The sequence below is a fragment of the Acinetobacter sp. YH12142 genome (assembly GCF_013418435.1).
Classification (GTDB): Bacteria; Pseudomonadota; Gammaproteobacteria; order Pseudomonadales; family Moraxellaceae; genus Acinetobacter; species Acinetobacter amyesii.
Map to the genome: position 1 here is coordinate 1 of NZ_VPCB01000012.1, position 57,671 is coordinate 57,671.

Annotated in this window: 56 protein-coding genes, 6 tRNA genes, 1 other RNA gene, 4 pseudogenes and 1 riboswitch (1 of these 68 running past the window's edge); of the genes and pseudogenes, 41 read left to right on the forward strand and 26 right to left on the reverse strand. The window is 40.6% G+C overall.

The window, feature by feature from the left end:
* Together FTU77_RS16010 and FTU77_RS10470 are read right to left on the reverse strand one after the other, a co-directional pair.
* Positions 1–138, reverse strand: a pseudogene (locus FTU77_RS16010) (hypothetical protein); the annotation flags it as partial.
* A 90-nt stretch (positions 139–228) separates the two neighbouring features.
* Positions 229–1,119, reverse strand: a pseudogene (locus tag FTU77_RS10470) (MBL fold metallo-hydrolase); the annotation flags it as partial.
* 261 nt (positions 1,120–1,380) lie between these two features.
* Between FTU77_RS10470 and FTU77_RS10475 the strand changes: the two are divergent.
* Positions 1,381–1,755 carry a diacylglycerol kinase gene (locus FTU77_RS10475; protein WP_180055750.1) on the forward strand — a complete coding sequence of 125 codons (375 nt, stop codon included), beginning with the start codon at positions 1,381–1,383 and terminating at the stop codon, positions 1,753–1,755.
* A 140-nt stretch (positions 1,756–1,895) separates the two neighbouring features.
* On the opposite strand, the gene FTU77_RS10480 is transcribed toward FTU77_RS10475, so the two are convergent.
* Positions 1,896–3,500 carry an isocitrate lyase gene (locus FTU77_RS10480; RefSeq protein ID WP_168378085.1) on the reverse strand — a complete coding sequence of 535 codons (1,605 nt, stop codon included), beginning with the start codon at positions 3,498–3,500 and terminating at the stop codon, positions 1,896–1,898.
* Between the two features lie 683 nt (positions 3,501–4,183).
* On the opposite strand from FTU77_RS10480, the gene FTU77_RS10485 reads away from it, so the two are divergent.
* The 4 genes and pseudogenes from FTU77_RS10485 (at position 4,184) to FTU77_RS10500 (ending at position 8,567) form a co-directional block, all read left to right on the forward strand.
* Positions 4,184–5,176, forward strand: a complete 993-nt coding sequence (locus FTU77_RS10485) for a LysR family transcriptional regulator (protein ID WP_078191331.1) — start codon at positions 4,184–4,186, stop codon at positions 5,174–5,176.
* Positions 5,177–5,305: 129 nt separating this feature from the next.
* A complete protein-coding gene (locus FTU77_RS10490; protein ID WP_180055751.1) occupies positions 5,306–6,634 on the forward strand; it encodes a hemolysin family protein in 1,329 nt (442 codons plus the stop codon).
* Between the two features lie 53 nt (positions 6,635–6,687).
* The gene (locus FTU77_RS10495) at positions 6,688–6,966 is read left to right on the forward strand and encodes a hypothetical protein (protein ID WP_180055752.1); all 279 of its coding nucleotides are present in this window, start codon (positions 6,688–6,690) and stop codon (positions 6,964–6,966) included.
* Between the two features lie 267 nt (positions 6,967–7,233).
* Positions 7,234–8,567: pseudogene (locus FTU77_RS10500) on the forward strand (CitMHS family transporter).
* A gap of 101 nt (positions 8,568–8,668) precedes the next feature.
* Here FTU77_RS10500 and FTU77_RS10505 read toward each other — a convergent pair.
* The gene (locus FTU77_RS10505) at positions 8,669–9,175 is read right to left on the reverse strand and encodes a hypothetical protein (RefSeq protein WP_180055753.1); all 507 of its coding nucleotides are present in this window, start codon (positions 9,173–9,175) and stop codon (positions 8,669–8,671) included.
* 195 nt (positions 9,176–9,370) lie between these two features.
* On the opposite strand from FTU77_RS10505, the gene FTU77_RS10510 reads away from it, so the two are divergent.
* The 3 genes from FTU77_RS10510 (at position 9,371) to FTU77_RS10520 (ending at position 11,117) form a co-directional block, all read left to right on the forward strand.
* Positions 9,371–10,105 carry a hypothetical protein gene (locus FTU77_RS10510; protein WP_180005427.1) on the forward strand — a complete coding sequence of 245 codons (735 nt, stop codon included), beginning with the start codon at positions 9,371–9,373 and terminating at the stop codon, positions 10,103–10,105.
* Positions 10,106–10,274: 169 nt separating this feature from the next.
* A tRNA-Leu gene (locus FTU77_RS10515) sits at positions 10,275–10,360 on the forward strand.
* Between the two features lie 88 nt (positions 10,361–10,448).
* Entirely contained in the window at positions 10,449–11,117 is a 669-nt protein-coding gene (locus tag FTU77_RS10520) for a hypothetical protein (protein ID WP_180048742.1), read from the forward strand.
* 59 nt (positions 11,118–11,176) lie between these two features.
* Here FTU77_RS10520 and FTU77_RS10525 read toward each other — a convergent pair whose 3' ends face one another.
* The 4 genes from FTU77_RS10525 to rlmE all read right to left on the reverse strand — a co-directional run bounded on the left by FTU77_RS10525 (position 11,177) and on the right by rlmE (position 15,231).
* Positions 11,177–11,491: a DUF5713 family protein gene (locus FTU77_RS10525; RefSeq protein WP_078191338.1), complete on the reverse strand. Its 315-nt coding sequence runs from the start codon at positions 11,489–11,491 to the stop codon at positions 11,177–11,179.
* Positions 11,492–11,578: 87 nt separating this feature from the next.
* On the reverse strand, positions 11,579–12,433 hold the full coding sequence (gene folP, locus FTU77_RS10530; protein WP_218947294.1) for a dihydropteroate synthase: 855 nt from the start codon (positions 12,431–12,433) through the stop codon (positions 11,579–11,581).
* 112 nt (positions 12,434–12,545) lie between these two features.
* Positions 12,546–14,444: an ATP-dependent zinc metalloprotease FtsH gene (ftsH, locus tag FTU77_RS10535; protein ID WP_218947296.1), complete on the reverse strand. Its 1,899-nt coding sequence runs from the start codon at positions 14,442–14,444 to the stop codon at positions 12,546–12,548.
* 136 nt (positions 14,445–14,580) lie between these two features.
* Positions 14,581–15,231: a 23S rRNA (uridine(2552)-2'-O)-methyltransferase RlmE gene (gene rlmE, locus FTU77_RS10540; RefSeq protein ID WP_078191339.1), complete on the reverse strand. Its 651-nt coding sequence runs from the start codon at positions 15,229–15,231 to the stop codon at positions 14,581–14,583.
* 195 nt (positions 15,232–15,426) lie between these two features.
* On the opposite strand from rlmE, the gene FTU77_RS10545 reads away from it, so the two are divergent.
* Positions 15,427–15,750, forward strand: coding sequence for a YhbY family RNA-binding protein (locus tag FTU77_RS10545; RefSeq protein WP_168378090.1), 324 nt, complete (start codon positions 15,427–15,429; stop codon positions 15,748–15,750).
* 6 nt (positions 15,751–15,756) lie between these two features.
* Positions 15,757–16,296: a DOMON-like domain-containing protein gene (locus tag FTU77_RS10550; RefSeq protein WP_078191341.1), complete on the forward strand. Its 540-nt coding sequence runs from the start codon at positions 15,757–15,759 to the stop codon at positions 16,294–16,296.
* 238 nt (positions 16,297–16,534) lie between these two features.
* On the opposite strand, the gene FTU77_RS10555 is transcribed toward FTU77_RS10550, so the two are convergent.
* Entirely contained in the window at positions 16,535–17,020 is a 486-nt protein-coding gene (locus FTU77_RS10555; protein WP_168378092.1) for a hypothetical protein, read from the reverse strand.
* Between the two features lie 309 nt (positions 17,021–17,329).
* On the opposite strand from FTU77_RS10555, the gene carA reads away from it, so the two are divergent.
* From carA to greA, 3 genes are all read left to right on the forward strand, one after another.
* Entirely contained in the window at positions 17,330–18,472 is a 1,143-nt protein-coding gene (gene carA, locus FTU77_RS10560) for a glutamine-hydrolyzing carbamoyl-phosphate synthase small subunit (protein WP_168378093.1), read from the forward strand.
* Positions 18,473–18,485: 13 nt separating this feature from the next.
* Positions 18,486–21,716 carry a carbamoyl-phosphate synthase large subunit gene (gene carB / locus FTU77_RS10565; protein WP_168378094.1) on the forward strand — a complete coding sequence of 1,077 codons (3,231 nt, stop codon included), beginning with the start codon at positions 18,486–18,488 and terminating at the stop codon, positions 21,714–21,716.
* A gap of 107 nt (positions 21,717–21,823) precedes the next feature.
* Positions 21,824–22,300 carry a transcription elongation factor GreA gene (greA, locus tag FTU77_RS10570; protein ID WP_078191345.1) on the forward strand — a complete coding sequence of 159 codons (477 nt, stop codon included), beginning with the start codon at positions 21,824–21,826 and terminating at the stop codon, positions 22,298–22,300.
* Positions 22,301–22,377: 77 nt separating this feature from the next.
* Here greA and FTU77_RS10575 read toward each other — a convergent pair whose 3' ends face one another.
* Positions 22,378–22,965, reverse strand: a complete 588-nt coding sequence (locus FTU77_RS10575; RefSeq protein WP_180021942.1) for a TetR/AcrR family transcriptional regulator — start codon at positions 22,963–22,965, stop codon at positions 22,378–22,380.
* A gap of 141 nt (positions 22,966–23,106) precedes the next feature.
* Between FTU77_RS10575 and FTU77_RS10580 the strand changes: the two genes are divergently transcribed.
* Entirely contained in the window at positions 23,107–23,517 is a 411-nt protein-coding gene (locus tag FTU77_RS10580) for a RidA family protein (protein WP_180005422.1), read from the forward strand.
* Between the two features lie 84 nt (positions 23,518–23,601).
* Positions 23,602–24,225, forward strand: a complete 624-nt coding sequence (locus tag FTU77_RS10585) for a CatB-related O-acetyltransferase (protein WP_180055755.1) — start codon at positions 23,602–23,604, stop codon at positions 24,223–24,225.
* On the opposite strand, the gene FTU77_RS10590 is transcribed toward FTU77_RS10585, so the two are convergent.
* A complete protein-coding gene (locus FTU77_RS10590) occupies positions 24,222–25,643 on the reverse strand; it encodes a P-loop NTPase fold protein (RefSeq protein ID WP_180048746.1) in 1,422 nt (473 codons plus the stop codon). The two genes, FTU77_RS10585 and FTU77_RS10590, sit on opposite strands and share 4 nt — an antisense overlap.
* Positions 25,644–25,803: 160 nt before the next feature.
* Between FTU77_RS10590 and FTU77_RS10595 the strand changes: the two genes are divergently transcribed.
* Complete coding sequence (locus tag FTU77_RS10595) at positions 25,804–26,382, forward strand: hypothetical protein (protein ID WP_180055756.1); 579 nt, start codon at positions 25,804–25,806, stop codon at positions 26,380–26,382.
* A gap of 445 nt (positions 26,383–26,827) precedes the next feature.
* Here FTU77_RS10595 and FTU77_RS10600 read toward each other — a convergent pair.
* The 4 genes from FTU77_RS10600 to coaD form a co-directional block, all read right to left on the reverse strand.
* Positions 26,828–26,904, reverse strand: a tRNA-Met gene (locus FTU77_RS10600).
* Between the two features lie 73 nt (positions 26,905–26,977).
* An RNA gene (gene rnpB, locus FTU77_RS10605) (RNase P RNA component class A) lies at positions 26,978–27,357 on the reverse strand.
* A 26-nt stretch (positions 27,358–27,383) separates the two neighbouring features.
* On the reverse strand, positions 27,384–27,647 hold the full coding sequence (locus tag FTU77_RS10610) for a YfhL family 4Fe-4S dicluster ferredoxin (protein WP_180055757.1): 264 nt from the start codon (positions 27,645–27,647) through the stop codon (positions 27,384–27,386).
* Between the two features lies 1 nt (position 27,648).
* Positions 27,649–28,140, reverse strand: a complete 492-nt coding sequence (gene coaD / locus FTU77_RS10615; RefSeq protein WP_078191350.1) for a pantetheine-phosphate adenylyltransferase — start codon at positions 28,138–28,140, stop codon at positions 27,649–27,651.
* Between the two features lie 137 nt (positions 28,141–28,277).
* Here coaD and smpB point away from each other — a divergent pair, with 137 nt between their 5' ends.
* Positions 28,278–28,751, forward strand: a complete 474-nt coding sequence (gene smpB, locus FTU77_RS10620; protein ID WP_078191351.1) for an SsrA-binding protein SmpB — start codon at positions 28,278–28,280, stop codon at positions 28,749–28,751.
* A 54-nt stretch (positions 28,752–28,805) separates the two neighbouring features.
* On the opposite strand, the gene FTU77_RS10625 is transcribed toward smpB, so the two are convergent.
* The 4 genes from FTU77_RS10625 to rluD all read right to left on the reverse strand — a co-directional run bounded on the left by FTU77_RS10625 (position 28,806) and on the right by rluD (position 32,815).
* Positions 28,806–30,134 carry a hypothetical protein gene (locus FTU77_RS10625; protein ID WP_180055758.1) on the reverse strand — a complete coding sequence of 443 codons (1,329 nt, stop codon included), beginning with the start codon at positions 30,132–30,134 and terminating at the stop codon, positions 28,806–28,808.
* Positions 30,135–30,385: 251 nt separating this feature from the next.
* Entirely contained in the window at positions 30,386–30,937 is a 552-nt protein-coding gene (locus FTU77_RS10630) for a flavodoxin family protein (RefSeq protein ID WP_078192171.1), read from the reverse strand.
* 40 nt (positions 30,938–30,977) lie between these two features.
* On the reverse strand, positions 30,978–31,718 hold the full coding sequence (gene pgeF / locus FTU77_RS10635) for a peptidoglycan editing factor PgeF (protein WP_180055759.1): 741 nt from the start codon (positions 31,716–31,718) through the stop codon (positions 30,978–30,980).
* 44 nt (positions 31,719–31,762) lie between these two features.
* Positions 31,763–32,815, reverse strand: coding sequence for a 23S rRNA pseudouridine(1911/1915/1917) synthase RluD (gene rluD, locus FTU77_RS10640; protein ID WP_180055760.1), 1,053 nt, complete (start codon positions 32,813–32,815; stop codon positions 31,763–31,765).
* 71 nt (positions 32,816–32,886) lie between these two features.
* Between rluD and FTU77_RS10645 the strand changes: the two genes are divergently transcribed.
* On the forward strand, positions 32,887–33,879 hold the full coding sequence (locus FTU77_RS10645; RefSeq protein WP_180055761.1) for an outer membrane protein assembly factor BamD: 993 nt from the start codon (positions 32,887–32,889) through the stop codon (positions 33,877–33,879).
* Between the two features lie 211 nt (positions 33,880–34,090).
* Entirely contained in the window at positions 34,091–36,019 is a 1,929-nt protein-coding gene (locus tag FTU77_RS10650) for a DNA primase (RefSeq protein ID WP_180055762.1), read from the forward strand.
* 370 nt (positions 36,020–36,389) lie between these two features.
* Here the strand turns inward: FTU77_RS10650 and hemA are convergent, their stop codons facing one another.
* Positions 36,390–37,673, reverse strand: coding sequence for a glutamyl-tRNA reductase (hemA, locus tag FTU77_RS10655; RefSeq protein WP_078191358.1), 1,284 nt, complete (start codon positions 37,671–37,673; stop codon positions 36,390–36,392).
* A gap of 78 nt (positions 37,674–37,751) precedes the next feature.
* Between hemA and FTU77_RS10660 the strand changes: the two genes are divergently transcribed.
* From FTU77_RS10660 to panD, 11 genes are all read left to right on the forward strand, one after another.
* Positions 37,752–39,464, forward strand: coding sequence for a hypothetical protein (locus tag FTU77_RS10660; protein WP_180005451.1), 1,713 nt, complete (start codon positions 37,752–37,754; stop codon positions 39,462–39,464).
* A 9-nt stretch (positions 39,465–39,473) separates the two neighbouring features.
* Positions 39,474–40,052 (forward strand): lipoprotein insertase outer membrane protein LolB, encoded by a 579-nt coding sequence (lolB, locus tag FTU77_RS10665; RefSeq protein ID WP_180005450.1) that lies wholly within the window; start codon positions 39,474–39,476, stop codon positions 40,050–40,052.
* 28 nt (positions 40,053–40,080) lie between these two features.
* Positions 40,081–40,920, forward strand: coding sequence for a 4-(cytidine 5'-diphospho)-2-C-methyl-D-erythritol kinase (gene ispE / locus FTU77_RS10670; protein WP_180055780.1), 840 nt, complete (start codon positions 40,081–40,083; stop codon positions 40,918–40,920).
* Positions 40,921–40,923: 3 nt separating this feature from the next.
* A tRNA-Gln gene (locus FTU77_RS10675) sits at positions 40,924–40,998 on the forward strand.
* 38 nt (positions 40,999–41,036) lie between these two features.
* Positions 41,037–41,111: transfer RNA gene (locus FTU77_RS10680), tRNA-Gln, on the forward strand.
* 28 nt (positions 41,112–41,139) lie between these two features.
* Positions 41,140–41,214: transfer RNA gene (locus FTU77_RS10685), tRNA-Gln, on the forward strand.
* Positions 41,215–41,305: 91 nt separating this feature from the next.
* A tRNA-Gln gene (locus FTU77_RS10690) sits at positions 41,306–41,380 on the forward strand.
* A 37-nt stretch (positions 41,381–41,417) separates the two neighbouring features.
* Positions 41,418–42,371, forward strand: a complete 954-nt coding sequence (locus FTU77_RS10695) for a ribose-phosphate pyrophosphokinase (protein WP_078191360.1) — start codon at positions 41,418–41,420, stop codon at positions 42,369–42,371.
* A 98-nt stretch (positions 42,372–42,469) separates the two neighbouring features.
* Positions 42,470–42,766, forward strand: a complete 297-nt coding sequence (gene rplY / locus FTU77_RS10700; protein ID WP_168378105.1) for a 50S ribosomal protein L25 — start codon at positions 42,470–42,472, stop codon at positions 42,764–42,766.
* A 20-nt stretch (positions 42,767–42,786) separates the two neighbouring features.
* Positions 42,787–43,362 (forward strand): aminoacyl-tRNA hydrolase, encoded by a 576-nt coding sequence (gene pth / locus FTU77_RS10705; protein ID WP_168378106.1) that lies wholly within the window; start codon positions 42,787–42,789, stop codon positions 43,360–43,362.
* 150 nt (positions 43,363–43,512) lie between these two features.
* The gene (panD, locus tag FTU77_RS10710; protein WP_078192181.1) at positions 43,513–43,893 is read left to right on the forward strand and encodes an aspartate 1-decarboxylase; all 381 of its coding nucleotides are present in this window, start codon (positions 43,513–43,515) and stop codon (positions 43,891–43,893) included.
* Between the two features lie 73 nt (positions 43,894–43,966).
* Here panD and FTU77_RS10715 read toward each other — a convergent pair whose 3' ends face one another.
* Positions 43,967–44,581 carry a GDYXXLXY domain-containing protein gene (locus tag FTU77_RS10715; RefSeq protein WP_257220650.1) on the reverse strand — a complete coding sequence of 205 codons (615 nt, stop codon included), beginning with the start codon at positions 44,579–44,581 and terminating at the stop codon, positions 43,967–43,969.
* Entirely contained in the window at positions 44,578–46,419 is a 1,842-nt protein-coding gene (locus tag FTU77_RS10720) for a DUF2157 domain-containing protein (RefSeq protein WP_180055763.1), read from the reverse strand. Before FTU77_RS10720 ends, FTU77_RS10715 begins: the two co-directional genes overlap by 4 nt.
* Positions 46,420–46,590: 171 nt before the next feature.
* Positions 46,591–46,744, forward strand: a riboswitch (FMN riboswitch).
* 103 nt (positions 46,745–46,847) lie between these two features.
* On the opposite strand from FTU77_RS10720, the gene ribB reads away from it, so the two are divergent.
* Positions 46,848–47,507: a 3,4-dihydroxy-2-butanone-4-phosphate synthase gene (gene ribB, locus FTU77_RS10725; RefSeq protein ID WP_168378108.1), complete on the forward strand. Its 660-nt coding sequence runs from the start codon at positions 46,848–46,850 to the stop codon at positions 47,505–47,507.
* 88 nt (positions 47,508–47,595) lie between these two features.
* On the opposite strand, the pseudogene FTU77_RS10730 reads toward ribB, so the two are convergent.
* Positions 47,596–48,206, reverse strand: a pseudogene (locus tag FTU77_RS10730) (LysE family translocator).
* Positions 48,207–48,269: 63 nt separating this feature from the next.
* Positions 48,270–48,758, reverse strand: a complete 489-nt coding sequence (locus FTU77_RS10735; protein WP_168378110.1) for a DUF1289 domain-containing protein — start codon at positions 48,756–48,758, stop codon at positions 48,270–48,272.
* 188 nt (positions 48,759–48,946) lie between these two features.
* On the opposite strand from FTU77_RS10735, the gene FTU77_RS10740 reads away from it, so the two are divergent.
* The 5 genes from FTU77_RS10740 to FTU77_RS10760 all read left to right on the forward strand — a co-directional run bounded on the left by FTU77_RS10740 (position 48,947) and on the right by FTU77_RS10760 (position 52,342).
* Positions 48,947–49,879 (forward strand): rhodanese-related sulfurtransferase, encoded by a 933-nt coding sequence (locus FTU77_RS10740; RefSeq protein ID WP_111885306.1) that lies wholly within the window; start codon positions 48,947–48,949, stop codon positions 49,877–49,879.
* A 194-nt stretch (positions 49,880–50,073) separates the two neighbouring features.
* Positions 50,074–50,370 carry a hypothetical protein gene (locus tag FTU77_RS10745; protein WP_078192186.1) on the forward strand — a complete coding sequence of 99 codons (297 nt, stop codon included), beginning with the start codon at positions 50,074–50,076 and terminating at the stop codon, positions 50,368–50,370.
* 389 nt (positions 50,371–50,759) lie between these two features.
* Positions 50,760–51,371: a DedA family protein gene (locus FTU77_RS10750; RefSeq protein WP_168378111.1), complete on the forward strand. Its 612-nt coding sequence runs from the start codon at positions 50,760–50,762 to the stop codon at positions 51,369–51,371.
* Positions 51,372–51,391: 20 nt separating this feature from the next.
* Positions 51,392–51,802, forward strand: a complete 411-nt coding sequence (locus FTU77_RS10755) for an ABZJ_00895 family protein (protein ID WP_078192189.1) — start codon at positions 51,392–51,394, stop codon at positions 51,800–51,802.
* Positions 51,803–51,925: 123 nt separating this feature from the next.
* The gene (locus tag FTU77_RS10760; protein WP_180055764.1) at positions 51,926–52,342 is read left to right on the forward strand and encodes an ABZJ_00895 family protein; all 417 of its coding nucleotides are present in this window, start codon (positions 51,926–51,928) and stop codon (positions 52,340–52,342) included.
* A gap of 80 nt (positions 52,343–52,422) precedes the next feature.
* On the opposite strand, the gene FTU77_RS10765 is transcribed toward FTU77_RS10760, so the two are convergent.
* Both FTU77_RS10765 and FTU77_RS10770 read right to left on the reverse strand, forming a co-directional pair.
* Positions 52,423–52,947 carry a YecA family protein gene (locus tag FTU77_RS10765; protein WP_078191372.1) on the reverse strand — a complete coding sequence of 175 codons (525 nt, stop codon included), beginning with the start codon at positions 52,945–52,947 and terminating at the stop codon, positions 52,423–52,425.
* Positions 52,948–53,014: 67 nt separating this feature from the next.
* A complete protein-coding gene (locus tag FTU77_RS10770) occupies positions 53,015–53,224 on the reverse strand; it encodes a PA3496 family putative envelope integrity protein (RefSeq protein ID WP_078191373.1) in 210 nt (69 codons plus the stop codon).
* A gap of 399 nt (positions 53,225–53,623) precedes the next feature.
* Between FTU77_RS10770 and rpoD the strand changes: the two genes are divergently transcribed.
* The 5 genes from rpoD to FTU77_RS10795 all read left to right on the forward strand — a co-directional run.
* Positions 53,624–55,513 (forward strand): RNA polymerase sigma factor RpoD, encoded by a 1,890-nt coding sequence (rpoD, locus tag FTU77_RS10775; protein ID WP_078192191.1) that lies wholly within the window; start codon positions 53,624–53,626, stop codon positions 55,511–55,513.
* Between the two features lie 127 nt (positions 55,514–55,640).
* Positions 55,641–55,928 carry a YbeD family protein gene (locus FTU77_RS10780; protein ID WP_078191448.1) on the forward strand — a complete coding sequence of 96 codons (288 nt, stop codon included), beginning with the start codon at positions 55,641–55,643 and terminating at the stop codon, positions 55,926–55,928.
* 157 nt (positions 55,929–56,085) lie between these two features.
* Positions 56,086–56,745, forward strand: coding sequence for a lipoyl(octanoyl) transferase LipB (gene lipB, locus FTU77_RS10785; protein ID WP_180170291.1), 660 nt, complete (start codon positions 56,086–56,088; stop codon positions 56,743–56,745).
* Positions 56,746–56,821: 76 nt separating this feature from the next.
* Positions 56,822–57,355: a hypothetical protein gene (locus tag FTU77_RS10790; protein ID WP_180055766.1), complete on the forward strand. Its 534-nt coding sequence runs from the start codon at positions 56,822–56,824 to the stop codon at positions 57,353–57,355.
* 3 nt (positions 57,356–57,358) lie between these two features.
* On the forward strand, positions 57,359–57,671 hold the beginning of the coding sequence (locus tag FTU77_RS10795; RefSeq protein WP_111885299.1) for an iron-containing alcohol dehydrogenase. It continues 872 nt past the right edge of the window; the window shows 313 of its 1,185 coding nt (coding positions 1–313); the start codon lies at positions 57,359–57,361; its stop codon lies beyond the right edge, outside the window.

Below are 57,671 nucleotides of genomic sequence, written 5' to 3' on the forward strand. Positions count from 1 at the left end.
TGTCGGAGCTGTCGGAGCTGTCGGAGCTGTCGGAGCTGTCGGAGCTGTCGGAGCTGTCGGAGCTGTCGGAGCTGTCGGAGCTGTCGGAGCTGTCGGAGCTGTCGGAGCTGTCGGAGCTGTCGGAGCTGTCGGAGCTGTCGGAGCTAAATTTAGCGGGTTCCAACGGAACTGACCATCATTCATTTCACTTATTTTACCAATACCGGGAAATGGTAAATGTGCAAATGCAACAAAGGTTTGCTCTCGAGCAAAACGTTTAAAAATTGCTAAACGAGTTTCACTGGCTTTGACCGGATCGACATCAAAATCGACAGATAATTTGGGTTGTTCAAACTGTAAATGATAGGAATGAACCACATCACCGAGGATAGCAAAACTTTTAGCTTGCGATTTTAAGATAAAAGAATAATGCCCCGGTGTATGTCCAATACTCGGTAGTACTTCTAATCCATTAATCACCGAACCAACGCTAAAAGTCTTAAAACTCCGCATGGTTTGATAAGGCGCAATCGCAGCTTTAATTTTCGCAACAGTTGCTAAATAACCTTCACGCTTTTCAGCAGCTAAAGTGTCGACGGTGCTTTCACTTAACCAATACTGACTTTCTTGTTCATTGACGTAGATCGTTGCATTTGGAAACACAGCCTTACCTTGTTTCGCAATGCCACATGCATGATCAGGATGTAAATGGGTTAAGAAAACACTGCGTACGCGATTAAGCTTATAGCCAGCTGCTTCAATATTTTGTGCAATAGATCCTAAGTTCGGACCAAAACAACTGGCTGCACCACTATCAACAAGACTGATGCCACCTTGTCCATCATCAATCAGATAGGCATTGACACTGGTTTGTATGCCTTTGCTCTGATCAACCGCAAGCTTTTGAAATAAGGCACTGACTTCTTCTGGAGTTAAATTTTGTTTAAATAAATCAGGACTTAATTCGAGTGTCCCATCTTTTAAAGCAATGACTTTATATGCACCCACTTGGAAAGGATAAAATCCCATGGGCTGAGTCACATTCGTTTTGATTTCCGTTTGAATAACTGCCGGCTCTGCACTGACAAACTGGCTGGTTAAAAGTGTCGCTGCAAGCACAGCAAAACTAAAGTTTTTCATTGTTGACCTATATCACTTTTATTATTTCATGCAATGAAGCAAAGGCTTCAAAATTAAAAATTTTAAACGCCTGTATTGTGCCTGAAATTCAGGCAAATTTTAAGTCCAATACTGGATAAACATAGCACTAACTTGATATAGGCTTATGTAAATCATCCTAAACTTTAATGCCCAATAAAATAAAAACTGAATGCAAGAAAACTTTAAGCTTGGCATGCTATATTTTCGCCAGTTTTTAAATCTATACGTCTGTACAGTACTATGAGTGAAATTTCCCCGTTTAAAGGTAAATCTGGACTTAAACGAATTTTAAATGCAACGCAATATTCCCTCGATGGATTCAAAGCTGCTTATCAAAATGAAGCTGCATTTCGACAAATTGTCTGGATGAATATGGTGCTTATTCCCACCTGTTGTTTTCTCGATGTCAGTCGTGCTGAACATGCGCTTATGGTGGTGGTGTGTTTATTTGCCTTGATTGTTGAGTTATTCAATTCTGCCATTGAAGCCGTTGTCGACCGGGTATCTTTAGACAAGCATCCACTTTCTAAAATTGCCAAAGATATGGGAAGTGCAGCTCAATTTGTCGCTTTAGCAATTATTTTTTTTACTTGGTTAATTATCCTTTTGCCTTAAATAAAGGCTGCCTCACTCTATTTGCAGGGTTATGCCCTGCTTTTTTATATCGACACACTTTAATAAATGGATTTAAGAAGATTTTAAAGCCATAAAAAAACCCAGCTTTCGCTGGGCTTTTTTTCGAATCAGTTCAATGCTTAGTGAGCAGCGAATTGGTTCATTGTGTTTTTCGCATCGTCACCCGCTTTAAGCGCGTTGTCACCAGCGAAGATTTCTTTGTGGTCGTCACCGATGTCAGAACCAGCCATTGCTTGGTGTTTAACACAAGAAATCGTACCGCGGATTTCTTTACGTTGAACGCCAGCTACATAAGCAAGCATACCTTGGTCGCCGAAGTAACCTTGAGCAAGCTCGTGAGTAGAAAGAGCAGCTGTATGGTAAGTCGGAAGTGTGATCAAGTGATGGAACACGCCCGCTTCACGAGAAGCATCAGCTTGGAACGTACGAACTTTTTCGTCAGCTTCAGCAGCTAATTCAGAGTTATCGTATTCAGCGCTCATTAGTTTAGCACGGTCGTAAGCAGAAACGTCTTTACCTTCAGCAACCCAACGGTCGTAAGCTTGTTGACGGAAGTTTAAAGTCCAGTTGAATGAAGGCGAGTTGTTATAAACAAGTTTCGCATTTGGAACTGTTTCTTTAACACGGTTAACCATGTGAGCAATTTCTTCAACGTTTGGAGTCGCAGTTTCGATCCAAAGAAGGTCAGCACCATTTTGAAGGCTAGATACACAGTCAAGTACAACGCGGTCGATTTGCGTGTCTGGACGGAACTGATACAAGCCAGAAGCAAGACGTTTTGGACGGTGAAGTTTACCGTTACGCTTGATTAGGATTTCGTCTTCTTGAGCTTCTGAAATGTCAATTTCAGTTGTGTCTAAGTAGCTGATGTATTGAGAAGCGATGTCGCCTGGCTCTTTAACCACTGGGATTTTTTGAGTCAAGTCAGCGCCTTCAGAGTCAGTACGAGCAACGATGATACCGTCATCAAGACCCATTTCTAAGAATGCATAGCGAAGAGCGTGGATTTTCGCGATGAAGTCTTCGTGTGGAACTGTAACTTTACCAGCTTGGTGACCACATTGTTTAGCGTCAGATACTTGGTTTTCGATTTGAAGTGCACAAGCACCCGCTTCGATCATTTTCTTAGCTAGTAAGTAAGTCGCTTCTTCGTTACCGAAACCAGCGTCGATGTCAGCAATAATTGGCACAACGTGAGTTTGGAAACCGTCGATTTGAGCAGTGATTTCAGCAGCTTTAGCAGTATCACCAGCTTCGTTTGCTTTTTTAAGCGCACGGAACAAGTCGTTTAATTCTTTCGCGTCAGCTTGACGTAGGAAAGTGTAGATTTCTTCGATCAATGCAGGTACTGAAGTTTTTTCGTGCATAGATTGGTCAGGAAGTGGACCGAATTCTGAACGAAGAGCTGCAACCATCCAACCTGAAAGGTAGATATAGCGACGTTCAGTTGTACCGAAGTATTTTTTGTTCGCAATCATTTTTTGTTGTGCGATGAAACCGTGCCAGCAACCTAATGATTGAGTGTATTTGCTAGAATCAGCATCATAAGCAGCCATATCACGACGCATAATAGCAGCTGTATATTTCGCAATGTCTAAACCAGTTTTGAAACGGTTTTGCATTTGCATACGTGCAGCATCTTCTGGGCTAATATCGCGCCAAGTGCTTCCGAATTTTGCTTTTAATTCACGGATTGCATCAATCGCTGTTAAGTATGTAGACATGATATGTTCCTGTAATAATATTAGGATTTTTCTGCAACGTAAGGCTAAAATCATACCCTCGAATGATTGTTCAGATTTAGAACACTTCGTTGCGATAGACACAGAGTAGATTGACTAAAAAAATTAATCCAATATTCTGCATTAATTTTCAGTATTTATTTAAAAAATATGTAGATTAAAGTCGTATTATAATAATTAACCAACATTTATAAGTATTTGTATTTAAATACTTTTATTAAAATATTTTGCTAATTTTTTTGTCTATTTTTCAAACATTTTGATGAATTATTCTTCATTAGACTTAAGTCGACTGAGCATTCACTTTTAAAAAAAACAGCATTTTTTACGCCATTTTTGCCCAAATTCACCAAACTAAATACTTGGTTATTCTGTCTTCAAATGATCATGTAAATGAGATATTTCATCTAATTTTTTTGTTTTATGAACATCACATCGCATAAACAAAATTGCTCCGTATTTTTATTTCACTCACTTAAAAATATCGGTCTAAACAGATAATAAGTATTTAAGAAATATGTGCTGGCACTTCAGCAAATTTGTCTTAAAACTGCCGAATTTTAGTACAAAAGTACACGTCATTTTTTCATCCATTTTTTACACAAGCCTTAGTAGTTATGGCATAATCAGATAAATTTCATGATTTTATTGTCGGTATTTATTTTATGAATCTGGAGCGGGTCGATCTCAATCTATTAATTTATCTTGATGTACTTCTTCGTGAAAAAAACGTGACTCGTGCTGCCGAGCAACTGGGTGTAACTCAGCCTGCGATGAGTAATATTTTACGTCGTTTACGCAACTTATTTAATGATCCACTTCTTATTCGTTCTTCAGAAGGTATGACACCTACAGAACGTGCGCTTGAATTACAGCCACGTATCCGTGATGCTCTCTCTGACCTTTCGATGATTTTGGAACCTCGTACCGAGTTCCGACCTTACACCTCAAATCGTGTCTTCCGCATCATGACTTCAGATTATGCTGAAGCAACACTGGTGCCGCGCCTAGTAAAAGCTTTGCGCTCAGAAGCACCCAATGTGGTTCTCGATTTTTTAACGCCTAGTGATGTGTCTTATCGAGATATGGAACAAGGTAAAGTCGACTTGGCGATTAACCGCTTTAATGAAATTCCGCAAAGTTTCCACCAAGTTTTGGTCTGGCGTGACAGTTTTTCATGCCTTTTAAATGCCAAGCACCCTGCTGCAAATAATTTAAACCTGAAAAGCTATCTAGATGCACAACACATTTGGGTATCTAAAACAGGTATGGGTGTCGGTTTTGGTGTCAATCCTGAAAAACAAGCGGGTCTAGGTTGGATTGATCAGGCTCTAGAACGTATTGGCCAAAAACGTAAAATTTCAGTTTTTACTCGTCATTATCAAATGCCTGGCTTATTGGCCTCGAATGTTGATTTGGTTGCGACTCTGCCAAGCCGTATCGCTCGCCTTCAAGCCAAAAGTCAAAACCTATTACTTCGCGATCCACCATTCTATATTCCTGAATTTGAATTAAAAATGGCTTGGTGTCCATTACTTCATCATCACCCTGCTCATCGCTGGTTACGTCAACTTATATTGTATGTTGCACGTCAAATGATTGAAGAAGAAAACCGCGAATACTTAATGAATAACTCTCAGTTTTCACAGTATCAGTAATTAATTCTTTAATTCCTTATTAATTCAAACGTATACTGTCACTATATAGGTAGTAGTTAAGACTACTACCTTGCCCATTTTTGTGTTAGAAATACAGAAAAATAGAATGAATCACAAACAGGTGTATTCGTGAGCCTTTTCCAAAATATTGTCATTATTATTCTCCTGATCGTCGGTGCGGGTTTTCTTTCATTAACAGAAATTGCCCTTGCGGGTGCACGAAAAGTAAAACTTAAAATTTTGGCTGAATCTGGAGATTCACGTGCACAACGTGTGCTTGACTTACAAGCCAACTCAGCAGACTTTTTCGCCGCATCACAAATTGGCTTAAATGCTGTGGCAATTCTTGGCGGTATTTTGGGTGAAGGTGCTTTTCGTCCTTACTTCATTAGCTTAGTCACTCGTTTTTATCAGGGCCCGTGGACTGAAACCATAGGATTCACCCTGTCGTTTACTTTAGTCACCTCCTTATTCATTCTATTTGCTGATTTGATGCCAAAACGTTTGGCGATGATCGCACCTGAAAAAATCGCCGTTGCTGTTGTAGACCCGATTCAAATCTTCATTAAAGTGTGTAAACCAATGGCATGGGTGATTAATGCCATTGCCAATTTGTTGTTTCGTTTATTCAAAGTGAATACAACACGTGATGACAATATTACCTTTGACGATATTTCAGCCGTGATGGATGCCGGTGCTCAAGCTGGTGTACTACAAAAGCAAGAACACCACTTTATTGAAAACGTATTTGAGCTGGAAGAACGTAACGTCCCTTCAAGTATGACTACACGTGAAAACGTGGTGTACTTTACCCTAAAAGAATCAGAAGCCAGTATTCGTCAAAAACTCGCTGAATTTCCATATTCGAAGTTTTTGGTCTGTAGTGAAAATATTGATGACGTGATTGGCTATGTAGATGCCAAAGATATTTTGGTTCGAATCCTCAACAATCAGTCACTTTTACAGCTCAACGAAAATACCATTCGTAATGTCCTCACGATTCCAGATACTTTAACACTGTCCGAATTACTCGATCGTTTCCGTTCAACCAAAGAAAAATTTGCCGTTGTAATTAACGAATATGCGTTGGTTGTCGGCGTTATTACCCTCTCCGACATTATGATTACCGTGATGGGCGACTGGGTAACACCGATTGAAGCAGAACAACAAATTATTAAACGTGATGCGGATTCTTGGCTTATCGATGGCAGTACACCAATTGAAGATTTAAAGCATGCCCTCGCTTTAGATGAAATGCCCGATGAAGAAAACTATGAAACCCTTGCGGGCTTTATGATGTTTAAACTGCGTAAAATTCCACGTCCAGCTGACTTTGTTACTTATCATGGCTACAAATTTGAAGTTGTGGATGTAGACCACTTTAAAATTGACCAATTATTAGTGACTCGCTTAAAGCCGGCTGAGACTGAACTTGATATACCAGAAGAATCGGATTAATTCGATTCTTCTTTTTCTAAAACAATAAAATATAAATACGATGGAATACGAAGATGTCTTTTTCACTTAAAGCGATTTTGACTTGCTTTAGTTTTTATACTGGGGCTTATCTGATCTATTATTTTTTTAAAGCTCATCCACAACCTTTATTTCTATTGCTCGGTGTTACACTGATCGCCACTGCGTGGTTTTTAACGCCTTATCCTTATGAACGTGGTCGACAACGCTATGACGAAACCATGCGTTTTGGTCTGTTTTTTTATAATCCCTTAATATTTTGGTTCCGATTTTTTAGTTGGCCGATTCGGACGCTACTGTCTATTTTTGCATAAGCGTACTTGTTGTGATCAAACTGTATCTGCACAGCACTTACAGTTCTCTACTGATGTTGAATATATGTAAACAGACCACATTTTTTGAATAAAAATTAAAATAAATCGAAAAATCTCCCTTCCTTAATACCTTCATTATTAATGACTATTTTTCATTAAAATAGTGATGTATTTCACATTTTCTCACCTTTATTTTGACTGATGAAATTTATCTTTATGCTCTGCCCTTGGATTTAAAAACAGCTTTATATTTCAAAGGAATGAACCATGTTAACCGTACTCGGTTTGGGCATGATCTTGTGCTTTATGTATTTGATCATGTCGAAACGCTTAAGCCCACTTGTTGCACTGACTTTAATTCCCCTACTTTTTGCCTTGATTGCGTGGTTACTTGGTTTTTATTTTGACAGCTTGTCACACATACAAATAAATGAAATTGGCGACATGATGATTGAAGGTGTAAAAAACTTGCACCGACTGGCATCATGCTGCTTTTTGCGATTCTGTATTTTGCCATCATGATTGATACAGGTTTGTTCGACCCTTAGGTGAAATTTATTTTAAAAATGGTCAAAGGTGATCCCTTAAAAGTCGTTCTTGGAACCATTACCCTGACGTTAATTGTCTCTTTGGATGGAGATGGTTCTACAACATATATGATCTGTGTTGCGGCCATGCTGCCACTCTATAAGCGCTTAGGTATGAGCCCATTGATTATGGCATGTTTGATTATGCTCTCTAGTGGAATTATGAATCTTACACCTTGGGGTGGGCCTACTGCCCGCGCCGCCAGCGCGCTTCATGTCGACCCAAGTGATGTATTTGTTCCGATGGTTTTACCGATGTTATTTGCCATCGGCTGGTTGTACTTCTTAGGAACGATGTATGGTCGCATGGAAAGAAAGCGTCTAGGAATTGTCCAATTGGATATCAGCCATGGTGAAAACATTCAAATCTCAGATAATCCAGAAGCCAACCGCGCAAATCTACGTTGGTTTAATGCACTGTTAACCGTCGTTCTGATGATTTGTCTGGTTTTTAGTATTTTACCTATGCCTATTTTATTCATGGTGGCTTTGTGTATTGCGCTAGTCGTCAACTACAAAAATGTCGACTTGCAGAAAAAGCTAATCGCACATCATGCAGGTAGTGCTTTAAACGTGGTCGGTATTATTTTTGCTGCAGGTATTTTTACCGGTATTTTAGCTGGAACAGGCATGGTAGAAGCCATGTCCAAAGAACTTGTGGCAATTATCCCTGAAAGTATGGGCCCCTATTTAGCACCGATTACCGCTGTCATCAGTATGCCGATGACTTTCTTTATGTCGAATGATGCTTTCTATTTTGGGGTTTTGCCGATTCTTTCTGATGCTGCCGCTCATTATGGAATTGAACCTGTAGAAATGGCACGTGCCTCCATCGTAGGGCAACCTGTACACCTACTCTCTCCGCTTGTTCCTTCGACCTATTTACTCTGTGGACTTGCGGGTATCGAGTTTGGACAACATCAGAAATTTACCATTATCTGGGCTGTAATCACGTGTTTTGTCATGTTAGCAGCAGGTCTGATCTTTGGAATGTTTCCGTTTTTTCGAGCTTAACTTAAAAAGTTAAAGATAAAAAAGCACCTGATGGTGCTTTTTTTATGCTTAACAATACTGAACTAGCCAGTGTTTTACACTCACAGGTTCATTTGTAGTGATTAATGCTTTGAAATTAATGCTTCTAGAACTGCTTCATAATGAATACGAATGTCATCTTCTAAAATTTTATAGACATTGTCGAATTGCACCATTGGCCAGCCTTCTTTCCAAAATGGGAAAATATTATGCAGGTCATGAGTCACCGTTGCGTCTTCACGTACAATCGCTTGTGCAACTTGCGACAATACTTGTGCAGTTTCAGCACCATCAATCGCTAAATAATCGATACCACGAACTTTCAAAATACGGATACGGTCTTTTTTGTAGCGGATTTTTTTACTTTGGCCTTCATTTAAGCCTAAAGCCAAAGTCGCAGCTTCAACAAATTTATCTTCAAATGCTTGATTTAATTTCACCAAAGCTTGTTTGTGTGCTTCTTGACGACCAGCTTTTCCCCCACTACGAATCACTTCATTTGCTTCAGTATTTAAAACATCTGATTTCATCGACTGAAGAATGTCTAGAATTTCGATATCGCTTAATGTTTCAGGAGAATGATCAGTCATAAACTGCCTATAAAAACTTAATATTCAATAAGTATGTATTTTCGCATAAAAGAAGGATGAAAACTGCGACCTTCACTATAGAAATTGTGATTTCTCTTATAATGTTCAGATATACAACATGATTTAGAAAAAAATTCTGTCAAAAATATCGAAATCAACTATATTACTTTCACGCTTTAATACTAACGTCACAATATGGCTCAAAAGAAACAGGCTGCGCTTTACCTTCAACAACTGAAACAGCAATATCCAGCAGCCTTTAAACATAATTATTTATTTTATAGCCAACTGAAAACTCAAGGCATTTTAGACGAACTCAAAGAACTTATTCCTTGGGTTTTGGCGGCGATGATTTTTATTTCTTTGAGCATGAGTATTGGACATGCAGTGCAACTGTATTTTCCAGAAATGAGTGAGTTTCGCGCTCATGGTATTGCTGTACTAAGTATTATGCTGTTTTTCATGCTGGTTGTGCCCTTAGTCATCAAGCAAATCAAGCACAGTTCAATGTCCCTGTATCAAAGTTTGAAAAATACGCCGTTCAGACTTGCGATCGTGATTTTATTACAATTACTCAATATCGCCTTTTTACAAAGCACCTTTGTTCAATCTGTATTGTTCTTTTTCGCCATGAGTTTCGGCTTTGTGCGTTTTTATAAAGAAAATCTTTTCAAAGGTGGAAGTAACACCCAAGAATACTATTTTCTGCAAGAGACACGTCGTATTGCATATTGGTCGTATAAACAAATGCTTAAAGCAAAATTACGTTTGTCGCTCAGTAATCCGAATCAGGCAAATCATAAACAGTTATCTGAGCGCTTTACCCTGTTCCAAAATTTGCACATACAAATGCTGCATCAGGAAAATCAGCTATGTAAAAAGCTAAAGCACCAAAATGTTGAACATTATCTTGATGAGTTAATGAAATAAGCTGGCATTGATATAGTGCAAAAAACTTTAAATCACTGCTCAAAAAGTCATTCAATACATCGCTATTTTTGAATATTTTCAACTTATATGCATGAATTGATTGATTTTAAAACAAACACCATCAAATACTCTTGCCAAGCTTCATTTCGTCCTCTATTATTGCGCACATGCCCGAGTGGTGAAATCGGTAGACACAGGGGATTTAAAATCCCCCGCCCACAAAGCGTGCCAGTTCGAGTCTGGCCTCGGGCACCATTCTTATACTTCTAAGATTGGTGCAATAAAAGATCCAGCAATTTGCTGGTTTTTTTATGCCTAAAATTTAGAAATCTATTATTATTCGATGCCGACACCTTCAGATTTTAATCTCCCCGCACTACAACTCAAGCATCCCGATGCCTTTTATCAACGGCTGCTGTTTGCACATTTTAAAATTATCAATCTCACACCCACTGCACCTGTTTTAATCTTTAGCTTTTGCCTGATACTTTCTATTCCCCTTAGCAGCGCTGTACTTGGTCATATGCTTTCAACGGCACTTTCAATACACGACCCCAAAATGGCGTTTAATCTTGGTTTATTGATTATTCTTCCATGGATCTATTGCTATGTCTGGTATGCACATTATCAAGCACGTTTTAGCAGCAAGTCCGCCGTTCACCGTCTGCAAATACAACTGTATTTCCTTGGAGGATTCACATTTATCCTTGCTATAAACTTTAAGTATCTACAAATAGATGTATTAAACCTCATCAGTCTCTGTGGACTTTTTTTTAGTCTCTTTTTATGTGTATTTACTGAATTATTTTATAAACCTGAAAGCAGCGCCATTGAACGAGTAAAACTACAAAAGCTTCGCCAACTGGCATTTTGGTCTTACCAACAATCCTTAAAACAAAAAGAACATCAAACGTATTTCTACACCCTTCACCTACAAGCCATGCAAGAAGAACAAAAACTATCAGCATCGATCAAATCATCGTTTAAAGATTTTTTAGACAAAGCTGAATAATTTTTAAATCCCTAGATACAAAAAAGCCCTGTCACTACAGGGCTTTTTTTAAAGTTCAATTACCATTCTCGGTTAGCAACCAACTCTTCCATTTCAATATCCATATGGCCTTCATCTTGCAGCACCATCATCATGGCTTCTGCAATATAATCTGCAGCCGTATCATCCAAAGACGAATCTAAATCTTCAAATTGAGGTTTCATCTTATTGAGCTGTGCAACCGTTTCATTGGCAAAATGGTAGATATCAGTTGAACTTAAATCTGCTTTTGCAATTTTCTTCGCAAATTGAACAACCAATAACTTCACCTCTGCAACCAACACATCTGGGTAATATTCATCATCAAACATGGGTAGCAGTAAATCTGCAAACATACGAAACTCTATCACAAAACATTCAGGGCGCTTATATAACACAAATACTACAATTCACCAAATTTATTGGGATTCAGTATTTTCAAATCAGTCTGCATTCTGCATGGCTTGCCAAACACGTATCGCATCTACCGTCGCTTTGACGTCATGTGCGCGAACCATACATGCACCTTGTTGAATGCTGAGTAGATGCGCTGCAACCGAGCCTACAGCGCGATTTTGTGCATCTGCACCGCCAAGTGCTTCACCGATAAAACGCTTACGAGATAATGCCGACAGGATCGGATAGCCCATGTCATTCAATTGATAGAATTGCTGTAAAAGCTTTAAGTTTTGCTGCGCATTTTTAGCAAAACCAAAACCCGGATCAATCATAATGTTTTCTGCACGCACACCTGCATCTAATGCATCTTGCACACGTTGCTTTAATTCATCGATGACGTCAGCCACGACATCTTGATACTGATCTAGATTATTCATCGTGGTAGGTTCGCCACGCATATGCATAATGATCACTGGAATATCCAGTTTTGCAGCGGTTTCTAAGGCATTCGGCCGAGTTAATGCACGTACATCATTCCAGATATGCGCACCTGCTTGAACCGCTGCCTCAATCACCTCAGGTTGCGAGGTATCGATAGAAATCACCACATTGTGTTTGGATAAAGCTTCAACGACGGGTACGACTCTTCGAATTTCTTCTTCAACCTCAACAACAGATGCACCCGGACGTGTTGACTCCCCCCCGACATCAATCACTGTCGCGCCATCCGCAATCATTTGCAAGGCATGTGCTATAGCTTGGTCTTTACCATTATGTTTGCCACCATCACTGAAAGAGTCCGGTGTGACATTTAAAATCCCCATCACATGTGGCTCTGACAAATCTAATTGCAAATTACCACTGTTTAAAATTTTATTAGGCAAAGACACCAACTTCATATTACACATCCCAGATTTTGCTGTGCTTATTTTAACGCTAAGTTTGCTCTGCATTGCGCTCACATGCATTTATTTTCATATAAAAAAACCACCCGAAGGTGGTTTTAAAATTTTATGCTTTTGGCAATGACGGTAATGGTGGTGGAACATCTGAACCATCCGTTGGTGTGACATCAATCACTGGATTTTCTGCGATGTACACTTTTGGTGGTTGAGGTTCACGACCTTCCATAATGTCACGGATTTGATCACGATCAATGGTTTCCCATTCAAGCAATGCTTTCACCATGGCATGTGCGATATCTTTGTTATTTTCAAGAATATCACGTGCAACTTTATATTGTTCATCTAAAATACGGCGAACTTCACGGTCAACTTCAAGCTGCGTTGCTTCAGAAATCACGCGACTTCCTAAACCACCCATGAACGACTGCTGTGAGTCATCTTCATAAACCATGACGCCCATTTTATCGGACATACCGTATTTAGTAACCATTGCACGTGCCATTTTCGTTGCACGTTCAAAGTCATTTGAAGCACCAGTCGACATTTGGTTAATGAAGACTTCTTCTGCAATACGACCACCAAACAAAATTGAAAGTTCATTCAACATTTTGTCTTTGTAATGGCTAGTTTGATCATGTTCAGGCAACTGCCAAGTCACACCTAATGCCCAACCACGCGGCATGATTGTCACTTTATGCACTGGGTCTGTACCCGGCAAGATTTCAGCAACAATCGCATGACCTGCTTCATGATAAGCCGTCGCACGACGTTCTTCTTCACGAATCACCATCGATTTACGTTCAGGACCCATGTAAAGCTTGTCTTTTGCATCTTCAAAGTCATGCATATCGACCGTGTTCTTGTTACGACGTGCAGCAAACAGTGCTGCTTCGTTTACAAGGTTAGCCAACTGAGCACCTGAGAAGCCCGGTGTACCACGTGCCAAGACTTTAACATCTACACCAGTCACAGAAGGTAATTTTTTCAAATGTACATTCAGGATTTGCTCACGACCTTTAATATCCGGTAGAGATACCATCACTTGACGGTCAAAACGACCCGGACGAAGTAAAGCTTTATCCAATACGTCAGCACGGTTTGTTGCAGCAATAACGATAATACCTTCGTTGCCTTCAAAGCCATCCATTTCAACCAACATTTGGTTTAATGTTTGCTCACGCTCATCATTACCACCGCCTGTGCCTGAACCACGGTGACGACCAACGGCATCGATCTCATCGATGAAAATGATACATGGCGCATGACGCTTTGCTTGTTCAAACATGTCACGGACACGAGACGCACCCACACCCACGAACATTTCAACAAAGTCAGAACCCGAAATACTAAAGAACGGTACTTTCGCTTCACCCGCAATCGCTTTAGCAAGTAAAGTTTTACCCGTACCCGGAGGACCAACCATAAGCACGCCTTTCGGAATGCTTGCACCAAGTCGTTTGAACTTAGATGGATCTTTTAGGAAGTCAACGATTTCAACAACTTCTTGTTTAGCTTCATCACAGCCCGCTACATCAGTAAATGTCACTTTGATTTGGTCTTCAGACAGCATTTTTGCTTTTGACTTACCAAAACTCATTGGGCCATTCTTACCACCAGCTCCACCACCCATGTTGCGCATAAAGAACATGAATAACAGAATGATTAAAAGAACAGGGAAACTTGCAATCAGAAGTTGCATCAAAATACTTTGACGCTGTGGCGCTGTACCTTCAACAACAACATTGTTCTTGATCAGGTTCGGCATAAGTTCAGGATCTTGAACCGCAGGACGGATACTTTCAAACTCTGAACCGTTTGATTTTTCGCCACGAATTCTTTCGCCATCAATGGTGACTTGTTTAATCTGACCCGCATTTACGGCTGCCACGAACTCAGAATAGTTCATCGCGGTCGGTTGATTGCGGTCACTGACGTTGCTGAAGATTAAAACCAGCACGCCTAGGATAACCAGCCACAACACGGCATTCTTAAAAAGATCGCTCAAAGCTTTATTCCCATTTCTATCTAATTCGTTCAATCCCACTTACATGGGTGACTCTAATACTTACGCTGCAGAGTAGCTTCGCAATAATTTAAAAACGTACAAAATGCACAATTTTTAACGAGTTGGCAAGTAAACTTTACTTGAAAGCTTTCTTACGTCCCTGCCCGATTAAAAACACTTCTTTAGATCGAGCACGTGAAGCCGCCGGTTTTGCTGTTTTCAGCACATCAAATGTGTCTACAACTTGCTTACGGTATTCATCAAATCCAATACCTTGGAACACTTTAACAACAAACTGTCCATTTGGTCCAAGAACCTTTTGAGCAAAGTCGATTGCTAATTCACAAAGATAGATCTGACGCGGTTGATCTACAGCCTTATTACCTGATGTATTGGGGGCCATATCTGAAATTACAACGTCTACAGTACGTCCATCTAAAATTTTTAACAATTCATCGAACACTTCTTGTTCACGAAAGTCACCTTGCAAGAAGGTCACATCCGGTAAAGCATCCATTGGTAAAATATCAGAAGCAATAACCAAACCTTTGTCACCAACAAGTTTTCCGGCAATTTGCGACCAACTGCCTGGTGCAGCACCTAAGTCGACAACGGTCATGCCCGGCTTGATCAATTTGTATTTTTCTTGAATTTCAAGCAATTTATAAGCGGCACGCGCACGATATCCTTCCTTTTGTGCTTTTTTCACAAAGGGGTCATCAAGATGCTCACGCATCCAGTCACGACTACTTTTGGATAATTTCTGGTTAGTAATGCGGGTAGCCATAACTCTCTAAATAAAAAAAACTTCTCAGTCTTGATTGTACGTGAAATTCAGCACTTTTGCAGTAGACATGTGTATCTAAAAAGCATCTTAAATCATGTTTTTTTCAATAATCTTCATCGAGAAAATGCCGATTAAATACAGCGCTTCAACTTTGATTTTGCTATACTAGGTCGTTTTTAAAATTAGGTTATATTTATGGCGGCTTTATCTATTCAAGAACGTAAACGCTTACGTCAAATTGGTCACACCCTAAACCCAGTTGTAATGGTTGCGGACAAAGGCTTATCAGAAAGCGTTATTGAAGAATTAAACCGTGCGTTAAACGACCATGAGTTAATTAAAGTAAAAGTTGTGGCAGAAGACCGTGAAGCTCGTGCTGCAATGATTACTGAAATTGCGACTGTTTCAGGTTCTGAAGTTGTTCAAACGATTGGTAAGATTGCTTTGATTTACCGCAAAGCGGCAAAACAAAATGCAAAACTGTCTAACCTTGTTCGCTACGCACACCTGTCTAACTAAGCATTTATGGCAAGTTTCGAACTCAGCGCTTTTGATCGTCGCTTTCAGGCTGTATCAGTCGTTGGTGCTATCGAACAACAAAGCCCATATACTTTAAATGTGGGTTATTGGATTCGAGACCCAAACCAACTGATTCAATGGCCAGAATTGGTATCAGCTCACCCACGAATCGATTTTTTGTGGGAACAGACCTGCTTAGAAGTTTTTATTGGTGTACGCAACGAAGACTTTTATCGTGAAATCAACCTCTCCCCTTCACAAGCTTGGCAGGCTTACCAGTTTGAAGAATATCGCTATCCAGAAGATATGCCGCCACAAGCTGCTTACGATATTGAACTGAATCAGTTGAAACGGACGCACTATGGCTTAAATGTCAGTCTTGATCTGACAGAATTTATGCTGAAGTACAAACTTAAATGGGAAGATCTCTATATTGGTCTAACTGCAGTACTGAAAACCCCTCAAGGTGAACAGTACTATGCCATGCAGCATAGTAGTCCAAATGCTGACTTTCACAACAAGCGTGATTGGCTACATCAGTTCTAAACCATTTGATGTTTTGATCTTCGATAAAAAGCAAAAGTACGATCTTTTGCTTTTTTATTGCCTGTTTATTTTAAATAAGTATTTTGGACTTAAATGTACCATTCACAATAAGGGAGCCATTAATGACTCCCTGTTGCATATTTAGCGTTAAATTGAAGTTTAATTCGCTCTCACCGAATCCAGCTCCCTGGAATGACTAGACTTAGCTCAAGCGTTTTAAAATTCATGTCATTCACAATTAACTTTTAAGATCTGTGGTTTGATCCGTAACTTCAGCTTTCACTGGTGAAACTTTTTTCCACGCTTCCAAAGTATGTTCCTTAGAACGCTTAAATGTTTCTGTTAGATGATCTTTGTGCTTTCCTGAAATTTGGGTCACATCTTCTTTCAGCTCTTTTCCAAGTTTTGAAAGATCATCAATAACAGTATTAAACTCAGTTTTCACAAATTCTTTGAGTTCGCTAAAATCTTTTTGCGATGAACCAAACTGAACTTTTAACTGATCAAGTTTATTCAATACATCTTGCTTCAACTGACGCAATTGATCTTGCACACTGGCATTCAACTGCTTTGCCTCTGCTCCGATCTTTCCTTTGCTTTCAGTGACCGCTTCTGTGGCTTGAACACTTGCCTCTTTTGCAACTTGTTCAAGCTTTTCAGCACCTTCGATAACGACTTCTTTCAGGGAGGTTTTAGCCGCTGTTTGTTTTTGTTGTGTTGCCATGACTTTGTACCTATAGTTTTTGCTGACCGACCCACATTAGCGCTTTTTGATAAATTTTAATTTATGATTTGTCTGACAATAATTAATTGCTTACATTTTTCTAAGATTTTGCAAAACCAAACTTTATTCTAAAATGCAAGCGCTTTATCTGCTTTATTCCTGATATTTACGATGGACTTTCAGTGGCTTTCTGCGTATAATGCCGTGTTAAGTTCAAGCGAGCAGATGTAAGGAGGGTAGGTTTTTAAGCAGCCTTCCTTTTTTTTCGTCTTCTCGCTTTTTTACAGCCTAAATTTCAGGAGCTTTGGTTTGAGCACCCCAGCAATTTTAGCCCTTGCCGACGGAACTATCTTTAAAGGTACTTCTATTGGCGCATCGGGTAGTACGACTGGTGAAGTCGTTTTTAATACAGCAATGACTGGCTATCAAGAAATTTTGACTGACCCTAGTTATGCACAACAACTTGTGACACTAACTTACCCACATATCGGTAACACAGGTTGTAATGATGAAGACGCTGAGTCAGGTCGAATTCATAAAGTATGGGCTAACGGATTGATCATTCGTGACCTACCTTTATTGCATAGCAACTTCCGTGCTGAGCAATCACTTGGTGATTACCTTGAACAACACAATGTTGTTGCTATTGCAGACATCGATACACGTAAATTAACGCGTATTCTGCGAGCAAAAGGTGCACAAAATGGTTGTATCCTTGCTGGCGAAAACATTACAGAAGAAGAAGCTTTAGCTAAAGCACGCGCTTTTGGTGGTTTAAATGGTTTAGACCTTGCAAAAGAATGCTGTGACCCTGAAGGCTTTGAATGGACTGAAGGTTCTTGGACATTAGGTAAAGGTTTCTCTCAGCCTGAAGCTAAATTCCATGTTGTTGCATACGATTACGGTGTCAAAACCAACATCTTACGTATGCTCGCAGACCGCGGTTGTAAATTGACTGTCGTGCCTGCGCAAACTCCTGCTGCTGACGTACTTGCATTGAATCCAGATGGCGTGTTCTTATCGAACGGCCCCGGCGATCCAGCTGCATGTGACTACGCAATTGAAGCTGTAAAAACAATTGTAGAAGATGCTCGCAATGTACCAGTATTTGGTATTTGCTTGGGTCACCAAATTCTTGCACTTGCTTCAGGTGCAAAAACTGTGAAAATGCCTCACGGCCACCACGGTGCCAACCATCCTGTTCAAAACATGGAAACTGGTATTGTGATGATTACTTCGCAAAACCATGGCTTCGCAGTCGATGCAGAAACATTACCTGCAAACTTGAAAGCTACGCACAAATCACTGTTCGACCAAACCCTACAAGGGATTCACCGTACAGATAAACCTGCGTTCAGTTTCCAAGGTCACCCCGAAGCAAGCCCTGGTCCACATGACTGCGCACCATTGTTCGATCATTTCATCGAACTTATCGAAGCATCTAAGAAGTAATTAAGGAAGCATCATGGCTAAACGTACAGACATTAAAAGCATCTTAATTATTGGTGCTGGTCCGATTGTCATCGGTCAAGCATGTGAGTTTGACTACTCAGGTGCTCAAGCATGTAAAGCCCTTCGTGAAGAAGGCTACCGTGTTATTTTGGTAAACTCTAACCCAGCAACCATTATGACTGACCCTGCTATGGCAGACGCAACTTACATCGAGCCAATCACTTGGCAAACTGTAGCTGCAATCATTGAGAAAGAACGCCCAGACGCAGTTCTTCCTACAATGGGTGGTCAAACAGCATTGAACTGTGCCCTTGCACTCGATGCCAACGGTATTTTAGAAAAATACAATGTTGAATTGATTGGCGCGACGAAAGAGGCGATCGAAAAAGCGGAAGACCGTAAACTTTTCGATATCGCAATGCGTAAAATCGGTTTGGAATGCCCTCGCGCTGACGTTGCAGAAAGCATGGAACACGCTTTGGAAATCCAAGCACGTTTCGGCTTCCCTGTAATTATCCGTCCATCATTCACCATGGGTGGTTCAGGTGGTGGTATCGCTTACAACCGTGAAGAGTTCATTGAAATCTGTGAACGCGGTTTCGATCTTTCTCCAACCAAACAATTATTGATCGATGAATCTTTAATTGGTTGGAAAGAGTACGAAATGGAAGTTGTTCGTGACAAAAACGACAACTGTATCATTGTATGTACCATTGAAAACTTTGACCCAATGGGCGTGCACACTGGTGACTCAATCACTGTTGCTCCTGCGCAAACATTGACAGACAAAGAATTCCAGCTTTTACGTAATGCATCTTTAGCTGTACTTCGTGAAATTGGTGTTGAAACTGGCGGCTCTAACGTTCAGTTCGGTATCAACCCGAAAGACGGCCGTATGGTTGTGATCGAGATGAACCCACGTGTTTCTCGTTCATCTGCACTTGCGTCTAAAGCAACAGGTTTCCCAATTGCGAAAATCGCGGCGAAATTGGCTGTAGGTTATACCCTTGATGAGTTGAAAAACGACATCACTGGCGGTACAACCCCTGCATCTTTCGAACCTGCGATCGACTATGTTGTAACCAAGATTCCTCGTTTCAACTTCGAGAAATTCCCGCAAGCTGACGCAACTTTGACGACTCAGATGAAATCTGTAGGTGAAGTCATGGCCATTGGCCGTAACTTCCAAGAGTCTGTGTCTAAAGCACTTCGTGGTCTTGAAGTGGGCGCATGTGGTTTTGACGAAAAAATCGCTGTGGGCACTGAAGGCGCACGTGAGAAAATTCTTGTTGAATTGAAAGTGCCAGGTCCAGAGCGTATTTGGTATGTAGGCGATGCATTCCGTCACGGTTTCACCCTTGATGAAGTATTTGAAGCAACCAAAATTGACCGTTGGTTCTTGATTCAAATCGAAGATATCATCAAAACTGAAAACCAAATCAAAACTTTAGGTTTTGGTGATTTGAATGCGGACAACATCCGTTCGTTCAAACGCAAAGGTTTATCTGACCTTCGCATTGCGGACTTGATGGGCATTTCACAAAAACAATTCCGTAAACACCGTTGGAACTTGGGCGTAACTCCAGTTTACAAACGTGTAGATACATGTGCTGCAGAATTCGAATCTGACACAGCTTACATGTACTCAACTTACGATGAAGAATGTGAAGCGAACCCATCGAACCGTGACAAAATCATGGTCATTGGTGGCGGTCCTAACCGTATTGGTCAAGGTATCGAATTCGATTACTGCTGTGTACACGCGGCTCTTGCAATGCGTGATGACGGTTATGAAACCATCATGGTGAACTGTAACCCTGAAACGGTTTCTACAGATTACGACACATCAGATCGTTTGTACTTCGAACCAATTACTTTGGAAGATGTACTTGAAATCGTTCGTATCGAGAAGCCAAAAGGCATTATCGTTCAGTACGGTGGTCAAACTCCGCTTAAATTGGCTCGTGCTTTAGAAGAAGCTGGTGCACCAATCATCGGTACATCACCAGACGCAATTGACCGTGCGGAAGACCGTGAACGTTTCCAACAAATGATTCAACGTCTGCAACTTCGTCAACCAAACAACAGCATCGTAAAATCTGCTGAAGAAGGTATGGCTGAAGCTGCTAAAGTTGGCTACCCACTTGTGGTACGTCCTTCTTATGTCCTTGGTGGTCGTGCGATGGAAATCGTATACAACGATGACGAATTGAAACGCTACCTACGTGATGCGGTTCAAGCATCGAATGAAGCGCCAGTACTTCTTGACCACTTCCTAGACGATGCGATTGAAGTTGACGTGGACTGCGTATCTGACGGTAAAGACGTTGTGATCGGCGGTATCATGCAGCACATCGAACAAGCGGGTATTCACTCAGGTGACTCAGCATGTTCTATTCCTCCTTACTCTTTATCTAAAGAAGTTCAGGACGAAATGCGCCGTCAAACCATCGCTATGGCAAAAGAGCTTGGCGTAATTGGTTTGATGAACGTACAGTTTGCGGTTAAAGGCACTGACGTATACATCTTAGAAGTGAACCCACGTGCATCACGTACTGTTCCATTCGTATCTAAGTGCATTGGTGAATCTTTAGCGAAAGTTGCTGCGCGTTGTATGGCTGGTCAATCTTTAGAATCTCAAGGATTCACTACAGAGATTATTCCTGAACACTTCTCTGTAAAAGAAGCAGTGTTCCCATTCAACAAATTCCCTGGTGTTGACCCAATTCTTGGCCCTGAGATGAAATCTACAGGCGAAGTGATGGGTGTAGGCAAAACATTTGGTGAAGCGTTCTATAAAGCTGTGTTAGGCTCTAATGACCGTTTACCTGGCCTACCAACGGAAGGCGAAGTAAAACATGCATTCTTATCTGTTCGTCATTCTGACAAGCCTCGTGCTGTTGGTATTGCGAAACAGTTGACAGATCTTGGCTTCAAAGTGATCGCTACTGGCGGTACTTATGATGTGATTAAAGATGCTGGTATTGAATGTGAACGTGTGAACAAAGTGACTGAAGGCCGTCCTAATATCGTAGACCGCTTGAAAAATGGCGAAGTTCACCTCATTATCAATACAACTGAAGGCAAACAGGCTCAAGAAGATTCATTCTCGATCCGCCGCTCTGCATTACAAGGTAAAGTGTATTACACAACTACCCTTAACGGTGCTGATGCAGTATGCCAAGCTTTAGCAATCAAATTGCCAATGGATGTATACCGCTTACAAGACCTTACTAAAGGTTAATTAAGTTACCGAGAAGTCCCGCCACCTCTCGGTGGCGGGCTTTTTTTCATTTCTAGGTCAGTAAAAATTTTACTGATTTTTTCTTTTTACAAACATGAGGGACAACAATGCAACGTTATCCTATGACTCCCGAAGGCAAAATTGCCCTAGAGAAAGAATTACAGCAACTTAAAAGTGTTGATCGTCCACGTATTACTGCAGCAATTGCTGAAGCGCGTGAACATGGGGATTTGAAAGAAAACGCTGAATACCACGCTGCTCGCGAGCAACAAGGTTTCTGTGAAGGCCGTATCCAAGATATCGAAGGTAAATTGGGTGCTTGCCAAGTGATTGATGTTAAATCACTTGAGCAAAATGGCCGTGTGGTTTTCGGTGTGACTGTGACCATTGAGAACTTAGATACTGAAGAACAAAAGACTTATAAAATCGTTGGTGATGACGAAGCAGATTTTAAAATCAACAAAATCTCGGTGAATTCACCAATTGCTCGTGGTCTTTTGGGTAAAAATGAAGGCGACGATGTAAAAATCAACACACCACAAGGTGAAGTTGAGTACGAAGTTTCTAAAGTTGAATATCTTTAATTCATTAAGATAGCAATTTTAAGCCCCTCTTTTGAGGGGTTTTTTATAATCAGACAAATAATTATTATACCCCTGCTCTATCCTTCTTTTAATAATCCTGATGCAAAAAGTTGAAAGGCATGTAATGCTTCTGACAACACCTGCTCAGGATTCTTGCTAGAAGCCACCCAAAGCGCCGCATTCATGGCTGCTCCATTTAAAAATATGGCTGCCGCTTCAGAATTCACTGCTTTAATTCGGTCTGCTGCCAATAACTGTTCTACGCATTCACGTGTAGACTTCAAGCATTTGTTTTGACTCGGCCAATGCGCAGGATCACCCAATACCGCAGGTCCGTCGCGTAATACAATTCGCTGAAACTCAGGATTCAAGGCATTTTCAATATAGGTTTTCCCCTCAAGCATCAACCCCTCCCAAAGATCTTCGGGTTGCTCCAGATACTTCTGGGCAGATAAAGCCATTTCTGAATCAATTTGATTAACCACAGCAGCAAATAAGCCCTTTTTATCGCCAAAATGATGGTACAGCGCACCACGGGTCAGCCCTGCTTCTGCCGTGAGTTTATCCATTGAGGTGTCTGCATAGCCATACTCAGCAAACGTACGGCGTGCCACTTCAATCAGTTTCTTGCGGGTTGCCGCCATTTTTTTTTCACGAACAGACATTGCTTTGATTACCTCATCATCACAAAAAATTTTAATTGACATACCAGGCGTATGTCAATTATGTTGACATACGCCTGGTATGTCAAAAATAAAGCTGCTTTCCCCCCCACTTTTAAAACCAGATATTGAATGAGAATAAACATGACTAGAATTGCAATATTTCCCCAAGATCGCCATGCCTTGTATGAACAGCATGGTTACTCTGCTGCTATTAAATCGGAAAATTTACTCTTTGTATCAGGCCAGGTCGGTAGCCGTGAAGATGGCAGTCCTGAACCTGATTTTGAGAAACAGGTAAAACTAGCATTCCAGAATCTTAGCCATACTCTCGCTGCGGCAGGCTGTACTTTCGATGAAATTGTCGATGTCACCACCTTCCATACAAACCCTGAACAGCAATTTGAAGTCATCATGAAAGTTAAAAATGAGGTGTTTACACAAAAGCCTTATCCAAACTGGACAGCAATAGGTGTTAATTGGCTTGCAGGTTTTGATTTTGAAATTAAAGTCATTGCTCGGATCCCAAACCTCCCTACAAACACTTCGGTCTAGCGATTGATTTTTAATAGGGATGAACGACGCATGACATCAGTTCAATTGGTTATAATGGTTTACCCTTTTTAAGTTGTACTGTTTATGTCTGAAAAATTGATTAATTCACCTGTCAATCATTGGTGTGAGTTTGAGTTCATCTCTAAAACAGTGAAGAACCCAAATATTCACATCAAAGGTAATTATTCATATTATTCTGCATATTGGGATCAGGGTTTTGAGCGCTGTGTGGTGCGTTATCTACACGATAAACCTGCAACAGCTGAAAAGCCGATAGACCAGTTACATATCGGTAATTTTGTCTGTTTTGGCGCAGAATGCGTGATTATGATGGGCGGTAACCAACTCCACCGCACAGACTGGATTTCGGCATTTCCGTTTGATACACGGAGTTTTGTCCCTGCGGGTGACACAATCATTGGTGATGGCTGCTGGATCGGCTCACGTGCGATGATTATGCAAGGTGTTATACTCGGTGAAGGTGCTGTAGTAGCTACTGGTGCGGTGGTGACTAAAGATGTGCCACCTTATGCTGTTGTCGGCGGAGTCCCTGCTAAAGTAATTAAATATCGCTTTCCTGAAGAAGATATCAAAAAACTACTTTCCCTTAAGCTCTATGACTTAGATGAAAAGCAGTTTTTAAATATGCGGGAACAGTTGCAGACTGATGATGTAGAACTATTGATAAATTATTTTAAGATTGATTAATCCTCTAGCCATACACTGTTTTCGATATAGTTAAAGTATTGCTGCTGGAATAAATGATATTGCATTTCTTCTGACGGCTTAAATGCATATTTATTTAAAAACTTAGTATATTCTATTTCATAAGTATTATGCTGATAGCGGGTACGTAAGTCTTCCATCGCACTTACGTGTTCAAGATAATCATTAATTATCAATAACTCAACATTAAACTCTTTCTCAACTATTTCTTTAAAGTTTTCTATATTAAAATGAGCCATATTTAGACCAGAAACATTTTCATTACCTTGCTTCATTTTCATTATTAACACAGCAATGCGTTCCATATCATGCAATAAATCCCTTGCCCCTTTAATTACTCCCAAAGCGATAAAAATATTATTTTCTAATTTTTCTTTTTTTAATAAAGCATAAAGATTAATTTTCCTCTTAAGTTCCCGTGTGGATATATCTTTACTAATACTAAGTAGCACGACTAAAGCAATATCTACGGACTCTTCTCCCACCAATTTTAATAATTTTGAAATTACTTCTAAATTAGATTTATTTTTATCCAGAATATTTACTTGATTTCTCAAGGGAATCTCAAAGTCGATAAATTTTTCTAAATATATTTTCGAACTCTCATTGTCATATCCATAAATATGCTGAATACCATTTATAAGTTGGTTTTTATTCATTACCAATACAAAAACTATTTTTCTAATATCAAAAAAGTGTTTGATCCTCTCAATTAAACGTATTGCAAAATCAGGGCGGCATCGATCCAATTCATCAATAATAAAGACTAAAGGCTTATCTAAATTTTCTGCTAACTGTGCCAATGTTGCTTTAAAAGCAATTATGGAGTTTTTCTCTTCTTCATAACTATCAATCTTAGCTTGAATTGCCTCAGTAACTTTTTCTCCAATATTTTCTGTTACTTTATCAATTGCATCATCAAGTTTATCTGTAATTTTCTCGCTATCAATTTTAATCAGTGGAATTAGCCCACCAGTTAAAGCACAGCTAATCATTGAAGCAATGAGTGTTGGAGCTAAGGTTAAAAGTCCTTGTTGCATAACTGCTGCTGCTTTCTTAAATTTATGCACTAAGGGCTTATTTTCGGCTGTTTTATCTAACTTTGAAGCAATTTCAGATGCAATAACCAAAAAAGGATCTTCCAAATAATCATTTGCAAACGCATCCAAATAAATCACGTTATGCTGAGTATCATCTAAATGTTTCGCCCAGTTACGAACAAACCACGTTTTACCCTCACCCCATCGTGCATCCAAAGCAAGAACAGCACCGCAGTTTAAGCGATCAACATAACTTGTAAGCTGCTCTCCTAAACGACGGCGATGCCAAAGATCACCTTCCCATGCAGTTTCAATATTCTCAAAATTATCTTTAGGCCAGTTTAATTGGTTATCCATCATTTCTATTTATATTCATCAAGTTAACTATGTATTGAGTATAGCAGTAGCGCTATAAATTAACATTTAACCCATGAGCATCTCGTAACTTGTCATAGCCTTTTCCTCAAATTCAGACTATAAAGAACTCATAAAATAAAAAGACCCACTTTCAGGATGAATGATGACGAGAACCACTCAATTCTCAGGCATATTTATACTTGCCCTGCTGGCAGCAGTCGTCGCAACTTTTTGCGATGCGATTCATGTCTATACAAAAACACTTAGTTATCCCAACCCATTATTTTTCCATCAGGCTTGGTGGGTATTCCCCGGCTTTTTTATTGCCTTTGCCTTCATGGCATTTAGCTATATTCAACTTACACAACTACTTAAACATTATGTGATGACTCAGCTCAGTTGCCATCATGACGGCACTGCGCCTCTCGTCGAGAGCCTAATACTATTTGCCATCGTCTACATACTCAGCGGATTTGGCAATTTTCATCCCGAAGCACTTTGTTGGATTTTTTACATTAGCTTTTTTATTCGCTGGTTATTTAGCTATGAGCGTACATGGCTACTGATATTAGCCATCATGCTTGCTTTTGGTGGTATGTTCTTTGAAGGACTATTGGCTCAGTTTGCTTTAGTTAAATATCGCCATGAAGATATTTATAATGTGCCGTATTGGCTAGGTGGCGTATATATGCATGGCGCATTTGCCTTACGTGCAGGTATGCGTCGTTTTGTCTATCGATGATATTTAAGATCTGATGTTACGCCTTTAAAATAATGACGTATTTTTTTAAAAAATGATTTTTAAGCCTATTCGACGGAGTCTTACATCTAGGGTTTAAATAAAGGGATTAGCCTTCAGCTGGAGGTACTCTTACGAAACGTTGTTTCTCATTCGGCAAAATGAGAAGCGTGCTTCGCAAGGAAACCATATTGCGGTGCAATGCACCTCACCGACAAAACTCGTTCACTAACGTCAAATTATTCAAAGTATCGCAAAAAATATTTTTGAATAGATATAGTCTTGTCTCAAACACTTGCGGATGACCTTACCGCGTATCGTTCTTTTATTTGAATCAAATAGCGCTTCTGATATTACTGCTTAACATCAGTTATGATGATAAAACTTTCGATTTTAAAACGTCGAAACAAAAAAAGACCACTCAATCGGAGTGGTCTTTTTTTGAATATGGTGGCTATGACGAGACTTGAACTTGTGACCCCCGCATTATGAGTGCGGTGCTCTAACCAACTGAGCTACATAGCCTTAAACTGTGCGCGCATTATGGAGGGATATTTAAATATCGTCAAGCCCATAATGCGCGTATTTGATCAAAATTTGTTGAAGTGAACCGATAAGCCGGGTTCTGTCGAGGACGATCATTCCTCTAGGCGTACAATCACTCATACGCTCAAGCGACCTACCCGGATCCAGCATGGGCCATGCCTAAAGGATCCCTATTTGGTCTTGCTTCCGGTGGGGTTTACCATGCCGTGAACTGTTACCAGACACGCGGTGCGCTCTTACCGCACCCTTTCACCCTTACCTCCGATTTCGATTACTCGAAACCATAATGAAGGCGGTCTACTCTCTGCTGCACTTTCCGTCGGCTCACACCGCCCAGGCGTTACCTGGCACCTTGCCCTATGAAGCCCGGACTTTCCTCCCCTGCTTTAGTCACGGAGACCTATACACAGCAGCGATCGTCTGGTTCACTTCGGGGCGCATTCTAACAAATCTGACAACTAATTGCTTAATGTTTTTTGAGCAGTTAGTTTTTCGTACTTTTGTTGAAGCTGTTCCTGAGTTTCAGGATGTGCCGGATCCAATGGAATACAATCCACTGGACAGAACAACTGACATTGCGGTTTATCGTGATGCCCAACGCATTCCGTACACAAATCAGGGTTAATCTCATAAATGAGTTCCCCCATGAAAATCGCCTCATTGGGGCATACAGGTTCACAGACATCGCAGTTGATGCATTCATCAGTGATATATAAAGACACTCTACCAACCTTGCTGTTGTTTACGCTTAAAGGCTTCCACGACAGCTTGTGGTACAAACTGAGTGACATCACCATTTAAACGTGCAATTTCACGCACGAGCGTAGATGAAATAAACGAATATTGCTCTGATGGGGTTAAGAATACCGCTTCAAATTTACTGTCCAAACGGCGATTCATATTTGCCAATTGGAATTCATATTCAAAATCTGAAACTGCACGTAAACCACGTAATACGGCTGTTGCTTTTTGCTCGTTAAAGAAATTCACCAACAGCCCATCAAAACCTACAAACTCAACATTTGACAAATGACTTAAAGACTCTTGCGCTAGTGCAACACGCTCTTCCAGACTAAACACAGGGTTTTTGTGATGTCCAATTGCAATTGCCACGACAACTTCGTCAAACATGCGTGATGCACGTGTCACTAAGTCGATATGACCATTAGTAATTGGATCGAATGTGCCCGGATAAATTACACGAGTTTTAGACATCCAGTTGTACTCTGTTATTTTGTAGATGGGTATTTTAACAAAATCTTGATTTATAGGTGAAGTCAGCTTGTAAATTTAAAAACTTCATCTTATTCAAAGTTCGGGTACAATAGTGCTAAGTTTGGAAGTTTTTGATTATGACGAAAGCAGTAGTTAAAAAAAATAGTAGCAGTACGATTGCCCTCAATAAACGTGCACGTCACGATTATTTCATTGAAGAAAAATTTGAAGCGGGTCTTTCATTACAAGGCTGGGAAGTCAAATCAATGCGCGCAGGTCGTATGACCATCGTAGAAAGCTATATTACGTTTAAAAATGGCGAAGCATTTTTATTCGGCGCTCAAGTGCAACCTTTACTGAGTGCTTCGACGCATGTGGTGCCTGAAGCGACTCGTACTCGTAAATTATTGCTGAACCGCCGTGAAATTGAAAAACTACAAGGTGCGATTAACCAAAAAGGTTATTCATGTGTGCCTTTGGCATGTTACTGGAAAGGTCCTCATGCCAAACTTGAAATTGCCCTAGTAAAAGGTAAGCAGCTTCACGACAAGCGTGCAACGGAAAAAGACCGTGATTGGCAGCGCGATAAAGCCCGTATTTTTCATAAATAAGGTCAATAAAAAAACCTCCAAAATGGAGGTTTTTTTTATTTTTAAATTGCAGATTTAGCAGAATTTCAACCCACCAAAACAGTTGGTCCGAACTTCCTGATTTCCCAAGACCTGATTTTTTAAAGTTAAATTGGCCGCACCTGCATTACTGAGGTTAATTGAACCGACATTTTTATAAATTGGCAGACCAAATGCTGCACCAACAGCAGAACCTAAGGGAATATAAATTGGTTCATTGGTTAAAATTTGCGATACTTTTTGAGCAACTTGTGGCAAGACGCCTGAGATATCCACTTCAGATGTTAGATTTAATTTGCCAATATTGATCGGGTCTTTAAATGACATCCACCAACCTGTACGTGCAATATCATCTGCATTGGCATCTGGCCAACTGATATCTTGAGATTGAAGCGATAAATAACCGGCTGTGCCATTTAATGGAATGTTATGAATCATATTTAAGGCTTGCTCAAAGGTAATGTTCATTTTCAAACCATCAATTGATGAGCCAGAATCCATAAAGAACTGCGCCCCTTCTACCCATAACAAATTACGGTCAAGTTTGACCTGTAAACTACCACTATCACGGTTGAGTTGAATCGACGGTACAGTCGCACTGATATTTTTGGCAACGGCTTGAGTTTGTCGTTTTCCGTTGATGGTAATTTCAGGGACGGTAAACGGCACATTCATTGAAGGAATTTTTAAACCCTTACTATTTTCAGGTTGGCTGACAAAGCTACGATCATTGTTCCAAATCGTATTAATCACCAAATTCCCCGATAAAATCTCGCTGCTACTATCACCAAAGAGCGCTGCTTGGGTCTTTGCTGTTCCCGTGGTCGGTGCAATTTTCATATAACCACTCAGTGACTTAATCCCGTCTGTTGACGCACCTGTATTTTGAATACCTGTGGTCAATAAACCCGTAATAGATTCAGCACTGACACGAAAGCCTTTAACTTCTCGTAAAGCGGCTTGTTTTGGGTTTTTAATTGCAAATTCAATAAACGGATTTTTCAGTTCGGCACTTGTCGACGCTCGATCACCATTAAAGACGGGATTACCATTGGCATCGGTTGAAGTAGCATTACCACTCAGCGCTAGATGACGAATATCAATATCACAGCCATTTGACCCGTTTACCCCACCACAGCCGAGTTGCAAACTTTTGACATTGACGTTCAGATCCATAACCGCATCTAAACTGAGTTTGTAGAAACCAATATTTTCATCGACCATTTGTTGGTTGACTAAAACAGGATCGGTATAGGACATATTCATCAATGCAGCACCATTGATGGCAGATAATTCTTCATCGGCTAATCCCACCAAGCCTTCTGCTGCAAAAACAACGTCAGAAACACATAAGGTCAATGCCATTGCGACTATTGTTTTTTTTCACGATTATTTAATCCTTTTTAATATTTACCACTCATCCAGAGTGAAATTTATGAGAAGATTAAATCAATAGCTTTGGCGTAAATGAATAGCAATTTGTGACACGCATCACAACTCAATTATACAAAATGCCAATTTTCACGAATTTTAGGCCAATAAAAACCCCAGTAACATTTCCATCACTAGGGTTTTCAAAGATTTATAAATGATAGTTCAAACGATTTATTTACAAATTAATTAACTTTATTTAACAACAGTCCCAGATATTCACCAAACCAAATAGCGGTTTCTAAATCACCCGCAGGTGGCGTGACTTCAACAGGCGCATTATCCGATTGTGTCATTAAACCTAAAAAGCTCGACATCCGATTTAAATCTGTTGTGCTTCGTCCAGTTGGCATCAATGGAAGACCGCTCCACAACATGCCGTGCTGCATGGCGAATAAATTGATTTGCTGCAATACTGCCAATTTATCTCCACTTAAGCCGCCACCATTGGTAAAACCAGCGGCTAACTTGCCTTGCCATGTCCGTGCTAACCAGCGTTTAGATGATTGCTCCATGAATAATTTCATTGCCGCACTCATACTGCCCATATAGGTTGGGCATCCAAAAACGATGGCATCTGCACTGTCCAATTCGTCCCAATCCACATGCTCTACATTCATGAGATGGACTTTTACACCGGCTTTTTCTGCACCTTGTACAATGAAATTCGCCACTTTGGCAGTGTGCCCATAGGGACTGTGGTAAACAACAGCAAGAGATTTAGCAGTCAAAGACATAACATTTAAAAGTCGATAGATTCAGTCAAGTTTAGCATTTTCAAAGCATAAAGACGAATGTTGCCATACGTCCTGTTTTCGCTTCTCGGCGATAAGAAAAATATTCTTCAGCTTGCAAAAAGGTACATTGGTCGCCACCGGTTACAGCTTTAACCCCATGTAATGCAAGAATATAACGCGCTATCGCATAAAGATCAGCATAATATTTGCCTTCTTTTACACCAGCTTTAAATGCACTTTCAAGTTCTGGGTATTTGGAACAAAAGGCAGCTTTGACTTCTGCGCCAATTTCAAAACTCTCTTGGCAAATGGCTGCCCCCAACCAAGCCCATGTTGGCTGAGTGTGCATGGCTGCAATGGTGTTTTCCACAATACCATTTGCCAAGCCCTTCCAACCTGCATGCAGATTGGCAACTTCAGTCCCGTCAGCATTACCCAAAACCACGGGTAAGCAATCTGCGGTCATCATCATCAGGGCATGGTGTTTAGACTGCGTGACCATACCATCGCCTTCGGGTGCAACAAAGTTGATCTGTTCATCAATCCGATGGCATAGCGTACTGTGCGTTTGGTTCATCCAGCTGATTTTATTCACGCCATATTCAGCAAAGTCTTTGAGCAATTGCATCCGGTGCTTTTGCACACGCGCTGCATCATCTCCCACATGCAATGCCAGATTAAATCCTGTCAGTTCAGGTTGTTCAGCGGGTTGCGTCTGATCATGATGAACTCGAGTTTGTCCCACAAAAACACCCTGTGGAAGTCCCTGAACAAATTGCATGTTGCCGTCCTTTTCTATCTATGGCGTGTAAATCAGTTTAAAACTTAATAAGCTTTGTTTTCGCTACGTAATACTTCAACCAATTGATTAAAGTCTTCAGGCCATGGTGCTTCAAACATCATGTCTTCACCTGTACGTGGATGAACGAGACCCAATTTAACCGCATGTAAAGCCTGACGTTTAAAGCCACGTAAAGTGTCATCTAATAACATCGACGCGCCTGCAGGCATACGTACACGTGGTACATACACTTGATCGCCCACAAGACCATGACCGATATACGTGAAATGCACACGAATTTGATGGGTACGACCCGTTTCTAAACGTGCTTGAATGCGGGTAAAGTTTTGGAAACGTTCTTTCACATTATAGTGAGTCACCGCATCTTTACCGCCCGGCAAGACAGCCATTTTAATGCGATCGACAGGATGACGTTTAATTGGTTCATCGACTGTACCGCCAGCAATAATGTTGCCATATACAATCAAATCGTAAATACGGTAAACCGATTTCTTCGCCAATTGCTTACTTAAAGAAAATTGGGATTCGAGGTTTTTCGCCACAACCAACAGTCCTGAAGTGTCTTTATCGATACGATGCACCAAACCTGCACGGGTCAACTCTGAAGATTTTGGGTAGTGATGCAAAATTGCATTCACCAATGTTCCTGTACTGTTTCCAGCGCCCGGATGAACAACCATACCGACAGGTTTATTAATCACCATAATATCGTCATCTTCATAGACAATATTAAGTGGAATATCTTCAGGTAAGCTACGGGTTTGTGCTTCTAACTCGACGTCTAAAGTCAGTAACTCTGTTCCTTCGCATTTGTACTTTGGTTTCACAGTGTTACCATTGACCAACAAATGGCCCTCTTTGAGCCACTGTTTTAGCTTTTCACGAGAAAAATCAGTCCAAACCAGTGCTGAAACCTGATCAATACGTTGTCCTAAATAGCTTTCATCCAATTGAAATTGCAACGATAAACGTGTTGCAGTTGAGTCTGAAGTATGGTTATCTGCATCCTCAGAATCTTCAAGTAAATTGAAATCAGTTTCAGGGAAATTAGAATTGGAAGATTGTGCTTGACTCATTTGCTCATTCAGACAAAAGTGGTTTAATAGTTCAATTGTAGCTCATTGCCCGTATTAACAGAGGAATTTTTATGTCGCTACCAAAATATAAAATGACAATGCTTGCTCTAACAATAGGCATTGCATCGGCAATGGTAGGCTGTAGCAGTAATCCAAAGAAAGAAGTGGTCGACACAGGTCCACAATCAAGCGAACAGATTTATATCGAAAAAGCACAAAAAGCGCTTGAACGTAACCAATATACAGATGCAGCAAAACACCTTGAAGCTCTAGAGACCTACTACCCTACAGGTAACTATGCGCAGCAAGCACAACTTGAACTATTGTATGTAAAGTTTCAGCAAAAAGACTATGAAGGTGCGATTGCACTTGCAGACCGTTTTATTCGTATGAACCCACAACATCCGCAAGTTGATTATGCGTACTACGTGCGTGGTGTTTCAAACATGGAGCAAAACTACAATGGTTTGCTTCGCTATACTTCTTTAAAGCAATCGCACCGTGATGTGAGCTATCTCAAAGTGGCTTATCAAAACTTTGTCGACTTTATCCGTCGCTACCCATCGAGCGAATATGCAGTCGATGCCGCACAACGTATGAAGTTCATCAGTCAAGAATTGGCTGAAAGCGAAATGAATGCGGCACGTTTTAATGTGAAGCGTAAAGCATGGTTAGCTGCTGTTGAACGTTCACTTTGGGTGATCGAACATTATCCGCAAGCGCCACAAGTTCCAGAAGCTCTAGCGACTGTAGCCTATGGTTATGACAAACTTGGTGATAAAACCACGTCTCAGCAATACATTGAAGTACTTAAACTGAACTATCCAAAACTTGTGAAGTCAGACGGTACGGTCAATATGCGTGCTGCACGTAGTGAAGGCAGCTTCCTTAACCGTGCAACCTTAGGTATTTTCGGTAAAGAAGCACAAACGATGTCTGAGCAAACCTCTACAGACGCAGTTGAAACTGATGAAGAAAAACGCAGTTTAACCAATCGTTTAAGCTTTGGCTTATTGGATCGTCCTCATAGCGAAAAAACTGAGTCGTCAGAATCAGCTGAATAATATAGTCGCAACGAAGGTCGATTTTTCACAAAGGGCAAGTTAGAATACTTGCCCTTTTATCTTTTCAGGATCTACAGATTCGGTTAGATTAAAAGGTATACAATAGTTCGATGGACGATGCTGTACTGCATCCCCACTGAACTTACAGCATTGCTGATTTCAACATATTTCACGAACTGCCCAAATTCAATAGATAGACAGATAAAACAGCATGGCCATTCCTCAACATACAATTGATCAAATTTTAGATCGCACCGATATTGTCGATGTGATTGGTCAATTTGTGAAATTGAAAAAGACTGGACGCACCTACTCAGGATGCTGCCCATTCCATCAGGAAAAATCGCCATCTTTCCATGTCTATCGTGATAAACAATATTTTCACTGCTTTGGTTGTCAGGCCAATGGTAATGCCATCCGTTTTTTAATGGATATTGGTAGCCGTAACTTTATTGAAGTAATGAAGGATTTATCAAGCCAAACAGGTATTGAACTACCGAAAGACAATAACGATTCCAATAAACTCAAATATAAACGCGAATCTAAACCCAAAGCTGTACAAAAACCTGCAATCGAAACAAAAGCTCTGACGCCCCAAACAGGCGAAACACAGACTGCTCCTGCTGCAGTAAATTTCGAACACGACCCATTTGCTGAGTTTCAAAATAGCGAAGAAGCCTTTTATGGGAGCGATCCGTTTGCTCACTTTGACCAAGTTGCCAATGCTTTTGAAGATGTGCCGCAAGATGGAAACTTATATGACTTGCTGGAAAATGTCGCACAGTTTTATGAACAACAACTTCCGCTCAGTCCAATTGGGCAAGCTTATTTTAAACAACGGGGTCTCAGTGCAGACACCATCGCCTATTGGCGCTTAGGCTATGCCCCTGAAGATTGGCAACATTTAGAAAAAGCCTTTCCACAAGATATCGAAGGACTCAAACTTCTCGGTTTGATTCGAACCAGTGACAGTGGTCGTGACTTTGACCTACTGCGCGAGCGGGTGATTTTCCCGATTCGAGATGCGAAAGGTCGTGTGGTCGGTTTTGGTGGTCGTGCCCTAAATGATGAAATCAAACCGAAGTATATCAACTCTCCAGACTCTGAAGTTTTCCATAAAAACCAGTTACTTTATGGTTTATATGAAGGCCGTAAACAAAAAGCCCAAGACTGGTTAATGGTCGAAGGTTATATGGATGTCATTGCCCTTCAGCAATATGGCATTCATGGCGCTGTAGCAACTCTTGGGACAGCCAGTAATACAGAACATTTAAACATTTTATTTAAGCAAAATAGCCGTATTACCATTGCATTTGATGGTGATGCCGCGGGTCAAAAAGCAGCTCGTCGTACGCTTGAAATTGCCCTGCCATTACTGAATGATGGACGAGAACTTAAATTCTTTGTTTTGCCGAATGACCACGACCCAGATTCATTGATCCGTCGTGAAGGTATCGAAAATTTTCGACGTTTATTGGACACCTCACCGCTACTTTCTGAATTTGTTTTTGCACATTTAACGCAAAATCATAATGTTGCTTCGCCTGAAGGTAAAAGTCAGGTGATGGGTGAACTGAGACAACTGACTGAACTGTTACCGAAAGGTGGTTCATATCGTTATTTGCTACAACAATATTTCCGTGAAAAATTAGGGTTTAGCCGAAAGTGGCAGCCTCAAGTCAATAATGATGCGTCTCTGAGCTTTAGTACAAAAATTGATGCTGAAGAATATGTGATTGCGATTTTAATCAATCATCCTTATCTCTACATTCATTTTGAGCCTTTACGCGCCTTAGTTTCACAAGATCTCTTGCTTTATCACGTTTTAAATATTTTCAATGTGATTTTTGATGAATTGCCTGATGACCCAGAGTTATCGACCTATTATGTACTCGGTGCTTGCGCAGCACATCATCATGAATTACAACATATTTTAGAGCATGCCAATATCAGTGACTATACATCATCACCTGAACAAGCAGATAAACTCGCAGCAGATTTATCGACAAAATTGCAATATCAATTCTTACAACTCAAGATCAAGTCGAATAAGTTTTCTAGCCTTGCAGAAATGCGTAATTTAAAACAACGTATTTATGATATTGATAAAAAAAGATCGCTCACACTCCTTGAAGATTAAGTTTTAACTCATGTTACGACCGTAAAAAAATTACGCATTTTTAAAATGATTTTTAATTCTATTCGACGGAGTCCTGCCTCTAGGGATCGAATAAAGGGATTAGCCTTCGGCTGGAGGTACTTTTGTTTCGGCAAAAGTACCCAAAACCATTATCATCCGCAGAACTCGTTCATTAGCGTCAAATTATTGAAAATATCGCAAAAAACATTTTTGATTAGAAGTAGTCCTGTCTCAAACACTTGCGGATGACCTTACCGCGTATCGTTCTTTTATTTGAATCATATGGCGCTTATGATGTTACCTGCTTAACAACAGGTTTTAACTTCAAGTTCAAGCTGTGAACAACATACTATTCAATGAATCAGCTTATTTATTTCTTTGGTTTACGGCGATTTTCAGCCACATTAACTAAATCTTGCTCTATCATTTCAAAATATGCTGGGTCTTCCGCCATTGCTGCATTTCGCAGCACGATAGAAGTTGGATGCAGCAACTTTTGGGTTAAACGATGTGACATTTCTTGCATAATCTTCGCAGCATCTTCACCCTTTTGTAGACGATTCAAGGCCAAAGCCAGCTCTTCTTGACGTAATGACTCCCCATGTTCACGGTATGCATGAATTGTCGAGCCAGCCAAATTCACTTTTTGCTGTGTGATTAAATCTGTCGCAAGCTGATTGACCATCACTTCGGCTTCAACTGCCGCCTGACGACGCTGAGCCAAGTTTTCTTCTATGACTGTTTGCAGATCATCTACACCATATAAATAAACACCATCTAAACTTTCAACTTTGGCTTCAATATCACGGGGTACCGCCAAATCGACCAACAACATTTGTTTATAACGGCGTTTTTTCAATGCTGCTTTGACATCCGCAAAATAAATCACTTGATGCAAGCTTCCAGTACAACTTGAAATTACATCTGCGCGATGTAAATTGTCTGCCAAATCTGCAAAATCAATTATTTCAACTTCTACACGATGAGCAATCTCTTGGGATAAAGCTTCAGCACGGGCACGTGTACGGTTACAGATAATAATTCTACCCACACCCATTTCGGCCAAATGCTTCGCAACCAAGCTATTCATTTCACCAGCAGCAACAATCATGACCGTCAATTTTTCAGGTTGACTAAAGACCTGTAAAGCGAGCTGAGCAACAGCATAGCCCATCGATACCGCATGACTTCCGACTGCTGTTTCAGAACGCACTCGTTTTGCCGCATAAAAGGCATATTCAAAAATACGGTTTAAATTTGGGGAGACAGTTTCGGCATCTTTGGCTAATGACAAAGCCGTTTTAACTTGACCTAAGATTTGAGGCTCACCAAGCATGAGCGAATCCAAGCCGCTAGCCACACGCATGAGGTGTGTCACCGCCTGTGCATTTTCATAACGATACACATGATTTGACAATTGCTTTACATCGATACCATTTGATTGGGCGAGCCAATTCAATACCATGTCTGCATTTTCAGACATCGCATAGACTTCGGTACGATTACATGTAGACACCACCACCATGTCATTGAGTTCAGGCGTATGGCTTTGCTGTTCAAGCAGTGCAGTTAACTTTTCAGGGTTAAATGCAATCTGTTCACGCAGCTCTACAGAAGCGGTTTGATGGTTGACACCCAATGCAAAGAAAGACATATCAGATCATCATTTCGCTAAATTTATGCTATTGTGCAACATCGGTGTCATAAAAAGCATTACTTGGATCAAGAAAAATTGCGTCTAACAAATAGCCGACTGAACGGCCAGACAATAAAGCAGTATTCTACCACATTCTTACTTGTCGGTAGCATGGCTTCTACTGCCCCAATTCGGGCCGTGGGAGAAGTTTACCATGCAAATTCAGGATATGATGCAATTAAACAAAGTATGATTGCGGAATTTGCCTTAGCCTATAACGACATTCCAACCGCGCTTCATAACTACACCGTGCTTGCAATCAAAAGTAAATCCACCATGGTCAAACAACGTGCTTTAAACGTTGCAATTGAGCAAAATGATTTACAAGCAGCCTTAGATATTGCTACACATTGGGTTGTGCAAGAACCTGAAGATGTACCAGCATTATTTTATTTATCACATATTGCTTTGAAAGCCCATGAATATGAGCTTGCCGCCGAAACACTTGATAAAATTTTAACCATTGACCCAAATGCAGATTTAGAACAAATTTTGGCGGGTATTTCCCCTGAATCAGAGGAAGATCGCGCTTATCTGATTCAAGCACTGACCGCTAGCAAGGAAAAAACCAACCCTTCTATTTTGGTCTTAGTCGCAGGTTTACAAGCTCAAAATGGTGCCTTTGCTGATGCCTTAGACACCATTAATTTAGCACTGAAAAAACGCCCGAAAGTGACTGGCTATATCCTAATGAAAGCCAATTTACTTATGTCGTTAGGCGATGAAGAAGAAACCTTAAAATGGTTCGAAAAATCCAGCCGTAAACACCGCAACAATATGGAAGTTCGCTTAGCAGAAGCAAAATATTTAATTAAAATCAATCAGTCAGAATTAGGTCTAGAAAAACTCGAAGATATACTAAAGAAATGGCCATCTGCTGAAGAACCGCTATTTATGGCAGGTTTGACCAGTATTGACTTAGAGCTTTATGAAAAAGCCGAAAAGTATTTGGTGGAGTTACGTTATTCGAGCAAATACCAAAATGAAGCGTATTACTATCTCGCAGTAAATGCTGAACGCAAACAGCATTATGAAACGGCAAAAGCCTATTATCGCCTTGTTGATGGCAGTCTTTATACAGTTTCACGGCGCAATATGATCAGCATTTTTAGCCAGCAAAATAAGCTGCATGATGCACTGCGCTTTTTAACCCAAGAGCGGGTTAATTATCCTCAACATGCCAGTTTCTTATATCTTGCTCAGGCAGATATTTTAAAACGCATGAACAATAAAAAAGCAGCAGTCCGTTTGCTTGATGAAGCGGTAAAAAACTTGCCCGAAGATCCTGAGCTCATTTATGCCGAAGTTCTTCTGCTCGACGCCCATCAAGATAAAGATAGACTCGACCAATTACTAAAACAATTACTTGAAATTGAACCCAATAGCCCGACCTATTTAAATGCATATGCCTATACCTTGGCGGTACAAAATAGACGCTTAGATGAAGCCCGAAAATACGTCGAACATGCCTTAGAATATGCTCCTGAGCAAGCCTCAATTTTAGATACGTTCGGTTATATTTGTTATTTGCAAAATGATTTTAGTACCTCTGCATCGGTTTTGGCCAAAGCGTATGAACTGAGTAATAGTTTAAAAATTGGCATTCGCTATGCACGATCAGTCTTCATGCAAGGTGATATGAATAAATTTGACGCGTTGTTACAACAACTCCAACAAAAACATCCGAATGATCCGCAATTAGAGCAACTACATTCGTTATTGTTACCCCAACCCATGAAAAAGAGTTAGAAAGACTTTATGCAAGTATCTTCAAAATTTGGGGTATCTGCCCTGACCTGCTGCGCTTTATTTTTTACCGGTTGTCAGCAATATGTTAAAACACCCGATCAACCCAGCCCTGAAGAAGTCGCTGCAAATCAATTCAACTTACAAGGTAAGATTGGTGTGCGCACGCCACAACAGTCAGGAAGTGCTTTTTTTACTTGGGTTCAAGACCGCAATGAATATGACATCGAACTGAGTGGCATCTTGGGTGTTGGAAAAACTCAAATCAGCGGTAAACCCGGTCAAGTTCAGTTAAACAGTGCAAAAACCGGTTTAATTGAAGCAGAAACACCTGAAGAATTACTGGAACGTGCTACTGGTTGGCAAGCTCCCATTACCCACCTCGTCGACTGGGTACAGGCGCGCCCTGCAACCACACAAGCAAAAATTCAACGCGATACTGCACAGCGCCCACAACAGATTATTGAAGATGGTTGGACGGTTGACCTAAGCTATAACGAGACTGCGACGGTACCGAACAAGTTAATTTTAAAACAAGCACTTGAATCCGGTCAGGAAAACCGTATTACAATGGTGATTCAAAATCGTTAATTTGCCTAAAAGCTGAACTATGACTTCCATGATTCGTGTACCTTCTCCTGCAAAACTCAATTTGTTTTTGCACATTACTGGCCGACGTCCGAATGGATATCACGAATTACAAACGATTTTTCAGCTCATCGATTTATCTGATTGGATGGAATTTCATCCACGCGCAAATTCAGCTGATGAAGATTTTATTCAAATTGAGGGCTTAAACAGCGTCAATCTAGAGCAAAATTTAATTTATCGTGCTGCTCAAATACTCAAACCGTTTGCTAAAGCACTGACTGCACAAAAAATCCACATCGAAAAAAATATTCCGATGGGTGCAGGGCTCGGTGGTGGTTCATCCAATGCAGCAACAACCCTTATTGTGCTCAATCAACTGTGGAAATGTGGTCTAAATACTGAACAACTAGCAGAACTCGGCTTACAACTTGGGGCAGATGTTCCCGTGTTTGTACATGGTCTAAATGCATGGGCTGAAGGCATCGGTGAACACTTAACATTCATAGATTTAGCTCAAAAACAGTACATTGTGCTGAAACCTGACTGTTTTATCAGCACTCAACTGCTTTTTTCACAAAAAACGTTGACAAGAGACTCAAAGCCCACTAAATTTTGCGGCTATCAGGAAACGCCATCTGATTTTGGAAATAACTTTGAGCCTGTGGCACGAAGCTTATATCCCGAAGTCGATGAAGCAATGCAGTACTTAGATCAGTTCGGTGCCGCAAAGCTTACAGGTACAGGTGCTTGTGTATTTACTGAAGTAACTGAAAATATGAATATTGATGACATATTGAAAAATGCACCATGTAAATCTTACTTGGTTCGCAGTTTACAAGAATCACCATTACGTCATTTTGAAGTTTGATATAGGGGCGTCGCCAAGTGGTAAGGCACCGGGTTTTGATCTCGGCATCCGTTGGTTCGAATCCAGCCGCCCCTGCCATCATTTTTCACCTGTAGATGTAATTGCAGTAAAGTATTAGGGGCGTCGCCAAGTGGTAAGGCACCGGGTTTTGATCTCGGCATCCGTTGGTTCGAATCCAGCCGCCCCTGCCATTTACTTTATTCGCTATTTCATCAATTTAGGGGCGTCGCCAAGTGGTAAGGCACCGGGTTTTGATCTCGGCATCCGTTGGTTCGAATCCAGCCGCCCCTGCCATTTACTTCAAAAAAGACAGAGCATAATTTGCAGTATCTTTGTTGTTTCAACTTGACAAAATACCGCAAAAATATTAAAGTTCTGCCGCATTAGGGGCGTCGCCAAGTGGTAAGGCACCGGGTTTTGATCTCGGCATCCGTTGGTTCGAATCCAGCCGCCCCTGCCATCTAATTCCCTAATTTGCCAACCGCCAAGGGTGCTTCATGCCCAATCTTGTCGTTTTTAGTGGATCTGCACATCCACAATTCGCCCAAAAAGTCGTTAGCCACCTTCACATCCCTCTAGGTGCTGCATCTGTAGGTCAATTTTCTGACGGTGAAATCGCTGTCGAAATTACTGAAAATGTTCGTGGTAAAGACGTATTCATCGTACAACCAACTTGTGCCCCAACTAACGATAACCTTATGGAAATCTTAGTTATGGCTGATGCTTTGCGTCGTGCAAGTGCTGGTCGTATCACTGCTGTCATTCCTTACTTTGGTTATGCTCGTCAAGATCGTCGTCCACGTTCAAGCCGTGTGCCAATTACAGCAAAAGTTGTTGCAGATATGCTTACAACTGTTGGTATTGACCGCGTTGTCATGATCGACCTTCATGCTGACCAAATCCAAGGTTTCTTCGATATTCCTGTAGACAACATCTACGGTACTCCTGCGCTTTTAGCAGATCTTCGTCAACAGTCACACGACAACTTAATGGTTGTTTCTCCTGACGTTGGTGGTGTAGTACGTGCGCGTGCTGTTGCTAAGCAAATGGGTGATATCGATCTTGCGATCATCGACAAACGCCGTCAAAAAGCGAATGAATCTCAAGTAATGCACTTGATCGGTGACGTTAAAGGCCGTGACTGTGTCATCGTTGATGATATGGTGGATACAGCAGGTACATTGTGTAAAGCTGCTGACGCACTAAAAACTTTTGGTGCTCGCAAAGTTGTTGCTTACGCAACTCACCCAGTACTTTCTGGTAAAGCTTTAGAAAACTTGAAAAACTCTGTGATTGACGAATTGGTTGTAACAGACACCATTCCGCTTTCAGAAGAAGCTCAAGCTCTTGGTAAGATTCGCCAAGTTTCAGTTGCAAGTATGGTTGCTGAAACAATTCGTCGTATTAACAACGAAGAATCTATTAGCGCAATGTTCGATTCTTATCTATAATATAGCGCTAAATTTAAAAGCCCTGCCTTTTGGTGGGGCTTTCTATCACTAGACTGGTCGAAGGTCTAGTCAATTAAACTTAAATAGGAATGTCTATCATGGCAAACTTCGTATTAAATGCAGTAGCACGTGAAGAAGCAGTACAAGGGAAAGGTTCGAGCCGCCGCCTTCGTCTTCAAAATAAAGTACCAGCAATCATCTACGGTGGTGCAGCTGAACCTGTAGCAGTTACTTTAGAACTTCGCGAACTTGTTAAAGCTTTAGAAAGCAACGCGTTCTTTGAAGAAGTTGTTGAAATCAACATCGACGGTAAAGCTGAAAGCGTTAAAATCCAAGCTTTACAACGTCACCCAGCTAAAAACACTCCTATGCACGCTGACTTCAAACGCGCATAAGTGTTAAATGGTGTAAATGAGTGAGCAAACTTTCACTGATTGTTGGTTTGGGTAACCCAGGTTCTGAGTATGCCCAAACCCGCCATAATGCAGGCTTCTGGTTTGTAGAACGCCTTGCAGAACAATATGGCATCCAACTTAAAGCTGATCCTAAATATAAAGGCATCAGTGGTCGTGGTAATATCGAAGGTCAAGACGTTCGTCTGCTGTTACCCACAACCTTTATGAACCTCTCAGGTCAAAGTGTTGTTCCCTTCGCCAAATTCTATCAAATTGCTCCTGAAGCAATGCTTATCGCACACGATGAACTCGATATGAACCCGGGTGTCATTCGCCTGAAAACGGGCGGTGGTCATGGTGGTCATAATGGTTTACGCGATATCGTCCCGCATATTGGTCCAAATTTCCATCGTTTACGTATTGGTATTGGTCATCCTGGTTCTAAAGAACGTGTCTCAGGCCATGTTTTAGGTAAAGCACCAAGTAGTGAACAAGGTTTAATGGATGATGCAATTGCACATGCCTTATCACGTACTAAATTGTTGGTAAGTGGTGAGATTCAGCAAGCCATGAACCAGATCAATGCTTACAAATAGAACTGACAATTCCACAAATTGTTGAACAATACTTATTGCCATCTGAATGATTTCAGAGCAAAATGCGCTTGCATTTGACTGCTCACCCAGCATTCAAGAGATTGTTCCACCATAAGATACGATCTTAGGTCTACCAAGGAGACGCTAGCCATGCTATCTCGTTTATTAAAAGCTAAAATCCACCGTTGCGTCGTTACACAAGCAGAATTACATTATGAAGGTTCTTGTGCAATTGACGGTATTCTTCTAGATTTAGCCGGTATCCGTGAATATGAAGAAATTCATATGTGGAACGTGACTAATGGTAAGCGTTTTACCACTTATGCCATTCGTGGTGAAGAAGGTTCTGGCATTATCTCTGTAAATGGCGGTGCTGCTCACCAAGCAGATATTGGTGATTTGATGATTATTGCAACTTTTGGCGATTTCACAGAAGCTGAAGCAAATGCACATAAGCCACGTTTAGTCTATGCGAACCCAAATAACACAGTGAACCACACAGCGAACTGTATTCCAGTTCAAGTTGCTTAATTCAAGCATTCAAAGATTCTAAATGCCCGCAAATTTGCGGGCTTTTTTATGCGATCAATCACATAATCCGCTTTTATTCACTTCGTGGCCCCTTCCACCAAACTTTCTTCTGCTCACACAGAAGTGACTGCAGGTTTTCACCCACTAGACCCACCAATAAGGGCTGACCATTTTCCTGTACTTTCAGCTCTGCAAATTGCGCATCGCGATAGCACGGTTCCAAGCCTTCGGCAAACAAAAAGCTGCTTGCAGCGGGATATAAACCCTCAAATCTATTGTCAGGATTTTTGAGCACCAGTTTTGTAGATGAGCTTGGATACTGCACTAATAACTTTGGATTGAAACTGGTTCGAATCACTCTACGCTGTGCATCAAGCTGCACATAACTCACAATACTTTTTTGATCTACAAAATAGTCACGGTGTACATTTTCTTCTTTGTTCGCTTTGGCAGCCTGCCCATTAGCAGATTGCTCTTCAGAAGGCTGACCACCAAAATAGAGCTGATAATTCAAGGCCATATAATCTCCTTGAATCAAAGAGCGAGGATCGACCGGTTGCAGCTTTACATAAATACTCTGACTGTTTGCCAGATGCCATTCATGCCGTGCAATCATCAGTACAAATAAAAGAATACTGAGTACAGCCAAACCAATAGGAAGCATTTTTTTATTGAGTATGTTCATCATGCTCCTTCCCCTTGTTTATGCTGTATCGCAGTTAACATTTTGGTGATGCCAAGCAGCAAAAGACCAGAGATCAAAATCGTTAAACTTTTCAGTAAAAAGCTCAACCCTAAATTGTAATACAGCATCCATAAGCTAAAAATGATCAACACGATGCAAAGGGCTTTAACCAAAGATTGCTGATAGACCTGCGCCCATGCCAATAAAACCAATAACAAGAAAATTTCAAAATAGCCCATCGCAATCAGCACAAGGCCCAATAGCAGTAACAGCCATTTTTCGCGCCCCGTCTGTTTTTGCTGATTTGCGATGTAAAGGCCAAGCCAAACCACAGGCAGTAGATAAACGATAAACAGGTCAAGAACACCATGTTGGGTCTGTTCAAAATGTAGAACGTTATTTGACAAGGTCTGCAACACCACACCCGCCAATACGATGCATAACATCCACAACACAACACTTTTTCGATACATCGAGTGCAACCAAGCTGTTGCACTCCCGAGCAAGAAAATCAGTAGAATATAATTCAATCCAATCACAGCTAAGATGACATGTTCATCGCTCATAAAAAGATCGGCTTCAAATAGTGTGGCCACTGCAAGGCCATATCCTGCAATGAGTTGAATAAAAACAATAAACCAATGCATTCGACTAAACAAACAGAGCAAGATAACGCCAATTTGTAATACTAAAATAAACCCAATGCTATCGGTCAAGCTCTCTGTATGTATGAAGACCGCAGATTGGCCACATACCCATAAGCAGTAAGCAAATTGGCGACTAAAGATACTTTTAGCTCGTCGAATCAACCACCAAGCCACAGCCACAAAAACTAAGCCCATGACGATTGAAAACGCCTTCCAATAGGTCAGCAATAAGCTCGATAAAATAATGCCTGCGAACCATGCCCCAATCGCTAAAGGAATAACCGCAAATTTAGTCTGTGGCAGAAATTTCATCAGTGCCCAACTGATCACCGCAAACCAAGCAAATATCAGCAAGGCAAAAACCAACAATCCTGCACTCGAGTCAGATAAAATATGTTCTGCCCATTGGAAAATCAAAATACTGAAACTCGCGGCGAGACCTGCAGCTTGTAAACTGGTTTCTAATGCACGATGTTGTCGATAAAAATAGATAATCAGATAAATTGGAAGCAACAATGCAAAAATTAAATATTGCCATTGATACTGCTCTGCCCCATTTCCACAGTATAAAAACATGCAATACATCGACATTAGTGTAATAAATGCAATAAATACTAAGCGCAGTGCAGCATAATATTTCAAACAATAGGTCACACAAATTGCCGTCAATACATTCATACAGAGTAAATACCCCCAAGAATGATCAACGATTAAATAGCTTTGTTTAAAATATAAAAATAATGCCAATTGACTGATCAAACACAGTAACACAAAGACTCCGATATTCGGTCGATATAACCAAGGTAAAAGCAGCAAAGCCCAGACTAAAAATAACAGATAACTGTCTGCACCTGTTTGATAGACCTGTCCAATCACAGCCAAACTCAATCCGAGCAACAAAGCACTTAAAGCATCTAAACTTTGCTGAATCCAAGCATGCCTTGCAAAATATACACTCGTCACAGCACTCAGTAGCAACAGCAACATTGGAATTGCCAATTGAATGAATTTTGGCAACATCAACCAGTTTGCCGCGATCAAATACACGAAACTGGCAGCTATCAGTGCAACACCAATCACTTGCAGATACCGAATAACCTGTACATCTTGAAACAGATCTGTTGAAAACTCTTGATCTAACTGTGAACGATGCAGCTTTATATTCTGCTGCTGAGAATGCTGAGGAACGGTCATTTTTTATCATTATGCAATCATGGTTGATTTATCGGCACGATAGCATGCTTTGACACACTTTATATAAATGCTTACAAATCCAATCTTATAACTTTACTTATCTAAAATTTTGCAAATGATTCTAAGCAATAATCCCCCCATCATCACTCAAACAGGTCTATACTAAAGACACATCGCTTCAGGGCGGGGTGAAATTCCCCACCGGTGGTAAATTTGCTGGGTTGAAAGCCCTGAAAAAAGCCCACGAGCCAATCGTTTAAACGCGATTCGCAGATCAGGTGCAATACCTGAGCCGACGGTATAGTCCGGATGAAAGAAGACGACGTCACATCTCTATATCATTGATCATTTTCAATATATATCGTAACGCCACTATTTCACATGTCCTGAAATGTTCAACCGTATCTAAAATTTACGCGAGCGTTTCAATGTCTAGTTTAATTCAACCCGAAATTTTCTTTTCTGCCCTTCCACCTGCAGAACAGCGCATGCTGCAAGCCTTAGAAGACATTCGTCAAGGTAAACCAGTTTTAGTCATGGACGATTTTGACCGTGAAAATGAAGCCGACCTGATTGTTGCTGCAGAAACACTGACTGTAGAAACCATGGCACGTATGATTCGTGACGGTTCAGGGATTGTCTGCCTGTGTTTAACCGATGCTCAAGCCAATCATTTAGAACTTCCACCCATGGTGTCTGATAACTCTAGCCATTTTAAAACTGCCTTTACCGTAACCATTGAAGCTGCGGAAGGTGTTACTACTGGAGTTTCAGCAAAAGACCGAACAACTACAGTCAAAGCCGCAATTAAAGATGGTGCTGTTGCGGGTGACTTAAACCGTCCGGGTCATGTTTTTCCTTTACGGGCGCGTGAAGGCGGCGTATTGACCCGTCGTGGACATACTGAAGGCACCATTGATTTGGCCCGTCTAGCCGGTTTAAAACCTGCAGGTGTTTTGTGTGAATTAACCAACCCAGACGGTACGATGGCGAATGGCGTACAAGTTTTAGCGTATGCACAAACGCATCATTTGACTGTACTCACCATTGAAGAAATTGTGCAATATCGCTTACAGCACAATCTCTAGTGCGAATAAATTAAAGCTCTACACGTTCATAAAAAAAGGCTGATTGAATCAGCCTTTTTATTTTTTACTAGACGTTTCAAGTTAAGAATTAAGCCGTGAATGTGCTATAGATGCCATAGATGGCAACCACCACTAAAATCACCCCGCACAGTGCCAACAATTTTTTATACCAACGTGATTTCGACAAGCGATGAAAAGACAAATACACCAAAGACAAGGTCGCGAAATCTAAAACGATCCAACTCAGGGTCAACACAATTAAACTCAGATTAAGATGAGGAGTAATTCCTACAAACTGCGGAAAAAATGACGCGAAGAAAATAATATCCTTAGGATTTGAAATCCCCACAATTAGTCCTTGCTTACCCCCCCTTGTGCTGCTTTTAACTGCAGAGATTGTGCAGTGGGCTGTATAGCTACTTCTTTTAAAATATCAAATCCAATATAAGCAATATATAAACAACCCAGTATTTTGATGCCATCGAGCCAATGAGCATTCACATTTAAAATGCCTTTTAAAATACACACTGACAGCACAATCAAAATCAGTGACGCAAAATTTGTCCCGACAATGGTTTGAAATGCCTTTTTATATCCGCCTTGTAAACCTGAACTTGCGACCAACAGCATGACAGGTCCAGGTGTTGCAATCATTACGATGACGGCCACACAATATAAAAAGTACTCCGAATAATTCACGCTGAGATTCCTTCACTTATTTTTTTTACATCACGATAAATTTCATAAATAAAAAAAGAGGACTTAGTCCTCTTCATCCATGTTTTGCAATAAATGCAAGCGAATGGCATCTGCTCTTAAAAATGCCAAATCATAGCTGGCTGTGGCGAGTGCTAAAACACGACGCTCAAATTCATCCCACAACGGTCGCACCTGTTTGTAATGTATCCCGAGTCCACTTTCATCTGTGAAATGACGGTTTTTTTCGCAGAGCTTGAGTGCGTGATACAGTTTACGGCCTTTGCTTGCATCTGGACGTAAGCGAACTCGCTTAGACAAGACAAAGCCTTCGACATGGATGATATCTGCTTGCGGCAACATCGGTATTAAAATTTGATCTAATTGTGCATCTAAACGACACCAAATGGCCGTGTGTTGCTCTGCTGTATAGGTATTCCATTTTATGACTTCATGGTTAAAGCGGCGGCAACCACGACAGACTGAATCACCAAATACCGTAGAACAACGCCCTGCACATGGGGTTAACGAGGCAATTCGACGATCAGTACTCAAAACCGGCTCCATTCAAGCAATATTTATGGGATAAAAACAACTCGGCATGACTATACACGCTAAAACTACTGAAATGAAGCTATGATCAAATGTGTGGTTAAAAGCCATCGCTTTACTCGCTTATTCATCCAAATCACGGTAGAATGTGCGCCTTAATTTTTATCCTGTTTATTCATTTGGAGTACTCCATGAACGCTACTGTAGAACAGCTTGCACCTGTAGAACAGCAAGCGACCTCTGGTTGGGTTGTTGCCGCACTTTATCAATTCAAAGAAGTTCAAGATCCTGCCGATCTTCAACAACGTCTTTTAGACTTGGTAAAAACCATCAACCTTTGCGGTACTCTAATTGTGGCAGGTGAAGGTATTAACGGTACTGTTGCCGGTGACCGTAAATCTGTAGATATCATCCATCAATTCCTTCTCAATGAAGGCTTTAATGCGATGGAATACAAAGAATCACATAGTACGGATAAACCATTCCGTAAAATGAAGATCAAACTGAAAAAAGAAATCGTGACTTTAGGTGTGGAAGTGAAACCACGTGATTTAGTCGGTCACTATCTTGATCCTAAAGAATGGAATGAACTAATTACACGTGATGACGTAATCCTAATTGATACACGTAACGACTATGAGTACAAAGCAGGTACATTTAAGGGTGCGATTGACCCGAAAACTGAGACTTTCCGTGAATTCCCTGAATACGTGAAAAAAGAGCTTGAGCAGCATAAAGATAAGAAAATTGCCATGTTCTGTACAGGCGGTATTCGCTGTGAAAAATCAACCTCACTTTTACTTCAAGAAGGCTTTAATGAGGTTTATCACCTTAAAGGCGGTATCTTAAAATATTTAGAAGAAACCCCTGTTGAAGAAAGCATGTGGGAAGGTGAATGTTTCGTATTTGACGGTCGTACTGCTGTCACTCACGGTATGGAAGAAGGCGAAAATATCAAATGTCACGCATGCGGTTGGCCACTGGCTCCTGCTGAAGTTGAACTTCCGAGCTACGAACATGGCGTATCATGCAAATACTGTATCGACAAAACCACGGAACAACAAAAAGCTGGCTTCCGTATGCGTCAATCACAAATTGTGGCAGCAAAACGTAAGCGTCTCTAAGGAAAATTTGTTGTAACGATATATAAATAAAAGCCCTATTTTTAGGGCTTTTTTTACGCATTCTCAACAGTGACTTAATTTTTTTGACAAAATAACTATATCTGGTTATTTACGAGAATCAGTTCGCGCATTTATGCTTATTCTGATCAATTGATCCGAGAAAATCATTATAGATAATTGAAAAGGAAAGCATTATGCCAAAATTAATCAACTCTCCAATTGCAACCTCAAGGCGCCTTGCTTTACCCGCTCCCCGTGTAAAAGAAAGTGTAGGAGAATTAAAACACCTCCTTAACCAACAGTCGCATATTTTGATAGTCAGTATTGCTACATGCATTGGTGCAATTTTTGCCTTATTTATTGCTTATACATTGCACTTACAACCCACTATGCTCAACATTCTTGGACTTTGTGTGATTCCATTTGCTTTATCTCTGAGCTTACGCCAAGTCTATATTCACACACTGTTAAATATGGAACATGATGATTAATTTATGCACCTTGCAACGCTACTTATTGCAACTTTGTCCTACGCTGTTCAGTACATAAAACGATTTTTAAGGCTGCTAAAGCGCCAAAAATCAAAAATAAAATCCAAACTGAACAGCGTACACTCAATACTATAAAAACTATGATCCAAGCCTTTCAATTCTTCAATCTTATATCATTCAGCATTGCTTAATGCCATCACGCATTAATACATTTTCCTTCTAATTAAGCCTACATGTTCCTTCTAATTAAGCCTACATGCTACTTAATACAAGATGAACTCAATATTTATTGTTTTTGCTTAGGTGATTTCAGGAATATCTAAAACTGAACTTTACCCACTGCGCTTTTCAACATAGGATAAATACACCTTTTCTCTGCCTTGGCTACCATGACTTTAACTGAATGGATCATTTCAATCATGGAACAATTGGGTTATCTCGGTATTGCCCTACTCATGTTCCTTGACAATGTCTTCCCCCCAATCCCCTCAGAAATCATTATGCCCTCGGCTGGCTATTCTGCCTCCCAAGGTCAACTACTGCTCATTGGTGTCATTATTTCAGGTTGTGTCGGCTCTTTACTGGCGGCTGCATTGCTATATTGGATTGGTTATAAATTTAAGCATGAATCCATCTTTCACTTCGTCGATCGCTATGGAAAGTATTTATTTATCAAATCGGCAGATGTAAAAAAATCTCTAGCATGGTTTGAGCAATACGGTCACCGCATTGTATTTTTTGGCCGGATGATTCCAGCTGTGCGTTCTCTCATTAGTATTCCTGCGGGAATGAGCCGCATGCCATTTTGGAAGTTCATGTTTTATAGTGGTTTAGGCACGATTATTTGGACCACTTTTTTAGCTTGTATGGGTTTTTATTTAGGTGAAAATCAGCAGTTAATGCAGCAAATATTTAGTAAAGTTGGCCATGTGATTATTCTGATCACAGTCATCATTATTAGTTGGATTTTGTACCGTCGACATAAACGTCGACCTCGTTAATTTTTTGTTTTGGGGCTTAAATGAAACACTATCTCCTACACTTTGCTGCTGTTTATAGCATCGCCTTGGTGCTTTTGATTACCGTATTAATTTTTGGATTAAATCTTGGTGGTATTACATTAATTCCTACATTGGTGGCATGTGCATTAATCAGCGTTGGGCATTTTGTAAAGAAAGAACAACGTGTGCCTAGCAACCATGAAAAGATCCAACTGGTTTGGGGCTCCAGTGCCGTTGCAATCATCATTGGTAGCTTTTTTGTGCTGTTCTTGGTGCTGATGAATCCCAATGCCGAAAGCATTATGAAGTCTGTGGATAATGCAGGCATTGGGCTAACTGCTGTAGTTATGCTCTGCATGGTCGCCATTCATGGCACGATATTTCATATTGCCTACGGTTGGTATGCAGACTACTGCGCTAAAAAATTATAAATTTTTTTAACTTATTCCGTTAGAATTTGAATCAATACCCTTCACTGAAACTTAAAATTCAGTGAAGAAACTTCGGGCAAGCTATACTCGCTCTTTATAAAACGAAAACATGAACATTAAATAATGAAAAAATACATCATCACATTTAGCATTGCTTATGCCCTCGCCATGGTTGCTGTCGCAGCCATCGAATCTTTCTTTGATTTACCCGGTGGTTCATCTATTACCTGTCTCATCGTGGGCGGTCTTGCTGCAGCATCTAGCTTTGTTAAAGACCATCAGCGAGTGCCAAATAAGTTAGAAAAGCGAACTTTGATTTGGAGCTGTATTTTAGCTTCGGTACTGATTAGTGTCGTCGCGACCGTCATTTGTCTCTTAATCTTCCCAGAAACCCAAGCCTTTATTCAAATGGTGCTAACGCAATTACCCGCTTGGGTCTGGCTGCTTGCTATCAGCTTTACGCTACTTATCCATTATCTCGTGTTGGCTTTATCTTTTGGATGGATGGCGAAAAGCTTCTTAAAAGCCCAACGCAGTTAAGCATTAAGATTGATTTTGAATTAAAAAAGTACAGCGCTAAAAAAAGCACCCCAAGGTGCTTTTTTTAAATTTCGTCGAAATTAATTTGGTGTGTGATACATCAAATATAATTCGTTCAAATTGGTTGGGATTTCTTCTGCAAGTTCATCCATCAACTGACCATTGCGACGGAAAGATTCCATTTGTGGATCTTCTTCATCAATGCCGCTGAACACCATGATTGGCAAAGTTAAATCAACCAATTGTTCTTCAAACTCGTCGGTGAACCATGCATCTTCGTTTAGGAACATGGCATCAACGAAGCCAACACTCCAGTCACCAAGACTTGATTCAACATCGGCTTCTTCAATTTCAAATGGAAATTCAATACCATCTTCATTGGCAAGATTCTGACGAATCGATTCGAGCCATGCTTTTACTTGCGCAATAATTTCAGCAGGTACTTTTTTCTGATTGTTATCAAAAAGTTCGTCTAGCCATTTATCAAAAGCTGGGCCTACTGCAATTGCACACAAAAAACCATGAGTCGCTGCAAAATCTAGACCATGCTCGTTGTCATCGCCGTCTAGATAGTCACTCAAAAGGTCTAAATCTAAAGCACTCATTTCAAATCCAGAGTTAGAAACTTAATGCGTAAGCATAGCATTTTCAAGCGCTATGCTAAATCGCTATTTAGTCTTCTTCGTCATCAAAATCATCGTCATCGTCGATGTCGTAATCAAAATCTTTAAGCTCACGTTCAAGACGGCGCTGAGCCAGAAGGTCATCAATAAGTCGGCGCTTTTCTAACGATTCTTTCGCGCTAGTTTTTGCACTGGCCTCATCGAAATTCACATCATCATCACCGTAGTTATCATCTAGTTCAAAATCTGTAGAAGACACCAAAACTACCTCATAATGAAAAAAATTGAAGGGGTCTAGCCGCTATTTATATGGGATATAAAATATTGTCAAGTTTTATTTGTTTTTTTAACAACTAAACTTTAAAAATAGGGCTTTTTTTCTTACCAAAACCTGTGGCATGATATAATCCACCCTGCGTCCTTCATTTTTATGACAGTCAAAGATGACTCGTAAAATAATCGATGCATGGGATGAACTTGAAAACAACAATTTCAGCCCCACCTAAATTACTGAATTTAAATTTTTAATATCTCATTGGACAGCTTGATGCTGTAACGTCCTAATGGGATAAGCCAGCTATTCACAAGATTTAATGAGACGATCGTGCTAAAATGCACGGTTTTTTACTGCCACAGATTCAACGAAGAGTAAGCAAAGATGAGCGATATGACTTCCCCTACTTCTCAAGTAGCGGCTCTGATTAGCCGAGGCAAAGAGCAAGGTTACCTAACTTTCGCCGAGGTTAACGATCATCTCCCGGACTCAATCACTGAAAGTGAACAGATTGAAGACATCATTCAGATGTTGAATGACGTGGGTATTCCGGTACATGATCGTGCACCAGAAACTGACGATACAATGTTTGAAGGTGGCAGCGAAGCGACTGACGAAGTTGCTGAAGAAGAAGCCGCTGCTGTACTTGCATCTGTTGAAAATGAACCCGGTCGTACCACTGACCCTGTGCGTATGTATATGCGCGAAATGGGTACAGTTGAGCTTTTGACACGTGAAGGCGAAATTAGCATTGCAAAACGCATCGAAGAAGGTATTCGTGACGTTTTACATTCTATTGCTTATTGGCCAAATGCAGTCGAAGTGGTACTGCAAGAATATAAAGATTATGAAGCGGGTGAACGCCGTTTAGCGGATATTCTTTCTGGTTATTTAGATCCAGAATCTGACGAAGCCATCCCAGAAGTGATCGATGAAGATGATTCTGAGATCGATGAAGATGAAGCGTCAACCAACAAGCCAACTAAAGATGTCAAACTTGATGATGACGATGAAGAAGAAGAGTCTGAAGGTGATGATGATTCTGAAGGCGAATCTGGTCCAGATCCTGAAATTGCTAAAGCACGTTTCACTGAGCTTGAACAAGCATGGTTAGTCACTAAAGCTGCAATTGAAAAACATGGGCGTAACAGTAAAGAAGCTGCTGCTGCACTTGAAGCACTTGCAACTGTGTTCATGATGTTCAAATTCACGCCACGTTTATTCGACATCATCTCTGATTTGATTCGTAATACCCATGACCAAATCCGTACTTCTGAACGTGAAGTTATGCGCTATGCAGTACGTCGTGGTCGTATGGACCGTACTCAATTCCGTACGTCTTTCCCAGGTCAAGAATCTAACTTTGCTTGGTTAGATGAACAAATTGCTAAAGCACCTGCAGAAATGAAAGGCTATCTTGAAAAAGTCCGCCCTGACGTTCTGGCATTCCAACAAAAAATCGCTGACATCGAGAAAGAACTTGGTTTAGATGTTAAAGGCATCAAAGACATTTCTAAACGTATGTCGATTGGTGAAGCGAAAGCTCGCCGTGCGAAAAAGGAAATGGTTGAAGCTAACTTACGTTTGGTAATTTCGATTGCGAAAAAATACACCAACCGTGGTTTGCAATTCCTCGACTTGATCCAAGAAGGTAACATTGGCTTGATGAAAGCGGTGGATAAATTCGAGTATCGTCGTGGTTATAAATTCTCTACTTATGCAACTTGGTGGATTCGTCAGGCGATTACGCGTTCGATTGCCGACCAAGCACGTACGATTCGTATTCCAGTACACATGATCGAAACCATTAACAAGATCAACCGTGTATCTCGCCAACTTCTTCAAGAAATGGGTCGTGAACCTACACCAGAAGAATTAGGTGAACGTCTAGAAATGGACGAAGTGAAAGTTCGTAAAGTGCTTAAAATCGCGAAAGAACCAATTTCAATGGAAACACCAATTGGTGATGATGAAGATTCGCATCTTGGTGACTTCATTGAAGACGGTAATATCACCTCTCCTATTGACGCTGCAACGTCAGAAGGCTTAAAAGAAGCAACACGTGAAGTTCTTGAAAACTTGACTGAACGTGAAGCGAAAGTCTTGAAAATGCGTTTCGGTATCGATATGCCAACCGACCATACCTTGGAAGAAGTGGGTAAACAGTTTGACGTAACACGTGAACGTATTCGTCAGATTGAAGCGAAAGCATTGCGTAAATTACGTCATCCTTCACGCTCAGAACATCTGCGTTCATTCCTTGAGAATGATTAACCTATAACTAGGACAATGCAGGCTTGAATATGGGGTTTTCCGCCCCATATTATGAGCATGTAGCAAATAATTCCAAATACCTGCTCATTGCAGGTATTTTTAAATAATGAGGTGTCCCATGACTGATATGACTAATCGCGCTCCTTCACGTGAATTGCAAGAGCATCTTTGGGTCTTCCCTATGGACTACCCTATTAAATTGATTGGTAATGCAGGTGAAGAACTTCGCCTTGCAGTGAATGAAATTTTTGTTAAACATTTTCCTGATTTTGATGGCAGTAAAATGACTGTGACTCCATCTCGTACAGGTAAATATCATTCAATTACTGCTCAATTACGTTTCGAAGAGTTAGAACAAGTACATGCGGTCTATGCGGATTTAGCAGCTTGTAAACACATTCGTACCGCGCTGTAATTCTGTTGATTTAAATAAAAAAGCACGCTTTCGAGCGTGTTTTTTATGTCTAAGTATAATAGTAATACCCTCAAGTAATTCAGTATTTAACCCCCCTTTTGTACGTCTAATTCATTATAATCCATACATGACTTTGATAGAAAAGGACACGAAATACGTGACTGAAACTGTTCAAAAACCCGAATTAATCATTCGTCAATATAACCACCTGACCCCTTATGCAGACCGCTTTTTAGAGATGAAAACACTCACTGAACAGCGCGATGAAAACACGCCTGATGAACTGTGGATATTACAGCATCCCGACGTATTAACTCAGGGGCAAGCTGGTAAACCTGAACATATTTTGGTGCAAAGTAACATCCCTGTGGTACAAACAGACCGCGGTGGACAAGTCACTTGGCATGGGCCGGGTCAATTGGTGGCTTATTTCATGTTTGACCTAAACCGTTTGGGCTGGAATGTTCGTACATTGGTCTCGTATGCCGAAACCATCATGATCGATTTGCTGAACAAATATGGTATTCAAGCTTATGCCAAGCCTGATGCGCCGGGTGTTTATGTCAATGAACGAAAAATTGGTTCATTGGGCTTTAAAATTCGTAAAGGTCGTTCATATCATGGTTTAGCACTGAATATTGATTGCGATTTATTTGGTTTTCATACCATCAATCCATGTGGCTATGCAGGATTGGAAATGGTACGCATACAAGATTTAGTACAGGACTACCCTAAATTTGAAAACTTATGCGTCGATATCATTGATACTTTGAAAAACAGTGGTTACTTTAAAGACGTAACAGTCAAACAACTATAAAAGACTTTGCTTTCTCAAATAAAATAATTTAGAGTAAAAGCTCTAAATTTAATAATTATAGATAAGGGATGTACACGTGATTGCAACTAAATCCGTTAAACCCGCGCTCCAGCAGGCCTATGTCAAACTCATGATGGATGTGATTGGCAGAGGTCTGGTCATGGCGAGCCAGGTCGATGAAGAAATTAAACAAGAAGTTGCTAAATTTCCAGTTAATTTTATTTTATCTATGAACGTTTTTCCTAATGGTGCTGCATTTGTCGCGCAAGTCACGGAAGACCACCAACTCAAACTCCTCACACCCGGCACTCAAAAGCCGGACTTAACCATTACGTTTAAGCATTTGAGTCATGCCTTTTTGGTCTTCTCATTTCAAGAAAGTACCGCACAAGCCTTTGCCAATGACCGCATGATCGCCGATGGTGATTTGTCTTATGCGATCCGACTGGTGCGTTGTCTCAACAAAATGGAAGCATTAATTTTACCTAAATTGGTGGCTGAATTGGCTGTCAAAGAATATCCAACACATTTAAGCCTAAAAGAAAAACTGAGCGGTGCTGCAAATATTTATTTAAAAGTAGCCCAGTCTTATTTAAAACGGAGCACATAACACATGGCTAAACCATATTACGAATTTTTCTGTCCTGTAAAAGTGATTGCTGGCCATGCTGCTTTAGAACACATCCCATTCGAACTGTCTACTTTGGGTGCTAAACGTCCCATGATCATTACCGACAAAGGCGTTCGCAGTAATCAATTACTTGCACCGATTGAAGCGGCATTTGAAAGCACCGAGACGGTGATTGGATATATTTTTGATGATGTTCCGCCAGACTCAAGTTTAGAAACCGTACGTAAAGCGGCTCAACTTTACCGCGACAACCAATGTGATGCCATTATTGCAGTCGGTGGCGGTTCAGTCATTG

Excerpts from the sequence above, each read along its gene's own strand:
- FTU77_RS10475 (WP_180055750.1), top strand. The coding sequence starts at position 1,381 with ATGAGTGAAATTTCCCCGTTTAAAGGTAAATCTGGACTTAAACGAATT.
- FTU77_RS10480 (WP_168378085.1), bottom strand. The coding sequence starts at position 3,500 with ATGTCTACATACTTAACAGCGATTGATGCAATCCGTGAATTAAAAGCA.
- FTU77_RS10485 (WP_078191331.1), top strand. The coding sequence starts at position 4,184 with ATGAATCTGGAGCGGGTCGATCTCAATCTATTAATTTATCTTGATGTA.
- FTU77_RS10495 (WP_180055752.1), top strand. The coding sequence starts at position 6,688 with ATGTCTTTTTCACTTAAAGCGATTTTGACTTGCTTTAGTTTTTATACT.
- FTU77_RS10505 (WP_180055753.1), bottom strand. The coding sequence starts at position 9,175 with ATGACTGATCATTCTCCTGAAACATTAAGCGATATCGAAATTCTAGAC.
- FTU77_RS10510 (WP_180005427.1), top strand. The coding sequence starts at position 9,371 with ATGGCTCAAAAGAAACAGGCTGCGCTTTACCTTCAACAACTGAAACAG.
- FTU77_RS10520 (WP_180048742.1), top strand. The coding sequence starts at position 10,449 with ATGCCGACACCTTCAGATTTTAATCTCCCCGCACTACAACTCAAGCAT.
- FTU77_RS10525 (WP_078191338.1), bottom strand. The coding sequence starts at position 11,491 with ATGTTTGCAGATTTACTGCTACCCATGTTTGATGATGAATATTACCCA.
- folP (WP_218947294.1), bottom strand. The coding sequence starts at position 12,433 with ATGAAGTTGGTGTCTTTGCCTAATAAAATTTTAAACAGTGGTAATTTG.
- rlmE (WP_078191339.1), bottom strand. The coding sequence starts at position 15,231 with ATGGCTACCCGCATTACTAACCAGAAATTATCCAAAAGTAGTCGTGAC.
- FTU77_RS10545 (WP_168378090.1), top strand. The coding sequence starts at position 15,427 with ATGGCGGCTTTATCTATTCAAGAACGTAAACGCTTACGTCAAATTGGT.
- FTU77_RS10550 (WP_078191341.1), top strand. The coding sequence starts at position 15,757 with ATGGCAAGTTTCGAACTCAGCGCTTTTGATCGTCGCTTTCAGGCTGTA.
- FTU77_RS10555 (WP_168378092.1), bottom strand. The coding sequence starts at position 17,020 with ATGGCAACACAACAAAAACAAACAGCGGCTAAAACCTCCCTGAAAGAA.
- carB (WP_168378094.1), top strand. The coding sequence starts at position 18,486 with ATGGCTAAACGTACAGACATTAAAAGCATCTTAATTATTGGTGCTGGT.
- greA (WP_078191345.1), top strand. The coding sequence starts at position 21,824 with ATGCAACGTTATCCTATGACTCCCGAAGGCAAAATTGCCCTAGAGAAA.
- FTU77_RS10575 (WP_180021942.1), bottom strand. The coding sequence starts at position 22,965 with ATGTCTGTTCGTGAAAAAAAAATGGCGGCAACCCGCAAGAAACTGATT.
- FTU77_RS10580 (WP_180005422.1), top strand. The coding sequence starts at position 23,107 with ATGACTAGAATTGCAATATTTCCCCAAGATCGCCATGCCTTGTATGAA.
- FTU77_RS10585 (WP_180055755.1), top strand. The coding sequence starts at position 23,602 with ATGTCTGAAAAATTGATTAATTCACCTGTCAATCATTGGTGTGAGTTT.
- FTU77_RS10590 (WP_180048746.1), bottom strand. The coding sequence starts at position 25,643 with ATGATGGATAACCAATTAAACTGGCCTAAAGATAATTTTGAGAATATT.
- FTU77_RS10595 (WP_180055756.1), top strand. The coding sequence starts at position 25,804 with ATGACGAGAACCACTCAATTCTCAGGCATATTTATACTTGCCCTGCTG.
- coaD (WP_078191350.1), bottom strand. The coding sequence starts at position 28,140 with ATGTCTAAAACTCGTGTAATTTATCCGGGCACATTCGATCCAATTACT.
- smpB (WP_078191351.1), top strand. The coding sequence starts at position 28,278 with ATGACGAAAGCAGTAGTTAAAAAAAATAGTAGCAGTACGATTGCCCTC.
- FTU77_RS10625 (WP_180055758.1), bottom strand. The coding sequence starts at position 30,134 with ATGGCATTGACCTTATGTGTTTCTGACGTTGTTTTTGCAGCAGAAGGC.
- FTU77_RS10630 (WP_078192171.1), bottom strand. The coding sequence starts at position 30,937 with ATGTCTTTGACTGCTAAATCTCTTGCTGTTGTTTACCACAGTCCCTAT.
- pgeF (WP_180055759.1), bottom strand. The coding sequence starts at position 31,718 with ATGCAATTTGTTCAGGGACTTCCACAGGGTGTTTTTGTGGGACAAACT.
- rluD (WP_180055760.1), bottom strand. The coding sequence starts at position 32,815 with ATGAGTCAAGCACAATCTTCCAATTCTAATTTCCCTGAAACTGATTTC.
- FTU77_RS10645 (WP_180055761.1), top strand. The coding sequence starts at position 32,887 with ATGTCGCTACCAAAATATAAAATGACAATGCTTGCTCTAACAATAGGC.
- FTU77_RS10650 (WP_180055762.1), top strand. The coding sequence starts at position 34,091 with ATGGCCATTCCTCAACATACAATTGATCAAATTTTAGATCGCACCGAT.
- hemA (WP_078191358.1), bottom strand. The coding sequence starts at position 37,673 with ATGTCTTTCTTTGCATTGGGTGTCAACCATCAAACCGCTTCTGTAGAG.
- lolB (WP_180005450.1), top strand. The coding sequence starts at position 39,474 with ATGCAAGTATCTTCAAAATTTGGGGTATCTGCCCTGACCTGCTGCGCT.
- ispE (WP_180055780.1), top strand. The coding sequence starts at position 40,081 with ATGATTCGTGTACCTTCTCCTGCAAAACTCAATTTGTTTTTGCACATT.
- FTU77_RS10695 (WP_078191360.1), top strand. The coding sequence starts at position 41,418 with ATGCCCAATCTTGTCGTTTTTAGTGGATCTGCACATCCACAATTCGCC.
- rplY (WP_168378105.1), top strand. The coding sequence starts at position 42,470 with ATGGCAAACTTCGTATTAAATGCAGTAGCACGTGAAGAAGCAGTACAA.
- panD (WP_078192181.1), top strand. The coding sequence starts at position 43,513 with ATGCTATCTCGTTTATTAAAAGCTAAAATCCACCGTTGCGTCGTTACA.
- FTU77_RS10715 (WP_257220650.1), bottom strand. The coding sequence starts at position 44,581 with ATGATGAACATACTCAATAAAAAAATGCTTCCTATTGGTTTGGCTGTA.
- FTU77_RS10720 (WP_180055763.1), bottom strand. The coding sequence starts at position 46,419 with ATGACCGTTCCTCAGCATTCTCAGCAGCAGAATATAAAGCTGCATCGT.
- ribB (WP_168378108.1), top strand. The coding sequence starts at position 46,848 with ATGTCTAGTTTAATTCAACCCGAAATTTTCTTTTCTGCCCTTCCACCT.
- FTU77_RS10740 (WP_111885306.1), top strand. The coding sequence starts at position 48,947 with ATGAACGCTACTGTAGAACAGCTTGCACCTGTAGAACAGCAAGCGACC.
- FTU77_RS10745 (WP_078192186.1), top strand. The coding sequence starts at position 50,074 with ATGCCAAAATTAATCAACTCTCCAATTGCAACCTCAAGGCGCCTTGCT.
- FTU77_RS10750 (WP_168378111.1), top strand. The coding sequence starts at position 50,760 with ATGACTTTAACTGAATGGATCATTTCAATCATGGAACAATTGGGTTAT.
- FTU77_RS10755 (WP_078192189.1), top strand. The coding sequence starts at position 51,392 with ATGAAACACTATCTCCTACACTTTGCTGCTGTTTATAGCATCGCCTTG.
- FTU77_RS10760 (WP_180055764.1), top strand. The coding sequence starts at position 51,926 with ATGAAAAAATACATCATCACATTTAGCATTGCTTATGCCCTCGCCATG.
- FTU77_RS10765 (WP_078191372.1), bottom strand. The coding sequence starts at position 52,947 with ATGAGTGCTTTAGATTTAGACCTTTTGAGTGACTATCTAGACGGCGAT.
- rpoD (WP_078192191.1), top strand. The coding sequence starts at position 53,624 with ATGAGCGATATGACTTCCCCTACTTCTCAAGTAGCGGCTCTGATTAGC.
- FTU77_RS10780 (WP_078191448.1), top strand. The coding sequence starts at position 55,641 with ATGACTAATCGCGCTCCTTCACGTGAATTGCAAGAGCATCTTTGGGTC.